We start from the raw sequence: 41174 nt of genomic DNA on the forward strand, positions 1-41174 counted from the left end.
GGCACCCCGCCGGCAGCCCCCCCCCGCCCGGCCCCCCCTGCCTCCCCCTCCGCCGCCTCCCCCTCCGACACCAACGCGGCCCGCAACGCGAGCACGGGGGGAAACGCGGCCCCCCCAGGCGCCACAGCCCCCCCGGCCACCGACGACCTGCCCTCCCGCCTCGCCCGCTGGACCCTCGCCGAGGCCGAACTCCTCGGCATCACCGGCCGCGGCGCCCTGGCCAACCACGCCCGCGCTCTCCTGGGCACCGAATCCGCAGCCCCGGCAGACTCCAAGACCACGAACACCAAGCCCGCCGGCACAACCGACCCCGCAGCCGACCCCGCAGCCGTACAGGCCCGACGAGCCGCCCAAGCCGCCGCCCTCCTCGCCCCCCTCCTCCCCGAACCCCTCGACCACGTCCTCCTCCAGGCCGACCTGACCGCCGTGGCCCCCGGCCCGCTGGAGCGCCCGCTCGCCGACGCGCTCGGCGTCCTCGCCGACGTCGAGTCCAAGGGCGGCGCCACGGTCTACCGCTTCACCCCCGCCTCCGTACGCCGCGCCCTGGACGCCGGCCGGTCCGCCGCCGAGCTGCAGACCTTCCTCGCCACCCACTCCCGCACGCCGGTGCCGCAGCCGCTCGCCTACCTCATCGACGATGTGGCGCGGCGCCACGGCCGGCTCCGCGTCGGCGCGGCCTCGGCGTACGTACGCTGCGACGACGACGCGCTGCTCACCGAGATCCTCGCCGACCGCCGCGCCGTCGCCCTGCGCCTGCGCCGGCTCGCACCGACCGTGCTGGCCTCGGCCGCGCCGCCCGACCAGCTCCTGGAAGTCCTCCGTGCGATGGGGTACGCCCCCGCCGCGGAATCCGCCGAGGGCGACGTCCTGATCGCCCGCCCGGACGCCTACCGCACCCCGCCGCGCACCGCGCCGACCCCGGTCCCCGACGGCCCGCCCGAGCCCGCGGGCACCCTCCTGGAAGCGGCGGTCCGCGCCATCCGCGCCGGCGACCTGGCCGCCACCGCCGAACGCAAGCCGGTACGCGCCCCCGCCGCCCCGGCCCCCGGCGGCCTCCCCCGCACCACCTCGGCCGAGACCCTGGCCACCATGCAGGCCGCCGTCCTGACCAACGCCACCCTGTGGATCGGCTACGTCAACGCCGACGGCGCCGCCAGCCAGCGCGTGATCGCCCCGGTCCGCGTCGAGGGCGGCTTCGTCACCGCCTACGACCACACCGCCGACGAGGTCCGCACGTTCCCCCTGCACCGCATCACGGGCGTCGCGGAACTGGCCGACGAGACGGCGTCCTGAACCGCCCGCGCCCGCTCACCCGGCCGCCGGCCCACCCTTGGCGCCGTACCGCAACCCGTCCACCAGCAGCGCCACCATCCGCCGCGTATGGCCGCTCTCGTCCTCCTGCGCGGGCAGGGTCAGATTGCGTGTGGCGGTCAGCAGATCCTCGGGATCGACGTCGGGCCGGATCTCCCCGGCACGCACCGCGGCGTCGATGAGCGCGCCGAGGACCGGCATGAACCGCTGGTCGAAGTACGCGGGCAAGGTGTCGTAGGCCGGGTCCCCGGAGTGCAGGGCGGCGCTGAGCCCGCGCTTGGTGGCGATGAAGGCCGTGAAGCGCTGCAACCACCGGCAGAGCGCTTCGGCCGGCCCGTACTGCGCCGCAAGGTCGGAGGCGGCATCGGCACAGGCATCGACCTCGTGCCGGAAAACCGCCGCAATAAGATCCGACCGCTGCGGAAAGTGCCGGTAGAGCGTCCCGGCCCCCACTCCCGCCCGCGCGGTGATCTGCCGCACGGGCGCGTCCACTCCCGAGGTCGCGAAGATCTCCGCAGCCGCGGTGAGCAGCGCATCCAGATTGCGCCGCACATCAGCACGCACGCGCTTGGGGCCCTCCCCACCCGCCGCATCCGCACCGGCTTCCCGGCTCGTGTTGTCGCTCACGGGGTCCCCTCTTGCTGGAACGGGCAGGGGCCATCGTACGAGGAGACGCAAGGAGTGCCGCTCAGTTGGCCATACTGGCGTCAAGGCCAGAGTCGGCCCGCGCTAACCTCCCGGTGCCAGGACCGCACGGCGTCTGCTTGACAAGGCTTTCCGCAAATCCATGGTCGCACGCGCTGTGATGAGCGATCCTTGCCCTTGGGGAGGGAAAGTGGGCAAAGCGTCGAAGAAGAAACAAAAGCAGCGGGCGCGGACGGCGCCCCCGGCGGCCTCGGCCGCCCCGGTCGAAGTCATGGATGACGGTGACCCGCAAGCGCTCGGTGAAGCAGCGCTCAACCGGCTGCTCCGCTTGAACGTACCGGGAAAGGTGAGCCTGGCCGGTGCCTACGCGCTTGGATATGGGGCGCTGGGGTACGCGCAGCAGGAGGGGACCGATCCGCACTGGTATCAGGAAATCGACCCGTTGGACGCGCTGTTCCTGGGGACAGTATGGCCACAGGAATTCAGTGACGAGCTGCAATTCGCCAACGCGCGTGACGCGTGGCTTCGCCTCATACGAGGCACGGTGCACGAGAAGGGCGTCCGGTGCTTCGTACGTGAAGCCTTATCTGCAAGCAAGGAACTGGGGAGGCCGGTAGATGACGGGAAGTTGATGCTGGCGCTCACCGGCCGACTCGAAGCGGCCGGTCTCGACCAGCGTCGTCTGCCCCGACGACTGCTGCCCGAGATTGCCCTTCAAGCTTGCCGCGCGGTCGTGGGCCCCTCCCCGGAACTACAGCTCCCCGACCCGCCGGCGGGCGCGAAGGAACAGGTAAGACGGTTCCGGGAAGAGACGGACGAGGGATGGCCGGCCGACGGCACACCTCAAGACGTGCTCAGCGACGGGCTGTGCCGGTTCCGCGACGCCGGGTGGCCGGTGGAAGAGGAATCCGTGATGCTGCTGCCGGCCTTGTACGCAGCGCTCATGGCCAAGCCCGGCGAGCCGCTTGAGAACTTGGTCCCCCACGCCTGCGCGTGGGCTCTCTCCGTGGACGAGGCATCGGCGCTGATACCGGTGCTTGACGTTCTGCTTGTCGCCCCTCAGCTGGGTATGACCGTAGCCGATACGCTCGGGCGTCTCTTCGCCGTGCCTGCGTTCACCGAGCCGATCCCTTCGGACGCCTTGCTATGGACCAGTTCTCCTGGCCTAGCCCTGCCGCGGCTGGCCTTTGAGATGGGCGTCCCCGAGGTGACCACACTTGAGAATGTGATCACCCCGGACATGCTGGACTGGGCGGGAAAGCACGCCAGAATGCGTCTGAGCGCCGCCGCTCACGCGGATGACACCAATCCCGAGGAGACGGACAGTACCGACGGCACGGCCGACTCGCAGGGGAAGCCGGAAGAACAATGGGCCGACCGGCGTGAAGTCGTACGCAAGGCAGTCCTGCGTAAAGTTCGCAAGAAGTCCGGCGGATCATCAGCCATGCACCGGAGCTCGGACCATCCCGTCGAACGTATATGGGACGCAGACGGCAGCTCCGTGATCCGGTACTCGGCCGACACCGCACGCGGCCAGGCGTTGCACGAGTCCCTGGAAAGCCAGCTGGAAGCGTTCAGGGAAAAATTCGGCCGTGAGCCGGAGCCGGGTGAACCATTGTTCTTCGACCCTGACGCCGACGAGCCCACCCAGCTCACGAGGGACTATTTCGACGATCTGCTACTGGATATGGCCGAGCGCGCGGCAGATATGGGCATCGACCCCGCCTTCCTGCACGCCTGGCGCGAGCTCGGATACGTGGTCACGGAGGAAAACAGGAGCATGTTCACCACCGCTGAGGTGCTCACATACGGCAGAGCCGTCGCTCGCCACCGTCAGGCCGGAAAATGACCGGCAGAACCGAGAACCACATCAGCGGGGGAGTTCTCTTCAGCACCGTTGTTCAAGGGCAGACCGTCAATGTGACCCTTCCGGACCGTCCGGACCCCGCGCTCGCCGGGCTTCCCCGGCGGTCGGCGAACTTCGCAGGTCGCCGCAGCCAGCTGGATCAGATTCTGGCGGCCCTGGCACCGGCAGCGCCCGAGGAGACGGCCGGCACCGTGGCCGTGTCCGGTCTCGCCGGAACAGGAAAGACCGAACTTGTGCTGCAGGCCGCCCACCGAGCACTCATGGAAGAGAACTGGTTCCCGGGCGGAGTCCTGTTCGTCGATCTGCACGGCTACGACGCGAAGCGCAAGGTATCTCCGAAGCGGGCGCTCGGTACCCTTCTACGGGCACTGGGCGTTCCACCGAAGCATATTCCTCCCCGAGCCGAGGAACGCGCGCACGTCTACCGTTCCGCGCTCAGTACGCTGGCCGCCGCCGGAAAAAGGATTTTGGTAGTTCTGGACGACGTACCGGCCACCGACAAGGTCCGTCTTCTTCTACCGAGTGACGGGACCACGATCACCCTTTTGTCCGCACGGCACTCCGTCGCGGAACTGGACGCCCTGACGCTGACCTTGCGCGAACTGCCTGCCGATGAAGGCCGGGAGTTGCTGGACAACGCCATTCGCACGGCTCGCCCCGAAGACACACGGGTGACGGCAGAAATCGGCGAAGCCGACCGGCTCGTCGCCCTGTGCGGCGGTCTGCCCTTGGCCCTGCGCATACTGGCGTCCCTGCTCGTGGACATACCCACCCGTCCCTTGTCCCACCTCTGCCAGAACCTTGCTGATGCGCATTCCCGGCTCTCCGCGCTGAGCCGGGAGGAACGCGCCGTGACGGCGGCCTTCGAGTTGTCCTACCGAAGGCTCACCGAAGACCAGGCCAAAGTCTTCCGGCTGGTTTCCCTGCTTCCCGGGCCGGATTTCTCCACCGAGTCCCTGGCCCATTTGTACGGCGAGAGCGCCAAGGAAACCGAACGGCTGCTGCTGGACCTGACCCGTCGACACCTGGTCGAGCCACGGGAACCATACGGCCGCTGGCAGCAGCACAGTCTCGTACGCCTCTACTCCTGGGCGCAGCTCCGGTCGTGCAACGACTCCTGGGGCGAAGGCCTCGTACGTCTGCTCGTTCATTTCCATGAAAAGGCGACGCAGGCGTGTGAAACACTTCTCACTTCGGCGACACGGCACCTCTCAGATAATTCCTCCTTCCCCGACCGGACCGCGGCACTGCAGTGGCTGGAAGCCGAGCGGCACACTTTGGCCGCAGCTGTCATTTGGGCTCACGAGGCCGACGACGACACAATGTGTGTTGCGTTGGTGGTTCCTGTATCGCAGTTCCTTGTGGAGATGCACTATCCCGAGGATGCCAGGTGTGTACTGGCCGCGGGTATCCGGTCCAGCCGAAGGCGCGCGGACAGATTTCGTGAGGCGGCATTGCTGAGCTCCCTCGGTGTGGTGCTTCGGGATATGCGCAAGCTACGCAAATCCGTTCGCGCTCATCGGCGGGCCATCGAGATCTGCCGAACGCTGAAGAAGCGACATGCTCTGGCCGGCGCGTTGAACAACTTTGGGATCTCACTCCATGACCAACGCAAGTTCTCGCGGGCCGTGGCAGCGCATACAGAAGCCGCGGAGCTGTTCAAACGTGCCGGTGATCGGGGCGGAGTAGCACGCGCACTGAGCAATACCGGTGAAACACTGAATGAACTGGGCCGTACGGAGGAAGCCTCCCGAATCCTCCGCAAGGCAGCGAAGGCCTTCCGGAAACAGGGAAATTTGCGGGGGTATGCCCAGGCGTTGGGCAGTCTCGCCACAGCGACACGCAACGACGGACAGGCCGAGCGCGCCGTGGAACTGCACAAACGCGCGCTCGATATTACTGATGGGTTGGTGATTCCCCATGAGAGGGCAGTCGAGCTGTCCAACTACGCCGGTACGCTGACTGCTTCCGGAGAGTTCAAAGCTGCTCTCACAGCGCAGCAAGAGGCGCTGGATATCTTCCGGCGGCTCAACGACCGCCGCGGTGAGGCGATGACCTTGGGCAACATGGCTCACGTCCACCAGAAGCAGGGAAAATGGAGCAAGGCTGTGCGGCTGCACACCCTCGCCATGGAAGCGTTCTTCGAGGCCAAGGACGATCATGGCTTGGCCACCGAGCTGACGCATCTCTCCTGCGCCCTTCTCCAGCAAGGCTGCAATACGGAAGCGCTCAAGAACCTGGAACTCGCAGCAGAGCTTTTTCACCAGGCCGGCGACAGCAAGCGGACCGACGAGACGCTTGAACTCGTCGACCAGGTGCGAAGGCGGGCCGGAACCGGCTTGCGCCCCGTGGAGACCCGGATGTGATCGCTCGCGCATGCGGCACACTGGACGTTTGGCCGTACGGACGGCCGGGTGCCGGGGCCGCGGAGGCGGGCGGCCCGGCGCAGGTGACGCGAAAGGCGAGGCGCGTGAACGGACCTCTCATCGTCCAGAGCGACAAGACGCTGCTGCTGGAAGTCGACCACGAGCAGGCGGAGGCGTGCCGGCGGGCCATCGCGCCGTTTGCCGAGCTGGAGCGGGCGCCCGAGCACATGCACACGTACCGGGTGACGCCGCTCGGGCTGTGGAACGCGCGGGCCGCCGGGCACGACGCGGAGCAGGTCGTGGACGCGCTGGTGCAGTTCTCGCGGTATCCGGTGCCGCACGCGCTGCTGGTGGACATCGCCGAGACGATGTCGCGGTACGGGCGGCTGACGCTGTCCAAGCACCCGGCGCACGGGCTGGTGCTGACCACCACCGACTGGCCGGTGCTGGAGGAGGTCCTGCGGTCGAAGAAGGTGGCGCCGCTGGTGGGGGCGCGGCTGGATCCGGACACGGTGGTGGTGCACCCCTCCGAGCGGGGGCAGATCAAGCAGACGCTGCTCAAGCTGGGCTGGCCAGCGGAGGACCTGGCCGGGTATGTGGACGGTGAGGCGCATCCGATCGAGCTGGACGAGTCGGGGTGGGCGCTGCGGCCGTACCAGCAGCAGGCCGTCGAAGGGTTCTGGCACGGCGGTTCGGGTGTCGTCGTGCTGCCCTGTGGTGCGGGGAAGACGCTGGTGGGGGCCGGGGCCATGGCGCGGGCCAAGGCGACCACGCTGATCCTGGTGACCAACACCGTCTCGGCGCGGCAGTGGAAGCACGAGCTGGTCAAGCGGACCTCGCTGACGGAGGACGAGGTCGGCGAGTACAGCGGTACGAAGAAGGAGATCCGGCCGGTCACCATCGCCACGTACCAGGTGCTGACGACCAAGCGGAAGGGCGTCTACCCGCACCTGGAGCTGTTCGACTCGCGGGACTGGGGGCTGATCGTCTACGACGAGGTGCACCTGCTGCCCGCGCCGGTCTTCAAGTTCACGGCCGATCTCCAGGCGCGGCGGCGGCTGGGGCTGACCGCGACGCTCGTACGCGAGGACGGGCGCGAGTCGGACGTCTTCTCGCTGATCGGGCCGAAGCGTTTCGACGCGCCGTGGAAGGAGATCGAGGCGCAGGGGTACATCGCGCCGGCGGACTGTGTCGAGGTGCGGGTCAATCTGACGGACTCGGAGCGGCTGGCGTACGCGACGGCCGAGGCCGAGGAGAAGTACCGGTACTGCGCGACGACGGCCAGCAAGCAGAGCGTGACCGAGGCGCTGGTGCGGCGGCACAAGGGCGAGCAGACGCTGGTCATCGGGCAGTACATCGACCAGCTCGACGAGCTGGGCGAGCATCTGGGCGCCCCGGTGATCAAGGGCGAGACGACCAACGCGCAGCGCGAGAAGCTCTTCGACGCGTTCCGGGAGGGCGAGATCTCCGTACTGGTCGTCTCCAAGGTCGCGAACTTCTCGATCGACCTGCCGGAGGCGACGGTCGCGATCCAGGTGTCGGGCACGTTCGGGTCCCGGCAGGAGGAGGCGCAGCGGCTGGGGCGGGTGCTGCGGCCCAAGGCGGACGGGCACGAGGCGCGGTTCTACTCGGTCGTCGCCCGCGACACCGTCGACCAGGACTTCGCGGCGCACCGGCAGCGCTTCCTGGCGGAGCAGGGGTACGCGTACCGGATCGTGGACGCGACGGAGTTGCTGGCGGAGGGCTGAGGGGTGAGGGGGGACGCGTAACCGGTCGGTCCCGGCCGGGCGGTCGCGCGTCAGCGTTCGGGGATGCGGGTGCTCAGTTCGCGGGCCGGGCGGGAGGCGCGCGGCAGCGGGAAGGGGCGGCGGGCCAGGGCGGCGGGCGGTCCGGCCGGGGTACGGCGGCTCCACCAGGCGACCGCCGCCAGCAGCGCCAGCCCCAGCAGCGGGTACGGGGCCGCGAGCGGCTGCTGCCACCAGGGCAGCTTCAGGTCGAGGTCGCCCTGGTGCGGCACCGCCCACATCGTGCGGGCCGTGAAGGCGACCGCCACGGCCGCGAGCAGGACGCGGCGCCACCGTACGCCGCGGGTGTGCGCCCCGAGGGCGACCAGCAGCGGCACGCACCACACCCAGTGGTGGGACCAGCTGATCGGCGAGACGAGCAGCGCCGTCACGGCGGTGCACAGCACGCCCCAGGAGTCCAGGCCGCGCCGCAGGTAGACCCGGCGGGCGACGAGGAGTCCGGCCATGCCGGCCGCCAGTGCCAGGGCCGCCCACAGCAGGCCCGGCTCGGGGGTGTGCAGGACCCGGGTCAGCAGGCCCTGGAGGGACTGGTTGTCGACGATCCACGCCTTGCCGACCCGGCCGGTCTCGAACATCCGCCGCGTCCAGAACTCCACGCTCGCGTCCGGCAGCACCAGCAGCCCGAGCAGGACGGAGACCGCGAACCCGGCCAGGGCGGTGCAGGCGGCGCGCACCCGGCCGGTGATCAGCAGGTAGACGGCGAAGACCGCGGGGGTGAGCTTGACGCCGGTCGCGATGCCGATGGCGAAGCCCTTGAGGCGGGCGCCGTCCGGGCGGGCCAGGTCCCACAGGACGAGGCAGGTGAGGGCGAGGTTGATCTGCCCGAACACGAGGGTCTGGAAGACCGGTTCGAGCCAGAGGGCGAGTGCGGTCGCGGCGAGCACGGCCGGCAGGGTCCGCGCGGCGCTCAGCCGGGCCGTGCCCCTGGGGTCGGTGGTGCCGGTGGTGTACGCGGCCTTGTACGACAGGTGCAGCAGCACCGGGATGAGGGCGACGTTGACGAGGACGGAGGCGACCTTGAGGGCGCCGAGCGGGAGCCAGGTCGTCGGGATGAACAGCAGGGCGGCGAAGGGCGGGTAGGTCGCGGGCAGCTTCCACTCGGTGACGGTGAAGCCGTACAGATCGCCGCCGCTCGCCGCGGCCTCACCTTCGGCGCGGTAGACCGCTATGTCGGACATGGACAGCGGGACCAGCCGGAACACGACGGCCAGCGCGCTCGCGGAGACCACCAGCAGCAGTACGGCGGCGAGCGTCTTCCTGTCGGGGCGCGTGATGTGGCGCACCCACGGCCGCCTGTGCGGTACCGATCGCGTCCCCTCGGCGGCAGACACTTGTTTGGCCCCTCCTCGTCGCCGAACGCACGCTGTCTGCGGTGACGCTAGTCGATCGAGACCGACTGTTTGTAACGGTTTCCGGTCATCCGGTTGCTGAACGGGGTCGAGCGAGGGTCGGAACGGTGGGCGGGACGGGGCGGCGGATCAGTCGTCCGCGTACTCCCCGAGGAGGACGACGCTGACCGCGGCGGCGGCGAAGACCTTCACCGCGCGGAAGACGTTGCCGGCTATGTGACGCTCGTGGGAGCGCGGCGCGCGGTCGGCGGTGTCCTGGCCGAGGGCGGTGGCGCCGTGGGTCGGGTGCAGGGTGCCTGGGGTGATGGTTGCGCTGCTCATGTCCTCCATCATGGTTTTCCCGGCGGCCCCGCACATCGGCCCACGGGCCCATCCCTGCCCGGCCTTTGGTCAGTCCGTGGTGCCATGCCGACCCCTACGGGAGATGGAGGCCGCCGGGCCGAAGGATCAGGGTCGGCGGGCGGAACGGTCAGGGGCGGCAGCGCGTACGCCGTCCGCCCCGTCCCCCGGCAGGACGTCCGCCGCTCGAAATTCGTTGGCGCCCCTAAAACCTGCTGGCTACAATCGCCGGTCTTCCCGCCTCCCTCAGCGGAGCGCCACCGGCCGCACGGAAACCGGCCGGCTTCCCGTGCCACGCAGCCGCATACGTCACCCCAGGCTACGTCCGCCAGTCAGGCCCGTACGTAGCCGGACCCGCCGGAGGCAACACCGTGCCCACGCACGCCCATGACCACGCGCACGACCAACAGGACCCCCTGGAGCGCGAGCGCGCCCACCTCGCCGCGTCCCGGGCGGCGCTGCGCGCCATGCGCCGGGACGCCGAGGCGCTCAACATCGCGGACGTCACCGCGAACTGGGTCAACGCCGAAGTGCTCCAGGGCGAGGTGGAGGCCCGCATCAAGGCGCTCGCCGACCTGTCCGGCACCCCGCTCTTCTTCGGCCGCCTGGACTACCTGCACGCGCCGGGCACGGACCTGGCCGAGGGCGCGGCGGGCGAGAACTTCTACATCGGCCGCCGACACGTCCACGACGCCGACGGCGACCCGATGGTCATCGACTGGCGCGCGCCGGTCTCCCAGCCGTTCTACCGGGCCTCTAAGAAGGACCCGATGGACCTCGGGCTGCGCCGCCGCTTCGGTTACACGGGCGGGCAGCTGACCGCGTACGAGGACGAGCACCTGACCGACCCGGCGGAGGCCGAGCAGCACAGCAAGCTGCTCCAGGCCGAGATCGAACGGCCCCGTGTGGGCCCGATGCGCGACATCGTCGCGACGATCCAGCCGGAGCAGGACGAGATCGTGCGCGCCGGGATCGGCGGCACGGTGTGCGTGCAGGGGGCGCCGGGCACCGGCAAGACCGCGGTGGGCCTGCACCGCGTCGCGTACCTGCTGTACGCGCACCGCGAGCGCCTCGCCCGCTCCGGCACCCTCGTCATCGGCCCGAACCGCTCGTTCCTGCACTACATCGAGCAGGTGCTGCCCGCGCTGGGCGAGCTGGAGGTCAAGCAGGCCACGGTCGACGACCTGGTGGCGCACGTCGAGGTACGGGGCGCGGACGACGCCGCGGCGGCGACGGTCAAGGGCGACGCGCGGCTCGCGGAGGTGCTGCGGCGGGCGGTGTGGTCGCACGTGCGCAAGCCGGAGGAGGCGTGCGTGGTGGTGCGCGGTTCCCGGCGCTGGCGGGTGCCCGCGTACGAGATCGAGGAGATCGTCGACGAGCTGCTGCGCCGTGACATCCGGTACGGCGCGGCCAGGGAGGCCCTGCCGCAGCGGATCGCGCACGCGGTGCTCGTACGGATGGAGCAGGCGGGCGAGGCGCCGGACGACCGGGTGCAGGACGCGGTGGCGCGCAACGCGGCGGTCAAGGCCGTGGTCAAGGAGGTCTGGCCGCCGGTGGACCCGGCCAAGCTGGTGCTGCGGCTGCTGGGCGACGCGGAGTTCCTGGCGGAGCAGGCGGCGGGCATCCTGACGCCGGAGGAGCAGAAGTCGATCCTGTGGGCGAAACCGGCCCGCAGTGTGAAGAGCGCCAAGTGGTCGGCGGCGGACGCGGTGCTGATCGACGAGGCGGCGGACCTGGTCTCCCGTACGCACTCCCTGGGCCACGTGGTGCTGGACGAGGCGCAGGATCTGTCACCGATGCAGTACCGGGCGGTGGGCCGCCGCTGTTCGACCGGTTCGGCGACGATCCTGGGCGATATCGCGCAGGGCACCACGCCGTGGTCGACCGACACGTGGGAGGAGGCGCTGGCCCACCTGGGCAAGCCGGGCGCCGCCATCGAGGAGCTGACGCTGGGCTTCCGGGTGCCGCGCGAGGTGATCGCGTACGCCTCGCGGCTGCTGCCCGCGATCGCCCCCGACCTGGCCGAGGCCACCTCCATCCGCGACGCGGCGGGCGACTTCGCGATCCGGCGGGTGCCGGCGGCGGAGCTGGACGCGGCGGTCATCGCCGCCTGCCAGGAGGCACTGGCCAAGGAAGGATCGATCGGCCTGATCGCGGCCGACGCCCGGCTGCCCGCGCTGCGCACGGCGCTGGACGCGGCGGGCCTGGCCGTCCTGTCCCCGGGCGAGGAGACCTCGGCGGAGGCGCGGCTGACCCTGGTCCCCGCCACCCTCGCCAAGGGCCTCGAATACGACTACGTCGTGCTGGACGAGCCCGCCGCGATCGTCGACGGCGAACCGGACGAGCGCACCGGCCTGCGCCGCCTGTACGTCTGCCTGACCCGGCCGGTGTCCGGGCTGACGGTGGTGCACGCGGCCGGCCTGCCGGAGCGGCTCGGGTAAGCCTGCGGGCCCGTACCGGATGCGGTACGGGCCCGTGCCGTAAGCCGCAGAGACACGCCGTAGAGGCACGTCCCGTATGCCGTACAGGCACGTGCCGTAAGCCGTACAGGCCCGCCCCGCGCTCCGTTAAACCGGCACGCCCTCCAGCGCCCCCCGCCACTCCGCCACCGCGGCCGGGTCCACCGGGGCCTCCCAGCCGGACGGGCGGGCCGCGCCGCCGATGTGGAAGGCGTCCACGCCGGCCGCCTGGAGTTCCGGGAGGTGGGCGAGGACCAGGCCGCCGCCGACCAGGAGCCGCGGCTCGTAGCCGGGCTCGCCGTCCGCCGTACGGGCCCGCTCGGCCAGCAGGGTGGGCAGGCCGTCGGCGACGCCCGCGGGCGAGCCCGCCGTCAGGTACGTGTCCAGGCCGGGCAGCCCGGCCAGTTCCTTGCGCAGCGCGGCGCGGTCGGCGGCCCGGTCGATGGCCCGGTGGAACGTCCACCGGCAGCCCTCGACGGCCCCGGCCAGCGCGCGGACGGCCGCCAGGTCGGGCCGCCCGTCCGCGTCGAGGAAGCCGAAGACGAACTCCTCCGCGCCCTCGGCCCGCAGCGCGGCGGCCGACGCGCACAGCGCGTCCACCTCGCCGGCCGCGAACCCGTCGGCGGCGCGCAGCATCACCCGCACCGGGATGCCGACGGCCGCCCGGACCGCCGCGAAGGTACGCGGCGTGGGGGTGAGGCCGTCGGCGGCCATGTCGCTGACGAGTTCGAGGCGGTCGGCGCCGCCGGCCGCGGCGGCCACCGCGTCCGCGGCGTCGAGCGCGATCACCTCCAGGAGTGCGCGCTTGGTCATGGGTCCCCATTCCTTCGACGTGACGACTTCACGTGACGACTGCAGCAGGACGAGACGGGATGCCGACACGGACAGCGAGAGGACGACAGGTCTAGTCCAATATCCAGAGTACGGGCCGACCCGCCCCCGTGGTCCACAACGCCCCGCTACTCGACCTGAAACTCCCTCTTGACCGCCGCGCGGGCACAATGGCCCGTATGGCTCGCACCACACCTCCGCCCGGCTCGGCGTACACCCACTTCGGTGGCGGCGCCGATCCGTTCCCGGACCTGCACCACCGCTGGGCCGCCGCCGTCGCCGGGGCCCGGGGCGGCAGCGGCTCGGCGCACCCGGACCCGGCCCCCTACGCGGACAACCTGCTCTCCCGCTGGTCGGAGCCGCAGCGCCGCTACCACACCACCGCTCACCTGATCGCCGTCCTGGACCGCGTCGACGAGCTGGCGGTGCACGCGACGGACCTGGACGCCGGGGTGCCCGTGGACTGGGACGCCGTCCGGCTGGCCGTGTGGTTCCACGACGCCGTCTACCGGCCCGAGCGCTCCGAGAACGAGGAGCGCAGCGCGGCGCTCGCCGAGCGCGCCCTGCCGGAGCTGGGCATCGACGACGCGTGTACCGCCGAGGTCGCCCGGCTGGTCCGCCTCACCACGAGCCACGACCCGGCGCCCGACGACCACAACGGCGCGGCCCTGTGCGACGCGGACCTGGCGGTCCTGGCGAGCGCGCCCGAGCAGTACGCGGCCTATGCCGCCGCCGTCCGCGAGGAGTACGCCTTCGTTCCGGACCGGGAGTTCCGCGCCGGGCGCGCGGACATCCTGCGCCGGCTGCTGGACATGGAGAACCTCTTCCGTACGCCGTACGGCAAGCAGCAGTGGGAGCGGGTGGCGCGGCGCAACCTGACCACCGAACTGGAACTGCTCACCGTCGGGTAGCGGCGGCCGGGGCGCCGCCGGTACCCGGGCGCCCCGCGCGGCGCAGGACGCGGCCCTCGGACCGGTACCACTGCAATGCCACGACGGCCGCCAGCGCCAGTTCGACCGCGTCGCCGCCGTAGTACATCACCTGGGACGCCAGGTGCAGGTCGGCGGTGCCGAAGGAGGTGCCGGGCGGGCCCGCCGCGTACAGGGACTTGGCAAGGACGGCGTGCGCCGTACCCCCGATCAGCAGTACGGCGGCCCGCAGGCCGTATCCGGGGCGGTGGCGTACGGGGTCCAGGGCCAGCACGCCGAAGGAGAACAGGACGCCCGCGAGCAGGATGTGGACGTGCACGAGCGTGTTCAGCCAGGGGCTGTGGTGGCTGACGGACAGCAGCGGGGTGCGGTAGAGCAGCCACAGGCCGCCGAAATCGAGCAGGGCGGCCACCGGCGGCAGCGCCGGGGCCGTCGCCCAGCGCGAGCGGGTCAGCGCCACCAGTCCGCGGCGCAGCGGTACCGGCGCGGTGCGCAGGAGCAGCGTCAGCGGGCGGCCGAGCACCAGGAGCAGCGGGGCGAGCATGCCGACGCACAGGTGCGTGAGCATGTGCGCGGTGAACGGCGGCGCGGCGCCCCACGGCTCGGCGACGCCGGCCACCAGCACCGCGCCGCCCGCGCAGAACAGCGCGTCGCGCCCGTACGGCCAGGCGTCGCCGCGGGCCCGCAGCCGGGCCGCGGCGGCCAGGTAGGCGAGGCAGCCGAGGACGGTGGCGGTGGTGACGGCCACCGTGAAGGGCGAGGGCAGGACGGACGTCATCGGGTGCGGGTCGGGGTGCGCGGTTCCGTGCGCGGGGCGGTGCCCGATGGCTTACGGGAGGCGCGCACGAGCAGCAGCGCGCCGATCGCCAACAGGAGTACGGCGATCCCGTTCCACGTCCAGTCGTAGGGCGCCAGGTCCACGCCGTACCGGATCTGGTGGATGCCCAGGCCCTTGTGCTGGAACGTGCCGTCGTAGAGCTGGAAGCCGCCCAGCCCCAGGCACAGCCCGCCCCACCACTTCCGTGGCACCAGCGTCCCGCGGCGCCGCACGTCCGCGTACAGGACCAGGCCGGCCACCATCGCGAGCCAGCTGCCCGCGTGGAACAGCCCGTCGGAGACCAGGCCGACGTCGGTGGTGGACTTGTCGTAGAAGTGATGCCAGTGCAGCAGCTGGTGGAACACCGTCTCGTCGATGAACGCAGCCGTGCCGATCCCCGTGAGTACGCCACTGAGCACCGACCGCATGGGACCTCCTCGCGTCGTGGGCCGGGCGGAGCCGCCGAGGTACCCGCGACCCGGAAGGCGAAACTCCGGGGCGATACGACCCGGCCATACGACCCGGCCATCGGTACGGAACCGGGCGGTACCGGGAAAGGGCAGGGCAGTCCGGGTACGGAACCGGCCGGTACCGTCGCGGGCTTTACAGGGCGGCCGGGAATGTCAGGCGCGTCGGCACTGTTCGTGCGTGACATGCCAGACCATCCCGCTCCCACTCCCGCCCCTGCTTCCCCATCCGCCCCTGCCCGCACCCGTATGCCCCTGGCCGTCTACGTCCTCGGCCTGTCCGTCTTCGCACTCGGAACCAGCGAATTCATGCTGTCGGGCATCCTCCAGCCGCTGGCCCGCGACATGGGGGTGTCCATCCCGCAGGCCGGTCTGCTGGTCTCCGCCTTCGCGATCGGCATGGTCGTCGGCGCGCCGGTGCTCGCCGGAGCCACCCTCCAACTGCCCCGCCGCACCACGTTGATCGGGCTGCTCACGGTCTTCGGACTCGGCCAGGTGGCGGGCGCGGTGGCGCCGTCGTACGGCGTGCTGTTCGTCTCGCGCGTGGTGAGCGCGCTGGCCTGCGCCGGGTTCTGGGCGGTCGGCGCGGCCGTCGCGGTGTCGCTGGTGCCGGTCACGGCGCGGGCCCGGGCGATGGCCGTGATGGTCGGCGGGCTGAGCATCGCCAACATCGCGGGCGTCCCGGCGGGCGCGCTGCTCGGCCAGCACGCGGGCTGGCGGTCGGCGTTCTGGGCCGTGGCGGTCCTGTCGGCGATCGGCCTGATCGGCGTGATCGCGTTGGTGCCCCGTACGGCCGTGCCGACCGGTGACGAGCGCCCCGCGCTCCGCCGCGAACTGAGCATCTACCGGGACAAGCAGGTCTGGCTGGCCCTGATCGGCACCGCGCTGAACGGTGCCGCGGTCTTCGCGCTGTTCTCCTACCTGGCGCCGCTGCTGACCGACACCGCGGGGCTCTCCGAGGGCAGCGTGCCGACCGTGCTGGCGCTGTTCGGCGTGGGCGCGCTGATCGGTACGTTCGTCGGCGGGCGCATCGCGGACGCGCACCCGTTCGGGACGATCCTCGGGGGCATCGGCGCCTCGGCGACCGTGCTGACGCTGCTCGCGCTGACCGCGCACAGCCCCGTCGCCGCCGTCACGCTCTCGCTGCTGCTCGGCGTGACCGCCTTCACCACCGCGCCGGCCCTGAACGCCCGGATGTTCAACGTGGCGCACGCCGCGCCGACGCTGGCCGGGGCGACCACCACGTCCGCCTTCAACATGGGCAACACCGTCGGGCCGTGGCTCGGCGGGCTCGTCATCGGTGCGGGCTGGGGCTACCCGGCGGTCGCCTGGACGGGCGCGCTGCTCGCGGCGCTGGGCGTCGCCACCACGGTCGTGGCCCTGCGGCTGCACCGCACGCGGAGCGCTTCCCGCCTGGTGGCCTCCTCGGAGGACGCGCGGCGCGCACCGGTCGAGGCGTCGGACCGGGTCTGACCCCCAGGGGCCTCCCCCGAGCGGGCCCCTGGGGCAGGCCCCGCCCTACCGGCTCACCTCCCGGCTCTTCGGCCTGCGCAGACCCGCCGCCCGAAGCCGGTGGACCAGCTCCTTGCTGCCGATCTCCGCGGCACCCGCACGCACCGCATCGCCGTACCGCTCCGCCGGTATGTCGTAGTGATCACGGTCGAACGCCTTACGGGGACAGCCGAGACGCTCCGCGAACGCGTGCAGTTCCTCGAACGAGGCGTCGCTGACCAGGTGGGACCACAGGCGGCCGTGGCCCGGCCAGGTCGGCGGGTCGATGTAGAGCGCCATGTCAGCCTCCCGGGGTGGCGCCCAGCGAGCCGACCGGCGCCACCGACACGGCCGTCTTGGGGCAGACCCAGTGCGGGTCGGGGCCCAGCTCGGGCTCCACGTCCAGTGCGTGGGGGTCGCCGCCGTGCAGGCACACCGGGCACAGGGGCCAGCGGCCGTACCGCTCCAGCAGCGCGTCCTGGACGTCCTGCGCTATCAGTCCGGCCACATACGCGGCGCCCTCGGGCCACTGCTCGACCCACCATCGGCGGTGCGTCACGGAGTCCTCGACGAGCGAGACGATCTCCGCGTCGGCGACTTCGCCCGCCACCAGGTCCGCGAGGACCAGGGCACGGGCCGCGTGCAGTGCCTGTTCGAGCTCCATGCGCCCATTGTCTCCCGCACCACCGACAACCGCTCCGGCGTCACCGGTCACGGGCGCCGCGGTGTCCACAGGGTATTGACGCGGACCGGGGGTGAAATTACTTTTCAGGCGTGAGCCCCGACCTGAAGGAAACTTTCAAGGACTCCGGCGCCGCGGTCCGGCCCGCCCCGAGCCCGCCCGCCCCCGCGGCCCTGGCCGCCAAGGTGCGGACGCTCGCGCCCTCCATGACCCGCTCCATGCAGCGGGTCGCGGAGGCCGTCGCGCACGACCCGGCCGGCTGCGCCGCGCTCACCGTCACCGGCCTGGCCGCGCGTACGGGCACCAGCGAAGCCACCGTCGTACGCACCTCGCGCCTGCTCGGCTACCCCGGCTACCGCGACCTGCGGCTCGCGCTCGCCGCCCTCGCCGCCCAGCAGGCCACCGGCCGCGCCCCCGCCGTCACCGCCGACATAGCGGTCGACGACGCGCTCCCGGACGTGGTCGCGAAGCTGGCCCAGGAGGAGCAGCAGTGCCTGGCCGACACCGCCGCCGGGCTGGACCTGACGCAGCTGGAGGCGGCGGTCGGCGCGCTGGCCGCCGCCCGGCGCATCGACGTGTACGGCATAGGCGCCTCCAACCTCGTCGGCCAGGACCTGGTCCAGAAGCTGCTGCGGATCGGTCTGATCGCGCACGCACACTCCGACCCGCATCTCGCCGTGACGAACGCGGTCCAGATGCGCGCCGGTGACGTGGCCGTCGCGATCACCCACTCCGGGCGCACGACCGACGTCATAGAGCCGCTGCGGGTGGCCTTCGACCACGGCGCGACGACCATCGCGATCACCGGCCGCCCGGACGGCGACATCGCCTCGTACGCCGACCACATCCTCACCACGTCCACCGCCCGCGAGAGCGAGCTGCGCCCGGCCGCCATGTCCTCCCGGACGAGCCAACTGCTGGTCGTGGACTGCCTGTTCGTCGGCGTGGCGCAGCGTACGTACGAGACCGCCGCGCCCGCCCTGTCCGCCTCCTACGAAGCCCTCGCCCACCGGCACTCGCCCCGCTCCCCCGCCCGCTGACCGCGAGTACGCCCCCACCGCCCCACCCCGTTCCCGTCTCCGTTCCCCCCGTACAGAGCCGTACGAGCCCGGAAAGAGCCGCCACCGCCATGACCTCCCCCGCCGAGTACGCCCGGTTGCGCGCGCAGCTGGACACGCTGACCACCGAAGCCTTCCGGCCCGACCTGGCCGAGATCGACCGGCTGCCCACCCTGGAGATCGCCCGCACGATGAACGGCGAGGACGCCACCGTCCCCGCCGCCGTCGCCGACCAGCTCCCCGCGATCGCCGCCGCCATCGACGCCACCGCCGAGCGGATGGCCCGTGGCGGACGGCTGATCTACGCGGGCGCCGGTACGGCCGGGCGCCTCGGCGTGCTGGACGCGAGCGAGTGCCCGCCCACCTTCAACACCGACCCGGCCGAGGTCGTGGGCCTGATCGCGGGCGGTCCGGCAGCCATGGTCACCGCCGTCGAGGGCGCCGAGGACCGCCCGGACCTGGCCGCCGCCGACCTGGACGCGCTGGGCCTGACCGGCAACGACACGGTCGTCGGCATCTCCGCCTCGGGCCGTACGCCGTACGCGGTCGGCGCCGTCGAGCACGCCCGCGCGGCCCGCGGCGCGCTGACCATCGGCCTGTCCTGCAACGCGGACTCCGCGCTGGCCGCGGCCGCCGACCACGGCATCGAGGTCGTCGTCGGGCCCGAACTCCTCACCGGCTCCACGCGCCTGAAGGCCGGTACGGCGCAGAAGCTGGTCCTCAACATGCTCTCGACGATCACCATGATCCGGCTGGGCAAGACGTACGGGAACCTGATGGTGGACGTCCGGGCCTCCAACGAGAAGCTGCGGGCCCGTTCGCGCCGCATCGTGGCGCTGGCCACCGGCGCCGGGGACGCGGAGATCGAGGCCGCGCTCGCCGCCACGGACGGGGAGGTCAAGAACGCCATCCTCGTCGTGCTCGCCGGGATCGACGGGCCGTCGGCGGCCCGGCTGCTGGCCGATTCCCGCGGCCATCTCCGGGCCGCCCTGCACACCGCCCTGCACACCCCGCCCCTTCAGGACGGCTGACGCACGCGCCTCCCCGCCCGCCCCGTCCCGGCACGCACAGCAAGGCAGCACCACCATGTCCGACGACAAGAACCGCGCCACCGCCGCCGCCCTCCTCCCCCTGGTCGGCGGCGCCGCCAACGTCACCTCCGTCGCCCACTGCATGACCCGGCTCCGCCTCGGCATCCGGGACCGTTCACTGGTCCAGGACGAGGCCCTGAAGGCGCTGCCCGCCGTGCTGGGCGTGGTGGAGGACGACACGTACCAGATCGTGCTCGGCCCGGGTACGGTCGCCCGGGTCACGCCGGAGTTCGAGGCGCTGGTGGAGGCGGGGGCCGACGAGGCGGGAACCGCCGAGGCCGAGGCCGGTGAGACGAGGACCGACGGGGCCGAGGCCGACGAAGCCGGGGCCGACGAAGCCGGAAGCGCCCCGGCCACCGATGCCTCCGCCCCGGCCACCGCCGACGAACTCGCCGCCCGGGGCGCCGCCCTGAAAGCGCGCCAGAAGGCCCGGAACGCCACCCCGGTCAAGCTCTTCCTCCGCCGGATCGCCAATATCTTCGTCCCGCTGATCCCCGCCCTCATCGGCTGCGGCATCATCGCGGGGCTGAACGGCCTGCTGACCAACTTCGGCGTGCTGCCCGCCCTCGTCCCGGCGCTGGCCGCCATCGCCTCCGGCTTCATGTCGCTGATCGCGGTCTTCGTCGGCCACAACACCGCGAAGGAGTTCGGCGGCACGCCCGTGCTGGGCGGCGCGGTGGCCGCGATCATCGTGTACGCGGGCGTCGCCAAGGTGACCGCGTTCGGCCAGCAGCTCTCGCCGGGCCAGGGCGGCGTCCTGGGGGCGCTGGGCGCGGCGCTGCTCGCCGTACAGATCGAGAAGTGGTGCCGTCGGCACGTCCCCGAGGCGCTGGACGTGCTGGTCACGCCCACCGTGACCGTGCTGCTCTCCGGCCTGGTCACGCTCTTCGGGCTGATGTTCGTGGCCGGTGAGGTCGCCACCGCCATCGGCACGTGCGCCACCTGGCTGCTCGCCCACGGCGGCGCCGCGGCCGGGTTCCTGCTCGGCGGCCTCTCCCTCCCGCTCGTCATGCTCGGCCTGCACCAGGCCCTGATCCCGATCCACACCACGCTGATCGAACAGCAGGGCTACACGGTGCTGCTGCCGATCCTGGCGATGGCCGGTGCCGGCCAGGTGGGCGCCGCGCTGGCGGTCTACTTCCGGCTGCCGGGCAACCGCTCGCTCCGTACGACGATCAGGTCCGCGCTGCCCGCCGGCCTCCTCGGCGTCGGCGAGCCCCTGATCTACGGTGTCTCGCTGCCGCTGGGCCGCCCGTTCGTCACCGCCTGTATGGGCGGCGCGTTCGGCGGCGGCGGCGTGGGCCTGTTCAACCAGCTCGGTACGGCGGCGGGTTCGACCGCCATCGGCCCGTCAGGCTGGGCCCTGTTCCCCCTGCTCAGGGGCAACGCATCCCTCGGCACGACGCTCGTCGTCTACGCCCTGGGCCTGCTCGTCGGCTACGCGGTCGGCTTCCTGGCCACGTACTTCTTCGGCTTCGACAAGCAGGCGCTGGCGGACCTGAACGCTCGGCCGCATCCGGACGCTCAGCCCCTGAGGAGGGCGAAGAAGGCCAACCTCAAGGCGGCCAGGGGCGGGTGACCGTACGGGCTCAGGACGCGCCCGCGCCCACCCGTTCGCCGCCGCGCTCCATCACGGGCGCGGGCCGCTCGTCCGGCCAGCACTCCACCCCCCGCAGGTCCGGCATCCGGGAGCCCGTGAAGACCGGGTCGCGCCCCGCCCGGCGCTGGGCCTGGTAGTCGTCCAGGAGGCGGAAGGCGATCGCCGAGAGGGGGAGGATGGCGAGCAGGTTGATCAGCGCCATGACGCCCATGAACACGTCGGCGAGGTTCCAGACGACGCCGACCGAGCCCAGCGCGCCCAGGAAGACCACGGCCGGCACGACGGCGCGGTAGACGGGCAGGACCCAGGCGCGCCGCGTCAGGAAGCCGATGTTGGACTCGCCGTAGTAGTAGTTCCCGATCATGGAGCTGAAGGCGAGCAGGAAGACGACGGCCGTCAGTACGTGCCCGGCCCAGCCGCCGAGGGTGTCGGTCAGCGCGGACTGCGTGAGGTCGGCGCCCTGCCGGCCCCCTAGGGCGCTTCTGACGGATCTCCGCGGCCTCGCGACGCCCGGCACGCACCCTCGCCGCACGGCGCAAAGGGACAGGTGGCTCCGCCACATGACCCTTACCGAACACCGCTCCGTCTTCCACGGAGATCCATCAGAAACGCCCTGGCCCTGGGGTGGTCGTCAGGATGATGAAGGCGGTCATCGAGCAGATCAGCAGGGTGTCGAAGAAGACGCCGAGGGACTGTACGAAGCCCTGCTTGACCGGGTGGGTGACCTCGGCCGCCGCGCCCGCGTTGGGCGCGGAGCCCAGGCCCGCCTCGTTGGAGAACATGCCGCGCCGGATGCCCTGCTGGATCGCCGCGCCGATCCCGCCGGCCGCCAGCTCCTTGACGCCGAAGGCGCCGCCGACGATGTCGCCGAGGACGCGCGGCAGGTCGTCCAGGTTGAGGAGGACGACGGCGGTGCCCATCAGCAGGTAGACGACGGCCATGACCGGTACGAGAACCGTCGTGACCGAGGAGATGCGGCGCACGCCGCCGCAGATCGCGATGCCCAGCAGAACGGCCAGCAGCAGGCCGACCGCCGGGGCGAACCACCCCGCCCCGCCGCCGGACACCGACCCCGAGGCGACGGCCGTGATCGTGTTGGACTGCACGGCGTTGAAGACGAAACCGAAGGTCACCGTGATGGCGACGGCGAACAGGACGCCGGGCCGGCGCTTGCCGAGCCCGCGCTGCATGTAGTACGCGGGGCCGCCCCGGTACGTACCCGACCCGTCCCGGTCACGCACCTTGTACAGCTGGGCCAGCGCCGATTCGACGAACGCCGAGGCGCCGCCGATGAGCGCCATCACCCACATCCAGAACACCGCGCCCGCACCGCCGAGGGTGACGGCGGTGGCGACGCCCGCGATGTTGCCCGTACCGACCCGCGCCGCCGCCGAGATGGTGAAGGCGCCGAAGGACGAGACCGGCTTGGAGCCGTCCGCCCGGGGCTGCGACCTGTCCTTGAGCACCCGCAGCATCTCGGGGAAGAGCCGCACCTGTACGGCCTTGGAGCGGACCGTGAAGTACAGGCCCGCGCAGATCTCACCATTCCCATACCGGAACCAGCGGGACTTACATGCCATATCTCACAGAAAGCGGCATAACATCACGCCGCCATGGCGTCTCAACGGCCCCGCTCACAGCGCACAGCCGTGCAGTCCGCCGTCGACCACCAGGTCCTGCCCGTTGATGTACGACGCCTCGCCGGACGCGAGGAAGGCGACCGCGTCGGCGATCTCCTCCGGGTGCGCGAACCGGCCCGCCGCCGTCTGCGCCCGCAGCTTCTCCGCCTCCGCCGGGTCGATGTCCGAGCCCGCGAACATCGGCGTGTCGACATAGCCGGGGCTGACCGAGTTGACGCGGATGCCGCGCCCGGCGAGCGCCGCCGCGAGCGTGCGGGCCAGGTTGTGCGCGGCGGCCTTGGTCGCGGAGTGCAGGGTGGCGTCCGCCTGCCCGCGCTGGAGCAGCGACGAGGCGTTGATGACGACCGCGCCGCCGTCCCGCAGCAGCGGCAGCGCGCGCTGGACGGTGAAGAAGACACCCTTGAAGTTCACGCCGACCGCGCGGTCGAAGTCGGCCTCGGTGATGTCCTCGAAGGGGGCCGCGGCGTACACGCCGGCGTTGGCGAAGATGATGTCGAGGTGCCCGAAGTGGTCGCGTACGGCCTGCACGACGGCGTCGAGATCGGCGACGGAGGCGGTGTCGCCCCGTACGGCCAGCACCCGGTCGGCGGCCACCCCCGCAACACCCGTACCGCCGCCGGCGACGCCCAAGCCGCCACCCGCGGCGGCCGGCTCGCCACCCGTCACCGCCGCTTCCGCCCGCTCCCTCAGATGCGCGGCGGCCGCGTCGAGGCGGCGCTCGTCACGTCCGCACACCACCACCCGCGCGCCGTCGTCGAGCAGCCGCCGCGCGGCCGCCAGGCCCACGCCGCTGCTGCCCCCGGTGATCAGCGCGACGGTGTCCGCGGCGAACCGGTCCGGTCGGGCGGTCCGCCCGTTTCGAGTCGTCATGGGCCGATCGTGCACCGATGGCCCGGGGGCGGCGCAAGGACCGCCGTACAGAACCGGCGGACCTCAGCCGTAAGAGAAGGAGCGCCACGGGGGCCGGACGGCCGCCCGGCCCCGCAAACGCCGCCGGGGCGGCACCCCCCTGGGAGGAGGGGTACCGCCCCGACGATCGAGGACAGATGATCCGGGAGGATCAGAAGTCCATGTCACCGCCCGGCATGCCGCCCGGAGCACCGGCCGCGGCGGCCTTCTCCGGCTTGTCGGCGATGACGGCCTCGGTGGTCAGGAACAGCGCGGCGATCGACGCGGCGTTCTGCAGCGCGGAACGGGTGACCTTGGCGGGGTCGATGATGCCCTCGGCGATCATGTCGACGTACTCGCCGGTCGCGGCGTTCAGACCGTGGCCGACGGCCAGGTTGCGCACCTTCTCCACCACGACGCCGCCCTCAAGGCCGCCGTTGACGGAGATCTGCTTCAGCGGGGCCTCCAGCGCCAGCTTCACAGCGGCGGCACCGGTGGCCTCGTCACCCTCCAGCTCCAGCTTCTCGAAGACCGAGGAAGCCTGCAGCAGGGCGACGCCACCGCCGGCGACGATGCCCTCCTCGACGGCCGCCTTCGCGTTGCGCACGGCGTCCTCGATGCGGTGCTTGCGCTCCTTGAGCTCGACCTCGGTGGCGGCACCGGCCTTGATGACGGCCACGCCGCCGGCCAGCTTCGCCAGACGCTCCTGGAGCTTCTCGCGGTCGTAGTCCGAGTCGCTGTTCTCGATCTCGGCGCGGATCTGGTTGACGCGGCCCTGGACCTGCTCGCTGTCACCGGCACCGTCGACGATGGTGGTCTCGTCCTTGGTGATGACGACCTTGCGGGCGCGGCCCAGCAGGTCGAGACCGGCGTTCTCCAGCTTGAGGCCGACCTCCTCGGAGATGACCGTGCCGCCGGTGAGGATGGCGATGTCGCCGAGCATGGCCTTGCGGCGGTCGCCGAAGCCCGGGGCCTTGACGGCGACGGACTTGAAGGTGCCGCGGATCTTGTTGACGACCAGGGTCGACAGGGCCTCGCCCTCGACGTCCTCGGCGATGATCAGCAGCGGCTTGCCCGACTGCATGACCTTCTCCAGCAGCGGAAGGAGGTCCTTCACGTTGGAGATCTTGGAGTTGACGATGAGGATGTACGGGTCGTCGAGCGACGCCTCCATCCGCTCCATGTCGGTGGCGAAGTACGCCGAGATGTAGCCCTTGTCGAAGCGCATACCCTCGGTGAGCTCCAGCTCCAGACCGAAGGTCTGGGACTCCTCGACGGTGATGACGCCTTCCTTGCCCACCTTGTCCATGGCCTCGGCGATCAGCTCGCCGATCTGGGTGTCGGCGGCGGAGATGGAGGCGGTCGAGGCGATCTGCTCCTTGGTCTCCACGTCCTTCGCCTGCTCCAGCAGGGCGGCGGAGACGGCCTCGACGGCGCGCTCGATGCCGCGCTTGAGCGCCATCGGGTTGGCGCCGGCGGCGACGTTGCGCAGGCCCTCGCGGACCAGGGCCTGGGCCAGGACGGTCGCGGTCGTCGTGCCGTCACCGGCGACGTCGTCCGTCTTCTTCGCGACCTCCTTGACCAGCTCGGCGCCGATCTTCTCGTACGGGTCCTCGAGCTCGATCTCCTTGGCGATGGACACACCATCGTTGGTGATCGTGGGGGCGCCCCACTTCTTCTCGAGGACGACGTTGCGGCCCTTGGGGCCGAGGGTGACCTTGACGGCGTCGGCGAGCTGGTTCATCCCGCGCTCGAGACCGCGCCGTGCCTCCTCGTCGAACGCGATGATCTTGGCCATGTGAAGTGGTCCTCCCGGACTGGGGGTCCCCCCGGACGGAGTCTGGGGGAGGGTGGATACTCCGGACCGCGCTGGCGCCCGCGACGGACGGTCTGCGACCCTGTGGTTCCTTGCCCCACCGGCCCGCGGACCTCACCGAGTCGGTCCTTAGCTGTCACTCTCACTCGTAGAGTGCTAACGCAATGATTAGCACTCGGCACATGAGAGTGCAAGCGCGTTGGCGGGAGCCATCCCCGCCGAGCCCAGGTGTCAAACGGGGTGCGACCGGCTGATCTGGCACTTCCCCGCGGACCCCACCCCAACACAGAAGGTCCGCGCCCCCACGGGAGGACGCGGACCTTCGTACGCAGCAGTCGGTCGGCGCTATCAGCCGGCCACGCGGACCATGTCCGCCTGCGGCCCTTTCTGGCCCTGCGAGATCTCGAACTCGACCCGCTGACCCTCCTCAAGGGTGCGGTAACCGTCCATCTGGATCGCGCTGTAGTGGACGAAAACATCCGCACCACCGTCGACCGCGATGAAGCCGTACCCCTTCTCCGCGTTGAACCACTTGACGGTGCCCTGAGCCATGCCTAACTCCCCTATTACTGGCCCTTGCACAGGACCGCACTCCGCGGACCCGGGTCAGACCTCACCCCCCGACAGGAGGGGGTGTGCGCCGGAACGCGTCGACCGCCGCTGAATGTATCTGTCCAACTGCCCAGCGCAACAGGTCAATCGGACGAGAATTCTGCTCGCGAACAATCGCAAAAATGCGGTTATAAGCCCTTACTCCCGGGCAAGTCGGGCCGGGCAAAGCTCACCAATGGGACGAATCATGTCCACACTTCGCCCACAACTTGCCGGGGTCTCATATGCGTTCGGCACGGGCTCGACGAGGGGTCACCTCAACTGTATCGCCTTTAACAACACGGAATCGCCCCGTCCGCTTCGCAGTGGACGGGGCGATTTCGGCCGCCGGCCCTCTGAAGGGCCGGAAATGATCCTTACGGCTTTCCCGCGCTCAGCAGCCGCCGGCCACCGCGGGAATGATCGAGACGCCCGCGCCGTCCGGCGTCGGGGTTTCCAGACCCTGCTCGAAGCGCACGTCGTCGTCGTTGACGTAGACGTTCACGAAGCGGCGCAGCTTGCCGGTGTCGTCCAGGACGCGCGCCGCGATGCCGGCGTGGTTCTTCTCCAGGTCCTGGATGACCTCGGAGAGGGTGGCCCCTTCGGCGGGCACCTCGGCCCGGCCGCCGGTGTAGGTGCGCAGGATGGTCGGGATGCGGACGTTGACGCTCATGGTGTTTCTGCCTTCCAGGTCGCGGGAGGGGTGTGCGGAGGGGCGGGCGGGCGCGGGCGTACCGGGGCCCGGGGGCGCGGGCGGATGCGTACCGACGCGTACGGAGGTGTGCGGACGCGCGTGGACGCGTACGGGCGCGTCCGGACGTGCGGCGGTCAGCCCGCCAGGCCGGCCGCGCGGAACGCGTCCAGGCTCGGCCGGATGGTGGCCGTCGGTCCGGTGGTCGGCGCGACCGCGTCCAGCGTCTTGAGCCCGTCGCCGGTGTTCAGCACGACGGTGGTCAGCGCCGGGTCGAGCAGACCGTTCTCGATCAGCTTCTTGGTCACGCCCACGGTCACACCGCCGGCGGTCTCCGCGAAGATGCCCTCCGTACGGGCCAGCAGCTTGATCGCGTCCACCACCTGCCCGTCGTTCACGTCCTCGACCGCACCGCCGGTGCGCCGGGCGATGTCGAGCACATACGGGCCGTCGGCCGGGTTGCCGATCGCCAGCGACTTGGCGATGGTGTCGGGCTTCTGCGGCCGTACGACGTCGTGACCGGCCTTGAAGGCGGTCGAGACCGGCGAGCAGCCCTCGGCCTGGGCGCCGAAGATCTTGTACGGCCGGCCCTCGACCAGCCCGAGCGCGATCAGCTCCTTGAGCCCCTTGTCGATCTTCGTGAGCTGCGAGCCCGACGCGATCGGGATGACGATCTGGTCCGGCAGCTTCCAGCCGAGCTGTTCGCAGATCTCGTACGCGAGGGTCTTGGAGCCCTCGCCGTAGTACGGGCGCAGGTTGACGTTGACGAAGCCCCAGCCCTCGCCGAGCGGGTCGCCGATCAGTTCCGAGCAGAAGCGGTTGACGTCGTCGTAGGTGCCCTCGATGCCGACCAGCTCGCCGCCGTAGACCGCGGCCATGACGACCTTGCCCGCCTCCAGGTCGTGCGGGATGAAGACGCAGGAGCGGAAGCCGGCGCGGGCCGCCGCGGCGCCCACCGCGCCGGCCAGGTTGCCGGTGGAGGAGCAGGACAGGGTGGTGAAGCCGAAGGCGCGGGCGGCCTCGACGGCGATGGCGACGACGCGGTCCTTGAAGGAGTGCGTCGGGTTGCCGGAGTCGTCCTTGACGTACAGGCCGCCGGTGACGCCCAGCTCGCGGGCCAGGTTGTCGGCCTTGACCAGCTTGGTCAGGCCCGGGTTCAGATTGGGCTTGTCCGCCACGTCGGCCGGGACGGGCAGCAGCGGCGCGTACCGCCAGATGCTGTTCGGGCCCGCCTCGATCCGCTTGCGCAGGCCCTCGGGGTCGCCGGCCGGCAGGTCGTACGCCACCTCCAGCGGGCCGAAACAGGCCGCGCAGGCGAAGATCGGGCCGAGGTCGAAGCGCTCGCCGCACTCGCGGCAGGACAGCGCGGCGGCGGGGCCCAGGGAAACGGTGGGGCGGGTGGTGCTTTCAGCAGACTGCACAGCCATGGAGGCGAGGCCCTTTCTCCTCATCTTCCTCGCGGCGCATCTCGCCACGAGACGGAATTGGCACCTTCCCTAGCCGGAGCCCCGCGGTCCGCGGCGTGCGCGGAGACGAGACGGCTGGAGGGTTGCCGGGGCTTCAACGGGCCGTATCCCTCTGCCCCTCTGGATGAGCGGTATGGCGCTGGGCCGGGGCCCAGGCGTTTGTCGCGCCGACCCCGGCATGTCCGGGACGATCGCGTTGTTCAAGACTGTAGCCGAAGGGCCGGGCGGTCGAGACAGCCGTCCGCACCGCGAGATGGATCACATCGTGGTCCGGGGAACGAAGGAGACGCGCAGGTGCTGCAAGAGGTGGAGCGCTGGCTGGCCAGCCGGTCCTGGTCGGCCGACGACCGCCCGCTCGACCGGCTGCTGGCTGCCAAGCGCGAGACGGGGCAGACGGTCTCCGTCGTGCTGCCGGCGCTCGACGAGGAGGCGACGGTCGGCGCGATCGTCGAGGCGATCCGTACGGAACTGATGACACCGTCGGTGCCGCTCGTGGACGAGCTGATCGTGCTGGACTCCGGGTCGACGGACGGCACGGCCAAGATCGCGGCGGAGGCGGGCGCGCGGGTGGTCCACCGGGACGAGGTGCTGCCGCGGCTGCCCGCACTGCCCGGCAAGGGCGAGGTGCTGTGGCGTTCCCTGCTGGTCACCCGCGGTGACATCGTCTGCTTCATCGACGCGGACCTGCGCGAGTTCTCCGCCACGTTCGTCTCCGGCATCGTCGGTCCGCTGCTGACCGACCCGGGTGTGCAGTTCGTCAAGGGCATGTACGACCGTCCGCTGGGCGAGGCGGCCGGCCAGGGCGGCCGGGTCACCGAGCTGGTCGCCCGTCCGCTGCTGAACCTGCACTGGCCGCAGCTGGCCGGGTTCGTGCAGCCGCTGGGCGGGGAGTACGCGGCCCGCCGGTCCCTGCTGGAGCGGCTGCCGTTCCCGGTGGGCTACGGCGTGGAGCTGGGCCTGCTGGTCGACGCGCTGCACACGGCCGGGCTGGACGCGCTGGCCCAGGTGGACGTCGGGGTGCGCAAGCACCGCCACCAGGGCGGCCAGGCGCTCGGCCGGATGGCCGCGGCGATCTACCGCACCGCGCAGCTGCGGCTGGCGCGCGGCCACCTGGTGCGCCCGCGGCTGACCCAGTTCGAGCGCGGCGAGGCCGGTTTCGTACCGCGCACCTGGGACGTGGACACCGAGGAGCGGCCGCCGATGGCGGAGATCCCGGAGTACGCGGAGCGGCGCGCGGCCTGAGGCGGGCCCAGGGCTCCTCGTACCCGTCGGAAACCGTGACGTTTCCCCTGCACTCCGCACGTTTGAGCGGATCGGCGGCGGGCTAGTCTCGCAGCATGGTCTCCGAGCGTTCTGGTGCCCAGGTTCTCGTCGCGTCCAACCGCGGCCCGGTGTCGTACACGAAGGGGGACGACGGCGCGCTCACCGCCAAACGGGGCGGCGGCGGGCTGGTCTCCGGACTCTCCGCCATCGGGTCCGACGCCGGTGCGGTGTGGGTGTGCGCCGCCCTCGGGGACGGCGACCGCGAGGCGGCCCGGCGCAGCGGCGGCCACCTGGACACCGCCGATACGGGCGGCCAGCACGTACGCATGCTGGACATCCCCGCCGATGTCTTCACCGACGCCTACAACGGCATCGCGAACTCGGTGCTCTGGTTCGTCCACCACATGCTCTACCAGACGCCGCTGGAGCCCTCCTTCGACGACGCGTTCCGCGCGCGGTGGGCGTCGTACGAGGCGTACAACGCGGCCTTCGCGGACGCGCTCGCCGACGAGGCCGCGCCCGGCGCCGTGGTGCTGATACAGGACTACCACCTCACGCTGGTGCCGGGCCTGCTCCGCGCCCGCCGCCCCGACCTGCGCATCGGGCACTTCTCGCACACGCCGTGGGCGCCCGCCGACTACTTCCGCATGCTGCCGGACGACGTGGCCGAGGCGGTGCTGCGCGGGATGCTGGGCGGCGACCGGGCGGCGTTCCTGACCCGGCGCTGGGCCGAGGCGTTCGCGGACTGCTGCGCGGCGGTGCTGGGCGCCGAGGTGGCGCGCGGCGCGGACGGCGGGGTCAGCATCACGCACGAGGGCCGTACGACCCGGCTCGGCGTGCACGGCCTCGGCGCGGACGCGGAGTTCCTGCGGGAGCGGGCGCACCGGCCGGACGTGGACGAGCGGCTGGCGGCGCTGCGCGAGCAGATCGGCGGCGCGGACCGTAAGACGATCGTCCGGGTGGACCGTACGGAGCTGTCGAAGAACATCGTGCGCGGGCTGCGCGCGTACCGGGCGCTGCTGGCCGGGCACCCGGAGTGGCGCGAGCGGGTCGTGCACGTCGCGTTCGCCTACCCCTCCCGGCAGGACCTGGAGGTCTACCGCGCGTACACCGACGAGGTCGGGCGGCTGGCCGAGGAGATCAACGCCGAGTACGGCACCCCGGGCTGGCAGCCGGTCGTGCTGCACGTGAAGGACGACTTCGCCCGGTCGCTGGCCGCCTACCGGCTCGCCGACGTGGCGCTGGTCAACCCGATCAGGGACGGTATGAACCTGGTCGCCAAGGAGGTCCCGGTGATCTCGGAGCGGGGCTGCGCGCTGGTGCTGTCCCGGGAGGCCGGGGCGTACGAGGAGCTGGGCGACGACGCGTTGTGCGTCAATCCGTACGACATCACGGGCACCGCCCGCGCCCTGCACGAGGCGCTGTCCCTGGAGGACGGCGAGCGGGCCGAGCGCACGAAGCGGCTGGCCGCGGCGGCCACCGCGCTGCCGCCGGACCGGTGGTTCCTCCAGCAGCTGCGGGCGCTGGAGCGGTAGCGGCCGCCGGGGCCCCTCAGGCGGGCGGCGCTCCCAGCCGGTCCGCGAGGGCGTGCAGCAGGGCGACGACGCCGGGCGGGCCGTCGACGACGAGGTCGGCACGGCCCGCCAGCTCGGCGACCTCCGCGCTGCCGCTGCACACCAGCACCCCGGCCAGGCCGTCCGACCGCAGCTTGTCCACCGCGGAGTAGGCGGCGAGGTCGCCGAGGTCGTCGCCGCCGTAGAGGACGGTGGTGGCGCCGGTCTCGCGTACGTGGTCGGCGAGCGCGACGCCCTTGTCCATGCCGGGCGGGCGCAGTTCGAGGACGTAGCGGCCCGGTTCGACGATCAGGCCGTGCCGCTCGGCGAGCGCGTACAGGGGGGCGCGCAGCAGCTCGAACGCGGCCTGCGGGTCCGCTGCGCGGCGGGTGTGGACGGCGATGGCGCGGCCCTTGTCCTCCACCCACGAGGCGTGCCAGGCGCCCAGCCCGTCCAGTACGCCGGGGAGTTCGGCCTGTACGGCGGCGACGCCGGGCGGCGGCGGAGGGGCCTGGACCGTGCCGGTGGCCGCGTCCCAGCGCTCGGCGCCGTAACCGCCGAGGACCACGAGCCGCTCCAGGCCCGGCGCGTCCGCGAAGCCGCCGAGGCGCACCGCGACGCCGGCCGGGCGGCCGGTGATGACCACCAGCGAGCCCAGCAGTGGCGCCAGGCGGGTCAGCGCCGCCACGGCTCCGGGGTGGGCGCGGGCCTTCTCGGGGTCGGGCACGATGCCGGCGAGCGTGCCGTCGAAGTCGAGTGCGAGCACGGCGCGGCCGGGGCTGTCCAGCAGCGCGGCAAGACCGTCCCGGCCCGCTTCGGTGGCCGGCGTCGGCATGGTGTTCGGGGGGCTGCCCATGGGGACGAGATTACCGGGCGGGCGCGGGCGCGTGCCGGGCGTACGGACGCAGTGGCGCTGCGCGCCGCCGCAGCCGGGCCGCGCGGCCGTCTCCCGACGGGCTCAGCGGCGGCTGCGCCGGGCCTCGCGGACGCGGCGCAGCCGGTTGACCGTGACCGGGTCGTGGGCGAGCGCCCGCGGGTCGTCCAGCAGGGCGTTCAGCAGCTGGTAGTAGCGGGTCGGCGAGATGCCGAGCCGCTCGCGGATGACCCGCTCCTTGGCGCCGGGACGCGGCCAGGAGCGGCGCTCGACAGCGAGCACCGCCTCGTCCTGGGGGGACAGTGCTCCGGTGCCGGCGCCTCCGGTGCCGCCCTCGGTGCCGTCGCTCGTCATCACCCGTCCACGATAAGGCCGCGGTATGACAATCCCCGCCGCACGCCCGCCCACCAGGGCCGGGCGTGCGGCGGGGCCTGCTCACTGGCCGGCGTTGTCCGCCTCGTTCGCCGTGTTCTGAATGTCGCTGAGCACACCGGCGGGGTTGCCGTTGGCGCCCACCGCGGTGCCCATCTTGGCCTTGACGGTCTTGCTGACCAGCGGCCAGGAGGTCTTGTTCGCGGGGTAGAACTCGGCCCCGGCCAGCTGGCCCAGGAAGCTGTGCAGCTTGGCGTACTTGCTGTTGGCGAGCATCGCCTGGGACCCGGAGGTGGTGACGGGCAGCAGGCCGTACTCACCCGAGAAGTCCATCACGTTCTTCTCGTTGTAGACGAAGTCGAGGAACTTGCCGACCTGGTCGCGGTGGCCGTTCTGCTTGAACGCCGTCATCCAGTCGGCGACGCCCATGGTCGCCTTGGCCTTGCCGGAGGGGCCCGGCAGCTCGACGGTGCCGTAGTCGATGCCCTTGGCCTCGGCCTGCTTCATCAGGGTGGGGTGGCCGTTGAGCATGCCGACGTCACCGGCCGCGAAGGCGTTGAAGGCGTCCTGGCGGTTGAGCTTGGCCGGGTCGGTGCCGGTCAGGCCCGGGCCGACCAGCTCCTTCTTCAGCCATTCGAAGGTCTTGACGTTCTGCGGCGAGTCGATCGTGTACTTGCCGATGCTGTCGGTGTAGCTGCCGCCGCCGCTGAGCATCCACATCAGCGTCTCGGCCTGCGTCTCCTCGGGGCCGAGCGGCAGCGCGTAGGGCATCTTGACGCCCTTGGCCTTGAGCTTGGCCGCGTCCGCCGCGATGTCCGCCCAGGTCTGCGGCGGGTTGGTGATGCCGGCCTCGGCGAAGAGCTTCTTGTTGTAGAACAGGCGGCGGGTGCTGGCGCCGAAGGGCATGCCGTACTGGATGCGCTGGTACTCCCCCGCCTCCGCGAGGGCGGGCACGAAGTCGGCGTGCACGGGTATGGAGAGCAGCTGGTCGGCGCTGTAGAGCTTGCCCTCGGCGGCGTAGTCCGCGTACGCGCCGATCTGCGCCATGTCCGGTGCCTTACCGGACTTGACCATGTCCTCGACCTTCTTGTCGACGTCCTTCCAGCTGTAGACCGAGACCTCGACCTTGATGTTCGGATTCTGCTTCTCGAAGTCCTTGACGAGCTTGTCCCAGTAGTGCTGGGAGGAGTTCGCCTCGGTGTCGCCGTAGTCCGCCGCGACGAGCTTGAGCGTGACGTCGCCGCCGTCCGCGCTGCTGCCGCAGGCGGACAGGGAGAGCGTCATGGCTGTGGTGAGTCCCGCTGCCGCCAGGCTCAAGTACCGCCGCTGCACTGCCATTACCGCCTTTTGTCCTGAATGTTCCGTGCTTGCCGGGGATGCCCCGTGGCTTCAGGGGTTCGCCCTCAACCGGCATGAACGACGAGTCTCCCCCGTTTACCCACACAAGGTCTACACCACCCCTCATATCGCTTGCGCATCGCCTGTCACATACGCAGGTCATACCGGTCCGATCAGCGCGGATGCCGGCGGAACCGTCACACCCCCGCGAGTGGACTAGACCTTTCACGGCGGATCGCGCCAGACTGTTCCCGTGAGACACGTCATCGCCCTTGATGTGGGCGGCACCGGAATGAAGGCCGCCCTGGCAGGCGCGGACGGCACGCTGCTCTACGAGGCGCGGCGCCCCACCGGCCGCGAGCGCGGCCCCGAGGCAGTCGTCGCCACGATCCTGGACTTCGCCGAGGAACTGCGCGAGATCGGACGCGCACGGTTCGGCGCTCCGGCGGTCGCGGCCGGCGTCGCCGTACCGGGCATCGTCGACGACGCGCACGGCATCGCCGTCTACGCCGCCAACCTCGGCTGGCGCGACGTGCCACTGCGCGCCCTGCTCTCCGAGCGGCTGGGCGGCGTCCCGGTCGCGCTCGGCCACGACGTCCGCACCGGCGGCCTGGCCGAGGGCCGGATCGGCGCGGGACGGGACGCCGACCGCTTCCTGTTCGTACCGCTGGGCACCGGCATCGCGGGCGCGATCGGCATCGAGGGGCGGATCGAGGCGGGCGCGCACGGCAGCGCGGGCGAGATCGGCCACATCGTCGTCCGGCCCGGCGGCCCCGAATGCGGCTGCGGGCAGCACGGCTGCCTGGAAACACTGGCCTCCGCCGCCGCCGTCGGCCGTGCCTGGGCCGCCGCCTGCGCCGACCCGGAGGCCACCGCGGCCGACGCCGCCAAGGCCGTCGAGTCCGGCGACGGACGCGCGCTGGCGGTGTGGCAGGACGCGGTGGACGCGCTCGCCGACGGCCTGGTCACCTCGCTGACCCTGCTCGACCCGGACACCCTGATCATCGGCGGCGGGCTCGCCGAGGCGGGCGACACGCTGTTCGAGCCGCTGCGGGAAGCGGTCCGCGCACGGGTGACCTTCCAGCGGCTCCCCCTGATCGTTCCGGCGGCGCTCGGGGACGCCGCCGGCTGCCTGGGCGCAGGTCTGCTCGCCTGGGATCTTCTCTCCACGGAGGTAACTTCCTGATGCCGCTGCAACAGTCCGGGGACAGCGCCCCGAGCCCCCGGCGCACCGTCCTGACCGGCGCCCGGGTCGCCCTGCCCGCCGGCGTGGCCGACGGGGGCCGGGTGGCCTTCGAAGGCACCCGGATCACCGAGGCCACCGGCGCCGGAGCGGCCGCCCCGGCCGCCGGGGACCAGGTCGTCGACCTGACCGGGCACCTCGTCGTCCCCGGCTTCGTCGACATCCACGTACACGGCGGGGGCGGCGGATCCTTCTCGTCCGCCGATACGGAGGAGTGCCTGACCGCCATCCGCACCCACCGGCAGCGGGGCACCACCTCCATGCTCGCCTCGACCGTCACCGGCGACCTGGACGACCTGGCCCGGCAGGCCGGCGTGCTGTCCGAGCTGACCGAGCAGGGCGAGCTGGCCGGCATCCACTTCGAGGGCCCGTTCATCTCCCCGCACCGCTGCGGCGCCCACCAGCCCGGCCTGCTGCGCGACCCCGACCCGGCGGACGTGCGCAAGCTCGTCGACGCCGCGCGCGGCACCGCGAAGATGATGACCCTGGCGCCGGAGCTGCCCGGCGGCCTGGAGTCCGTACGGCTGCTGGCCGACGCGGGCGTGATCGCCGCCATCGGCCACACCGACTCCTCGTACGACGCGACCCGCGAGGCCATCGACGCGGGCGCCACCGTCGCCACCCACCTGTTCAACGCGATGCCGCCGCTCGGGCACCGCGCGCCCGGCCCGATCGCCGCCCTCCTGGAGGACGAGCGGATCACCGTCGAGCTGATCAACGACGGTACGCATCTGCACCCCGCCGTCCTGGAGATGGCCTTCCGCGACGCGGGCGCCGACCGGGTCGCCTTCATCACCGACGCGATGGGCGCGGCCGGCATGAACGACGGCATGTACCCGCTCGGCCCGATGACGGTCGAGGTCAAGGACGGCGTCGCCCGTATCAGCGGCGGCCCGACCGCCGGCTCCATCGCGGGCTCCACCCTCACCCTCGACCGCGCCTTCAAGCGCGCCGTCACCATCGACGGGCTGACCGTCGGCCAGGCCGTACGCGCCCTGTCGGCCAACCCCGCCCGGCTCCTCGGCATCGACGACCGCACCGGCTCGATCGAGCCCGGCAAGGACGCCGACCTGGTCGTCCTGGACGCGTCGTACGACCTGGTGGGCGTGGTGCGGCGGGGCGAGTGGGTGGTACGGCCGCAGGGGGTGTGACGGGGGCGTACGGACGGCAGGGGTAGGCGGGCTTCGGAGCGTACGGACGGCAGGGGCGGGCGGGCTCCGGAGCGTACGGACGACAGAAACGTGCGGGCCGCGGGACGTGGGTACCGCGCGGGTACGGCTGCCGCGGGACGTACGTACGGCGGTACGGAGCCGAACGGGCCGGGCGCCGGAGGCCGAACGGCCCCGTACCGGTCGTGGCCGTGCGGCGGTTGGCCCAAGGGGTGGGCCAACCGCGGCCCGCAATGGCATGATCGCTGCGCACTCGCGCACCCGCGCGGCTGTCCGTCCCGCACGGGCCCACCGGTCACCGGCCCGGTGTGCCGCGATCGTCCACGTATGTTCCGGGGAGGGGGAACCATGATCCTCACGGTCACGCTGAACGCCGCCGTCGACGTCACCTACCGCGTGCCCCGGCTCCAGCCGCACACCACCCACCGCGTCACCGAGGTCGTCGAGCGCCCCGGCGGCAAGGGCCTGAACGTCGCCCGGGTGCTGACCGCGCTCGGCCACCGGGCGGTCGCCACCGGCTTCGCGGGCGGCGGCACCGGCGACGCGCTGCGCGCGCTGCTCGCCCAGGAGACCTCGGTGACCGACGCGCTGGTCCCGGTGGGCGGCGCGACCCGGCGCACCGTCGCCGTCGTGGACGAGTCCACCGGCGACACCACGCAGCTCAACGAGCCGGGCCCGATCGTGACGCCCGCCGAGTGGGACACGTTCATGGCCACCTACCGGGAACTGCTCGCCGACGCGCGGGCCGTGGCCCTGTGCGGCAGCCTGCCGCCGGGCGTCCCGGTCGACGTCTACGCGCGGCTGACCCGCGCCGCCCGTACGGCGGACGTACCGGTCCTCCTGGACACCAGCGGCGAACCACTGCGCCGCGGCCTGGCCGCCCGCCCCGACCTCGCCAAGCCCAACGCGGACGAACTGGCCGCCCTCACCGGCTCCACCGAACCCCTGCGCGCCGCCCGCGACGCCCGCCGCCGCGGCGCCCACACGGTGGCCGCCTCCCTGGGCGCCGACGGCATGCTCGTGGTCACCGCGGACGGCGCCTGGCAGGCCGCCCCACCCCGCCGCATCGCCGGCAACCCGACCGGCGCCGGCGACTCCGCGGTGGCCGGCCTCCTCTCCGGCCTGATCGAGGGCCTTTCCTGGCCGGCACGGCTGACCCGGGCGGTGGCTCTGTCGGCGGCTACGGTGCGGGCGCCGGCGGCGGGGGAGTTCGACCGGGGGACGTATGAGGATCTGTTGGGGGAGATCAGGGTTGTGGAGCATCCGGTGGGGGTGTGAGGGACGGGGCGGCACCGCCCGGCCCGCCTGAAATACGTGTGCGCCGACCACCCCTGAGGGGTCGTCGGCGCACTCCGCGGCCGGTCCGTCAGCCCTTCACATGCCCCGCCTTGAGCTGGACGCGGTCGAGGTTGACCTCGCACTGGTCGCCCTGCTCACAGGAGATCTTGAGCGTGTTGGTGCCCTTGTTGAGCTTGATCCAGCGCCAGGTGTGCGTCCAGCCCTTGTCCCAGGCACCTTCGGAGGCATGGGCGAAGTTCGACATGTTGATCTTGTCGGGCGACCCGCCGTTCACCGACAGCGATGTCTTCGCGTCCTTGCCCGGCACGCCGTAGTCGACGAGCAGCGTGTAGTCACCGCCGTCGGGAACGTCGACCGACCAGGTGGCGGCGGCACCGACCTTGTTCAGCGACACATACGCGCCGTTCGCCGCCTTCGCGCCCGGCACCGACTTGTCCGTGGTCGCCTCCGGGCTGAGCGACAGCGAGGCCGCCGCCTCCTTGGGGAGCGGGGCCTTCGTCGGCTTGTCGGACGGCTTGTCGCTGGGCTTCACGGACTCACCCGCCGTCGGCGTCGGGTCGCCGCCGCCCGCCTCGTTCTTCTTGTCGCCTTGATTGGTGAGCATCGCCACGCCGATACCGATGCACACCACCGCGACGACCGCGATCGCGCCGATCAGCAGCCCCTTGTGGCTGCGCCGGGGCGGACCGTCCTGGCCGTGTCCCGGGGGCGGGCCCTGGCGGGTGCCGTTGCCGCCCGGGAGCGTCTCGGGAGCCGCGTAGTGGGCGTTCTGCTGGCCGTAGGGCTGCTGGCCCTGCTGCCCGTACGGCTGCTGGGCGGGGACCTGCTGCTGGCCGTACTGGCGCTGCCCGTACTGCCGCTCGCCCACCGCGCGCACCTGGTTGTACGAGGCCCGCGGTACGCCCGGCCGACGCGCCGCCGAGCCACCCGCCGCGCCCTGTGCGCCGCCCTCGCCGCCCTCGGAGCGGTAGAGGTGGGCGAACGGGTCGTCGTCCTCGGGCGTGCCCGCGCCGTTGTTGCCGGCCGTCATTCCGTGTCACTCCCCAGCGGTCTGTACGAGATGGCTGTACTGATCTTCAGGCCCCGGCGGCGCCCCGCCGCATCGGCGCAGCCTACCCCGTTCGGGGGACGCCACGCCGAGCCGGAACGGGTACAGGACCGCTACGGATGACGCACGGCCGGCGCGCCGCACCGCATCGACAGGGCGCGCCGCACGGCGGGCGCGTCCGCACGCCCGCCGGCGCGCGCTCCGCTCACCCCGCGCGCCGGCTCGCCTTCGAGCGGGACCGCTTCTCGACGTACATCCGCTGGTCGGCGGACTGCAGGACCTCCTCGGCCGACATCCCGCAGGCGGCCCAGCCGATGCCGAAGCTGGCGCCGACGCGTACCGCCCGGCCGTCCACCCGGATCGGCGGGATGATCCCGTTGCGCAGCCGGACCGCGAGGTCCTGCGCGTCGGCCTTGCCCAGGCCGTCCGCGAGGACCACGAACTCGTCGCCGCCGAGCCGGGCGACCGTGTCGCCGTCCCGTACGCCGTTGGTCAGCCGCCGGGCCACCTCGATGAGCACCGCGTCACCCGTGTGGTGCCCGAACCGGTCGTTGATCGACTTGAAGCCGTCCAGGTCGCAGAAGAGGACCGCGAGCCCCTTGGCCCCGTCGTCCTCCGGCCCGTCCGAGGGTGCGATGACGTGCACATGATGGTCGTATGGGCCGGCCGGCACCGCGTCCGGCCCGTCGACGGTGTCGTACCCGTCGAAGACCTCGGAGGTGTCGGAGCCGAAACCGTGCGCCTCCTGGAAGGCGGCGACCGAGGCGGCGGACGCGGCCGAGGCGTACGCGTCCGCGTCCGAACCGGGCGGGCGCGAACACAGCCGGGCACCGAGCCGGGCCCGCAGCTCGGCGCTGTTCGGCAGCCCGGTCAGCGCGTCGTGGCTGGCGCGGTGCGCGAGCTGGAGCTCGTGGCGCTTGCGCTCCTCGATGTCCTCGACGTGGGTGAGCAGGAAGCGCGGCCCGTCGGCGGTGTCCGCGACGACGGAGTTGCGCAGCGAGACCCATACGTACGTGCCGTCGCGGCGCGCCAGGCGCAGCTCGGCGCGCCCGCCCTCGGCGGAGGTGCGCAGCAGCGTGCCGATGTCCTCGGGGTGGACGAGGTCGGAGAACGAGTAGCGGCGCATGGCGGAGGCGGGGCGGCCCAGCAGCCGGCACAGCGCGTCGTTCGTACGGTGCAGACGGCCGTGCTGGTCGCCGCCCATCTCGGCGATGGCCATGCCACTGGGCGCGTACTCGAAAGCCTGCCGGAAGCTTTCCTCACTGGCGCGCAGGGCCTGCTGCTCGCGCTCCAGGCGCACCAGCGCGCGCTGCATGTTGGCGCGCAGCCGCGCGTTGCTGATCGCGATGGCCGACTGGAAGGCGTACATCTGGAGCGCTTCCCGCCCCCACGCCCCAGGTCGGCGGCCGTTGCGCGGCTTGTCGACGGAGAGCACGCCGAGGAGTTCGCCGCCACCGTTCGCTGCCGTGTACATGGGCGCGAAGAGGCGGTCCATCGGATGCCACTCGTCGGGGAAGCGCGGCTCGGGCCCGGCGGCGTGCCACTGCGGCACATCGTCGTCGTCCAGCACCCAGCCCTCGGTGTGCGGGATGAAGCACAGGCCGCCCCAGCGCTCGGCCATGTTCAGCCGGCGGTCCCACGAGGCGCGGGAACCGACCCGGCCGGCCATGAGGGCCTCGGCACCGGCGCTGCCGGCGACCGCGGCCACCACGAGGTCACCGTCGGGCCGTACGAGGTTGACCGCGGCGAGCTCGTAACCGAGCCCCGTGATCACACCGTCGGCGACGGTCTGCAGGGTGTCTGCAAGGCTGCGTGCGGTGTTCAGATCGGCGACCACTTGGTGCAGCTGCCGCAGGGTCGCAAGACGGACGTATGGCTCCGACTCGGTCTCCATCGCTCGCTCTCCCCGAGACCTCGACAGCAACTCCAGGATTGGGTGTCGTCCGATTGCCACGGCCACTGAATCACAGTGAGCTGTTCACTCGGTACACAGGGTCAACAATTACTGGCTGCTGTGACTCAAGTCACAGAGCGTGGCGACCGCTTGATGATCTTCGAATGGGCGCCACTGGAGGGACTTCTACAATTCCTGAACGCAAATCCGGACGCAAGGGAGTGCTCCGCCGCCGGACCTAGGGCGCGTCTGGTCCCCGGGCCCGATGCGGGCGCCGCACACCCTTCGTTAGCGTTCATGGCGTGTTCACGAAAACCTCCGCCACCACGCCCGGCGACCGCTCCGCCGCGCCCGCTCCGCCACGCTCCGCGCCCGGTGGAGCGGCGATCCCCCATCCTGGTGGGGTGAGTGACGACGAGTTCCGCGCCGCCCTGTCCCGGCTCGCCGCCGGGGTCGTACTGATCACCGCACACGATCCGGAGGACGGCCCGCGCGGCGAGGACGTGGGCATGACCGCCACGGCCTTCCTGTCCGTCTCGCTCGAACCCCCCTTGGTGATGGTGAGCGTTCGCAACGACTCCCGCATGGACGACCTTCTGGAACGCCAGCCCCTATGGGCGGTTTCGGTGCTGTCGGAAGGCCAGCGGCACATTGCGGGCCGGTTCGCCATGAAGAACCGCATCAGCGACAGACTGCTCTTCCAGGACATTCCCACAGAACAGGGCGAAGCGACCGGCGCCCCGCTGATCGGCGGCGCCCTGGCCCGCCTGGAATGCCGTACGGAACAGCGGGTGCCCGCGGGTGATCACACACTGGTCATCGGACGAGTGCTGACGGCGCATACCGCGGGGGAGGATCGGGGGCCGTTGATGTACTTCCGGGGGAAGTATCGGCATTTGGGGTGAGGGGGAGGAGGTAGGGG

General features: G+C 71.9%; 36 protein-coding genes and 1 riboswitch. Of the genes, 16 read left to right on the forward strand and 20 right to left on the reverse strand.

What is annotated here, in order from left to right; translation table 11 throughout:
- Window positions 1–1293, forward strand: a 1293-nt coding sequence (locus ADK86_RS06930) for a helicase-associated domain-containing protein (RefSeq protein ID WP_234345739.1), incomplete at its 5' end; no start/stop codon positions are given.
- 15 nt (window positions 1294–1308) lie between these two features.
- Here ADK86_RS06930 and ADK86_RS06935 read toward each other — a convergent pair.
- Window positions 1309–1938 carry a TetR/AcrR family transcriptional regulator gene (locus ADK86_RS06935; RefSeq protein ID WP_053695786.1) on the reverse strand — a complete coding sequence of 210 codons (630 nt, stop codon included), beginning with the start codon at window positions 1936–1938 and terminating at the stop codon, window positions 1309–1311.
- 208 nt (window positions 1939–2146) lie between these two features.
- Here ADK86_RS06935 and ADK86_RS06940 point away from each other — a divergent pair, with 208 nt between their 5' ends.
- The 3 genes from ADK86_RS06940 to ADK86_RS06950 all read left to right on the forward strand — a co-directional run bounded on the left by ADK86_RS06940 (window position 2147) and on the right by ADK86_RS06950 (window position 7937).
- Complete coding sequence (locus tag ADK86_RS06940; RefSeq protein WP_159393790.1) at window positions 2147–3805, forward strand: hypothetical protein; 1659 nt, start codon at window positions 2147–2149, stop codon at window positions 3803–3805.
- Window positions 3802–6189 carry a tetratricopeptide repeat protein gene (locus tag ADK86_RS06945; RefSeq protein ID WP_053695788.1) on the forward strand — a complete coding sequence of 796 codons (2388 nt, stop codon included), beginning with the start codon at window positions 3802–3804 and terminating at the stop codon, window positions 6187–6189. Before ADK86_RS06940 ends, ADK86_RS06945 begins: the two co-directional genes overlap by 4 nt.
- Window positions 6190–6293: 104 nt before the next feature.
- Window positions 6294–7937 (forward strand): DNA repair helicase XPB, encoded by a 1644-nt coding sequence (locus tag ADK86_RS06950; RefSeq protein ID WP_053695789.1) that lies wholly within the window; start codon window positions 6294–6296, stop codon window positions 7935–7937.
- Between the two features lie 50 nt (window positions 7938–7987).
- Here ADK86_RS06950 and ADK86_RS06955 read toward each other — a convergent pair whose 3' ends face one another.
- Together ADK86_RS06955 and ADK86_RS06960 are read right to left on the reverse strand one after the other, a co-directional pair.
- Window positions 7988–9277, reverse strand: coding sequence for a glycosyltransferase 87 family protein (locus ADK86_RS06955; RefSeq protein ID WP_078951883.1), 1290 nt, complete (start codon window positions 9275–9277; stop codon window positions 7988–7990).
- 195 nt (window positions 9278–9472) lie between these two features.
- Window positions 9473–9664: a hypothetical protein gene (locus ADK86_RS06960; RefSeq protein ID WP_030179948.1), complete on the reverse strand. Its 192-nt coding sequence runs from the start codon at window positions 9662–9664 to the stop codon at window positions 9473–9475.
- A gap of 389 nt (window positions 9665–10053) precedes the next feature.
- On the opposite strand from ADK86_RS06960, the gene ADK86_RS06965 reads away from it, so the two are divergent.
- Entirely contained in the window at window positions 10054–12123 is a 2070-nt protein-coding gene (locus ADK86_RS06965) for a HelD family protein (RefSeq protein ID WP_053695791.1), read from the forward strand.
- Window positions 12124–12249: 126 nt separating this feature from the next.
- Here the strand turns inward: ADK86_RS06965 and ADK86_RS06970 are convergent, their stop codons facing one another.
- Window positions 12250–12954 (reverse strand): copper homeostasis protein CutC, encoded by a 705-nt coding sequence (locus ADK86_RS06970; RefSeq protein WP_053695792.1) that lies wholly within the window; start codon window positions 12952–12954, stop codon window positions 12250–12252.
- 197 nt (window positions 12955–13151) lie between these two features.
- Between ADK86_RS06970 and ADK86_RS06975 the strand changes: the two genes are divergently transcribed.
- The gene (locus ADK86_RS06975; protein ID WP_234345740.1) at window positions 13152–13883 is read left to right on the forward strand and encodes a hypothetical protein; all 732 of its coding nucleotides are present in this window, start codon (window positions 13152–13154) and stop codon (window positions 13881–13883) included.
- Here the strand turns inward: ADK86_RS06975 and ADK86_RS06980 are convergent.
- Both ADK86_RS06980 and ADK86_RS06985 read right to left on the reverse strand, forming a co-directional pair.
- Window positions 13870–14679 carry a cytochrome c oxidase assembly protein gene (locus ADK86_RS06980; RefSeq protein ID WP_053695793.1) on the reverse strand — a complete coding sequence of 270 codons (810 nt, stop codon included), beginning with the start codon at window positions 14677–14679 and terminating at the stop codon, window positions 13870–13872. The genes ADK86_RS06975 and ADK86_RS06980 overlap by 14 nt on opposite strands.
- Complete coding sequence (locus ADK86_RS06985) at window positions 14676–15146, reverse strand: DUF2243 domain-containing protein (protein ID WP_030603000.1); 471 nt, start codon at window positions 15144–15146, stop codon at window positions 14676–14678. Before ADK86_RS06985 ends, ADK86_RS06980 begins: the two co-directional genes overlap by 4 nt.
- A gap of 288 nt (window positions 15147–15434) precedes the next feature.
- Between ADK86_RS06985 and ADK86_RS06990 the strand changes: the two genes are divergently transcribed.
- Window positions 15435–16658, forward strand: coding sequence for a Cmx/CmrA family chloramphenicol efflux MFS transporter (locus ADK86_RS06990; protein ID WP_053695794.1), 1224 nt, complete (start codon window positions 15435–15437; stop codon window positions 16656–16658).
- Window positions 16659–16703: 45 nt separating this feature from the next.
- Here the strand turns inward: ADK86_RS06990 and ADK86_RS06995 are convergent, their stop codons facing one another.
- Window positions 16704–16976, reverse strand: coding sequence for a DUF4031 domain-containing protein (locus ADK86_RS06995; RefSeq protein ID WP_030603007.1), 273 nt, complete (start codon window positions 16974–16976; stop codon window positions 16704–16706).
- Between the two features lies 1 nt (window position 16977).
- Complete coding sequence (locus ADK86_RS07000) at window positions 16978–17340, reverse strand: hypothetical protein (RefSeq protein WP_030375730.1); 363 nt, start codon at window positions 17338–17340, stop codon at window positions 16978–16980.
- Between the two features lie 110 nt (window positions 17341–17450).
- Here ADK86_RS07000 and ADK86_RS07005 point away from each other — a divergent pair, with 110 nt between their 5' ends.
- The 3 genes from ADK86_RS07005 to ADK86_RS07015 all read left to right on the forward strand — a co-directional run bounded on the left by ADK86_RS07005 (window position 17451) and on the right by ADK86_RS07015 (window position 21086).
- Window positions 17451–18398, forward strand: coding sequence for a MurR/RpiR family transcriptional regulator (locus ADK86_RS07005; protein WP_053695795.1), 948 nt, complete (start codon window positions 17451–17453; stop codon window positions 18396–18398).
- Between the two features lie 89 nt (window positions 18399–18487).
- Window positions 18488–19447, forward strand: a complete 960-nt coding sequence (murQ, locus tag ADK86_RS07010) for an N-acetylmuramic acid 6-phosphate etherase (RefSeq protein ID WP_053695796.1) — start codon at window positions 18488–18490, stop codon at window positions 19445–19447.
- A gap of 55 nt (window positions 19448–19502) precedes the next feature.
- Window positions 19503–21086, forward strand: a complete 1584-nt coding sequence (locus ADK86_RS07015) for a PTS transporter subunit EIIC (RefSeq protein WP_053695797.1) — start codon at window positions 19503–19505, stop codon at window positions 21084–21086.
- Window positions 21087–21096: 10 nt separating this feature from the next.
- Here ADK86_RS07015 and ADK86_RS07020 read toward each other — a convergent pair whose 3' ends face one another.
- From ADK86_RS07020 to thrC, 7 genes are all read right to left on the reverse strand, one after another.
- Window positions 21097–21624, reverse strand: coding sequence for an alanine:cation symporter family protein (locus tag ADK86_RS07020; protein WP_053695798.1), 528 nt, complete (start codon window positions 21622–21624; stop codon window positions 21097–21099).
- Window positions 21625–21709: 85 nt separating this feature from the next.
- Window positions 21710–22687: an alanine/glycine:cation symporter family protein gene (locus tag ADK86_RS07025; protein ID WP_234345741.1), complete on the reverse strand. Its 978-nt coding sequence runs from the start codon at window positions 22685–22687 to the stop codon at window positions 21710–21712.
- A gap of 54 nt (window positions 22688–22741) precedes the next feature.
- Window positions 22742–23617 (reverse strand): SDR family NAD(P)-dependent oxidoreductase, encoded by an 876-nt coding sequence (locus ADK86_RS07030; protein ID WP_053695799.1) that lies wholly within the window; start codon window positions 23615–23617, stop codon window positions 22742–22744.
- A 190-nt stretch (window positions 23618–23807) separates the two neighbouring features.
- On the reverse strand, window positions 23808–25433 hold the full coding sequence (groL, locus tag ADK86_RS07035) for a chaperonin GroEL (protein ID WP_003986834.1): 1626 nt from the start codon (window positions 25431–25433) through the stop codon (window positions 23808–23810).
- A 366-nt stretch (window positions 25434–25799) separates the two neighbouring features.
- Entirely contained in the window at window positions 25800–26003 is a 204-nt protein-coding gene (locus ADK86_RS07040; protein ID WP_003986833.1) for a cold-shock protein, read from the reverse strand.
- A gap of 433 nt (window positions 26004–26436) precedes the next feature.
- Window positions 26437–26715 carry a MoaD/ThiS family protein gene (locus ADK86_RS07045; RefSeq protein WP_003986832.1) on the reverse strand — a complete coding sequence of 93 codons (279 nt, stop codon included), beginning with the start codon at window positions 26713–26715 and terminating at the stop codon, window positions 26437–26439.
- Between the two features lie 155 nt (window positions 26716–26870).
- Window positions 26871–28160 carry a threonine synthase gene (gene thrC / locus ADK86_RS07050; RefSeq protein WP_053695800.1) on the reverse strand — a complete coding sequence of 430 codons (1290 nt, stop codon included), beginning with the start codon at window positions 28158–28160 and terminating at the stop codon, window positions 26871–26873.
- A 17-nt stretch (window positions 28161–28177) separates the two neighbouring features.
- Window positions 28178–28330, reverse strand: a riboswitch (SAM riboswitch).
- A 163-nt stretch (window positions 28331–28493) separates the two neighbouring features.
- Between thrC and ADK86_RS07055 the strand changes: the two genes are divergently transcribed.
- On the forward strand, window positions 28494–29441 hold the full coding sequence (locus ADK86_RS07055) for a glucosyl-3-phosphoglycerate synthase (protein ID WP_030375723.1): 948 nt from the start codon (window positions 28494–28496) through the stop codon (window positions 29439–29441).
- A 95-nt stretch (window positions 29442–29536) separates the two neighbouring features.
- A complete protein-coding gene (locus ADK86_RS07060; protein WP_053695801.1) occupies window positions 29537–30997 on the forward strand; it encodes an alpha,alpha-trehalose-phosphate synthase (UDP-forming) in 1461 nt (486 codons plus the stop codon).
- Window positions 30998–31013: 16 nt separating this feature from the next.
- Here ADK86_RS07060 and otsB read toward each other — a convergent pair whose 3' ends face one another.
- The 3 genes from otsB to ADK86_RS07075 form a co-directional block, all read right to left on the reverse strand.
- Window positions 31014–31871 (reverse strand): trehalose-phosphatase, encoded by an 858-nt coding sequence (gene otsB, locus ADK86_RS07065; RefSeq protein ID WP_053695802.1) that lies wholly within the window; start codon window positions 31869–31871, stop codon window positions 31014–31016.
- Between the two features lie 102 nt (window positions 31872–31973).
- Complete coding sequence (locus ADK86_RS07070; protein ID WP_030375720.1) at window positions 31974–32243, reverse strand: DUF3263 domain-containing protein; 270 nt, start codon at window positions 32241–32243, stop codon at window positions 31974–31976.
- 81 nt (window positions 32244–32324) lie between these two features.
- Window positions 32325–33593 carry an extracellular solute-binding protein gene (locus tag ADK86_RS07075; protein WP_078951888.1) on the reverse strand — a complete coding sequence of 423 codons (1269 nt, stop codon included), beginning with the start codon at window positions 33591–33593 and terminating at the stop codon, window positions 32325–32327.
- Between the two features lie 259 nt (window positions 33594–33852).
- Here ADK86_RS07075 and ADK86_RS07080 point away from each other — a divergent pair, with 259 nt between their 5' ends.
- From ADK86_RS07080 to ADK86_RS07090, 3 genes are all read left to right on the forward strand, one after another.
- Complete coding sequence (locus tag ADK86_RS07080; protein WP_078951886.1) at window positions 33853–34785, forward strand: ROK family protein; 933 nt, start codon at window positions 33853–33855, stop codon at window positions 34783–34785.
- Complete coding sequence (gene nagA / locus ADK86_RS07085) at window positions 34785–35993, forward strand: N-acetylglucosamine-6-phosphate deacetylase (RefSeq protein WP_053695805.1); 1209 nt, start codon at window positions 34785–34787, stop codon at window positions 35991–35993. The genes ADK86_RS07080 and nagA overlap by 1 nt, the downstream gene beginning before the upstream one ends.
- Before the next feature lie 366 nt (window positions 35994–36359).
- Window positions 36360–37289: a 1-phosphofructokinase family hexose kinase gene (locus ADK86_RS07090; protein ID WP_053695806.1), complete on the forward strand. Its 930-nt coding sequence runs from the start codon at window positions 36360–36362 to the stop codon at window positions 37287–37289.
- Window positions 37290–37377: 88 nt separating this feature from the next.
- On the opposite strand, the gene ADK86_RS07095 is transcribed toward ADK86_RS07090, so the two are convergent.
- The gene (locus ADK86_RS07095) at window positions 37378–38340 is read right to left on the reverse strand and encodes a carbohydrate-binding protein (protein ID WP_053695807.1); all 963 of its coding nucleotides are present in this window, start codon (window positions 38338–38340) and stop codon (window positions 37378–37380) included.
- Between the two features lie 223 nt (window positions 38341–38563).
- Window positions 38564–40252: a diguanylate cyclase CdgB gene (gene cdgB / locus ADK86_RS07100; RefSeq protein WP_053695808.1), complete on the reverse strand. Its 1689-nt coding sequence runs from the start codon at window positions 40250–40252 to the stop codon at window positions 38564–38566.
- Window positions 40253–40656: 404 nt separating this feature from the next.
- Between cdgB and ADK86_RS07105 the strand changes: the two genes are divergently transcribed.
- Window positions 40657–41157, forward strand: coding sequence for a flavin reductase family protein (locus ADK86_RS07105; RefSeq protein WP_053695809.1), 501 nt, complete (start codon window positions 40657–40659; stop codon window positions 41155–41157).
- The last annotated feature ends 17 nt before the right edge of the window (window positions 41158–41174 follow it).

The sequence above is a fragment of the Streptomyces sp. NRRL F-5755 genome (assembly GCF_001279365.1).
In the GTDB taxonomy this organism is placed as follows: Bacteria; Actinomycetota; Actinomycetes; order Streptomycetales; family Streptomycetaceae; genus Streptomyces; species Streptomyces rimosus.

Excerpts from the sequence above, each read along its gene's own strand:
- ADK86_RS06945 (WP_053695788.1), top strand. The coding sequence starts at position 3,802 with ATGACCGGCAGAACCGAGAACCACATCAGCGGGGGAGTTCTCTTCAGC.
- ADK86_RS06960 (WP_030179948.1), bottom strand. The coding sequence starts at position 9,664 with ATGAGCAGCGCAACCATCACCCCAGGCACCCTGCACCCGACCCACGGC.
- ADK86_RS06970 (WP_053695792.1), bottom strand. The coding sequence starts at position 12,954 with ATGACCAAGCGCGCACTCCTGGAGGTGATCGCGCTCGACGCCGCGGAC.
- ADK86_RS06975 (WP_234345740.1), top strand. The coding sequence starts at position 13,152 with ATGGCTCGCACCACACCTCCGCCCGGCTCGGCGTACACCCACTTCGGT.
- ADK86_RS06980 (WP_053695793.1), bottom strand. The coding sequence starts at position 14,679 with ATGACGTCCGTCCTGCCCTCGCCCTTCACGGTGGCCGTCACCACCGCC.
- ADK86_RS06985 (WP_030603000.1), bottom strand. The coding sequence starts at position 15,146 with ATGCGGTCGGTGCTCAGTGGCGTACTCACGGGGATCGGCACGGCTGCG.
- ADK86_RS06990 (WP_053695794.1), top strand. The coding sequence starts at position 15,435 with ATGCCCCTGGCCGTCTACGTCCTCGGCCTGTCCGTCTTCGCACTCGGA.
- ADK86_RS06995 (WP_030603007.1), bottom strand. The coding sequence starts at position 16,976 with ATGGCGCTCTACATCGACCCGCCGACCTGGCCGGGCCACGGCCGCCTG.
- ADK86_RS07000 (WP_030375730.1), bottom strand. The coding sequence starts at position 17,340 with ATGGAGCTCGAACAGGCACTGCACGCGGCCCGTGCCCTGGTCCTCGCG.
- murQ (WP_053695796.1), top strand. The coding sequence starts at position 18,488 with ATGACCTCCCCCGCCGAGTACGCCCGGTTGCGCGCGCAGCTGGACACG.
- ADK86_RS07015 (WP_053695797.1), top strand. The coding sequence starts at position 19,503 with ATGTCCGACGACAAGAACCGCGCCACCGCCGCCGCCCTCCTCCCCCTG.
- ADK86_RS07025 (WP_234345741.1), bottom strand. The coding sequence starts at position 22,687 with ATGGCATGTAAGTCCCGCTGGTTCCGGTATGGGAATGGTGAGATCTGC.
- ADK86_RS07030 (WP_053695799.1), bottom strand. The coding sequence starts at position 23,617 with ATGACGACTCGAAACGGGCGGACCGCCCGACCGGACCGGTTCGCCGCG.
- groL (WP_003986834.1), bottom strand. The coding sequence starts at position 25,433 with ATGGCCAAGATCATCGCGTTCGACGAGGAGGCACGGCGCGGTCTCGAG.
- ADK86_RS07040 (WP_003986833.1), bottom strand. The coding sequence starts at position 26,003 with ATGGCTCAGGGCACCGTCAAGTGGTTCAACGCGGAGAAGGGGTACGGC.
- ADK86_RS07045 (WP_003986832.1), bottom strand. The coding sequence starts at position 26,715 with ATGAGCGTCAACGTCCGCATCCCGACCATCCTGCGCACCTACACCGGC.
- thrC (WP_053695800.1), bottom strand. The coding sequence starts at position 28,160 with ATGGCTGTGCAGTCTGCTGAAAGCACCACCCGCCCCACCGTTTCCCTG.
- ADK86_RS07060 (WP_053695801.1), top strand. The coding sequence starts at position 29,537 with ATGGTCTCCGAGCGTTCTGGTGCCCAGGTTCTCGTCGCGTCCAACCGC.
- otsB (WP_053695802.1), bottom strand. The coding sequence starts at position 31,871 with ATGGGCAGCCCCCCGAACACCATGCCGACGCCGGCCACCGAAGCGGGC.
- ADK86_RS07070 (WP_030375720.1), bottom strand. The coding sequence starts at position 32,243 with ATGACGAGCGACGGCACCGAGGGCGGCACCGGAGGCGCCGGCACCGGA.
- nagA (WP_053695805.1), top strand. The coding sequence starts at position 34,785 with ATGCCGCTGCAACAGTCCGGGGACAGCGCCCCGAGCCCCCGGCGCACC.
- ADK86_RS07090 (WP_053695806.1), top strand. The coding sequence starts at position 36,360 with ATGATCCTCACGGTCACGCTGAACGCCGCCGTCGACGTCACCTACCGC.
- ADK86_RS07095 (WP_053695807.1), bottom strand. The coding sequence starts at position 38,340 with ATGACGGCCGGCAACAACGGCGCGGGCACGCCCGAGGACGACGACCCG.
- cdgB (WP_053695808.1), bottom strand. The coding sequence starts at position 40,252 with ATGGAGACCGAGTCGGAGCCATACGTCCGTCTTGCGACCCTGCGGCAG.